The 57,501-nt window shown below is 68.7% G+C and carries 45 protein-coding genes (1 of these 45 cut by a window edge); 21 read left to right on the top strand and 24 right to left on the bottom strand.

Going from position 1 to position 57,501, the window contains the following annotated elements; all coding sequences use genetic code 11:
- The 3 genes from SYV04_RS37800 to SYV04_RS37810 all read left to right on the top strand — a co-directional run.
- On the top strand, positions 1-454 hold the 3' portion of the coding sequence (locus tag SYV04_RS37800; RefSeq protein WP_321550917.1) for an esterase/lipase family protein. The gene continues 689 nt to the left of window position 1, outside the view; only the last 454 of its 1,143 coding nucleotides appear in the window; the start codon falls outside the window, past its left edge; its stop codon occupies positions 452-454.
- A gap of 207 nt (positions 455-661) precedes the next feature.
- A complete protein-coding gene (locus tag SYV04_RS37805) occupies positions 662-1,342 on the top strand; it encodes a hypothetical protein (protein WP_321550918.1) in 681 nt (226 codons plus the stop codon).
- Between the two features lie 56 nt (positions 1,343-1,398).
- The gene (locus SYV04_RS37810) at positions 1,399-2,346 is read left to right on the top strand and encodes an HNH endonuclease (RefSeq protein WP_321550919.1); all 948 of its coding nucleotides are present in this window, start codon (positions 1,399-1,401) and stop codon (positions 2,344-2,346) included.
- Between the two features lie 6 nt (positions 2,347-2,352).
- On the opposite strand, the gene SYV04_RS37815 is transcribed toward SYV04_RS37810, so the two are convergent.
- The gene (locus SYV04_RS37815; RefSeq protein ID WP_321550920.1) at positions 2,353-2,844 is read right to left on the bottom strand and encodes a DUF4442 domain-containing protein; all 492 of its coding nucleotides are present in this window, start codon (positions 2,842-2,844) and stop codon (positions 2,353-2,355) included.
- 68 nt (positions 2,845-2,912) lie between these two features.
- On the opposite strand from SYV04_RS37815, the gene SYV04_RS37820 reads away from it, so the two are divergent.
- The 3 genes from SYV04_RS37820 (at position 2,913) to SYV04_RS37830 (ending at position 6,348) form a co-directional block, all read left to right on the top strand.
- On the top strand, positions 2,913-4,259 hold the full coding sequence (locus tag SYV04_RS37820; RefSeq protein WP_321550921.1) for a flavin monoamine oxidase family protein: 1,347 nt from the start codon (positions 2,913-2,915) through the stop codon (positions 4,257-4,259).
- On the top strand, positions 4,256-5,776 hold the full coding sequence (locus SYV04_RS37825) for a protein adenylyltransferase SelO (protein WP_479691456.1): 1,521 nt from the start codon (positions 4,256-4,258) through the stop codon (positions 5,774-5,776). Before SYV04_RS37820 ends, SYV04_RS37825 begins: the two co-directional genes overlap by 4 nt.
- 98 nt (positions 5,777-5,874) lie before the next feature.
- Positions 5,875-6,348 carry a hypothetical protein gene (locus SYV04_RS37830; RefSeq protein ID WP_321550922.1) on the top strand — a complete coding sequence of 158 codons (474 nt, stop codon included), beginning with the start codon at positions 5,875-5,877 and terminating at the stop codon, positions 6,346-6,348.
- Between the two features lie 38 nt (positions 6,349-6,386).
- On the opposite strand, the gene SYV04_RS37835 is transcribed toward SYV04_RS37830, so the two are convergent.
- Complete coding sequence (locus SYV04_RS37835) at positions 6,387-7,199, bottom strand: hypothetical protein (protein ID WP_321550923.1); 813 nt, start codon at positions 7,197-7,199, stop codon at positions 6,387-6,389.
- Between the two features lie 151 nt (positions 7,200-7,350).
- Between SYV04_RS37835 and SYV04_RS37840 the strand changes: the two genes are divergently transcribed.
- Together SYV04_RS37840 and SYV04_RS37845 are read left to right on the top strand one after the other, a co-directional pair.
- The gene (locus SYV04_RS37840; RefSeq protein WP_321550924.1) at positions 7,351-8,625 is read left to right on the top strand and encodes an Hsp70 family protein; all 1,275 of its coding nucleotides are present in this window, start codon (positions 7,351-7,353) and stop codon (positions 8,623-8,625) included.
- A gap of 40 nt (positions 8,626-8,665) precedes the next feature.
- Positions 8,666-9,169, top strand: coding sequence for a hypothetical protein (locus SYV04_RS37845; RefSeq protein WP_321550925.1), 504 nt, complete (start codon positions 8,666-8,668; stop codon positions 9,167-9,169).
- A gap of 10 nt (positions 9,170-9,179) precedes the next feature.
- Here the strand turns inward: SYV04_RS37845 and SYV04_RS37850 are convergent, their stop codons facing one another.
- The 8 genes from SYV04_RS37850 to SYV04_RS37885 form a co-directional block, all read right to left on the bottom strand.
- Entirely contained in the window at positions 9,180-10,046 is an 867-nt protein-coding gene (locus SYV04_RS37850) for a hypothetical protein (protein WP_321550926.1), read from the bottom strand.
- Position 10,047: 1 nt separating this feature from the next.
- The gene (locus SYV04_RS37855) at positions 10,048-12,666 is read right to left on the bottom strand and encodes a TonB-dependent receptor domain-containing protein (protein ID WP_321550927.1); all 2,619 of its coding nucleotides are present in this window, start codon (positions 12,664-12,666) and stop codon (positions 10,048-10,050) included.
- A 29-nt stretch (positions 12,667-12,695) separates the two neighbouring features.
- Positions 12,696-13,514, bottom strand: a complete 819-nt coding sequence (locus SYV04_RS37860; RefSeq protein WP_321550928.1) for an OmpA/MotB family protein — start codon at positions 13,512-13,514, stop codon at positions 12,696-12,698.
- 78 nt (positions 13,515-13,592) lie between these two features.
- Positions 13,593-14,315 carry a hypothetical protein gene (locus tag SYV04_RS37865; protein ID WP_321550929.1) on the bottom strand — a complete coding sequence of 241 codons (723 nt, stop codon included), beginning with the start codon at positions 14,313-14,315 and terminating at the stop codon, positions 13,593-13,595.
- Between the two features lie 51 nt (positions 14,316-14,366).
- A complete protein-coding gene (locus SYV04_RS37870) occupies positions 14,367-15,080 on the bottom strand; it encodes a hypothetical protein (protein ID WP_321550930.1) in 714 nt (237 codons plus the stop codon).
- A 957-nt stretch (positions 15,081-16,037) separates the two neighbouring features.
- On the bottom strand, positions 16,038-20,168 hold the full coding sequence (locus SYV04_RS37875) for a DUF6531 domain-containing protein (protein ID WP_321550931.1): 4,131 nt from the start codon (positions 20,166-20,168) through the stop codon (positions 16,038-16,040).
- A gap of 6 nt (positions 20,169-20,174) precedes the next feature.
- Positions 20,175-21,590 (bottom strand): tetratricopeptide repeat protein, encoded by a 1,416-nt coding sequence (locus SYV04_RS37880; protein ID WP_321550932.1) that lies wholly within the window; start codon positions 21,588-21,590, stop codon positions 20,175-20,177.
- Between the two features lie 18 nt (positions 21,591-21,608).
- Complete coding sequence (locus SYV04_RS37885; RefSeq protein WP_321550933.1) at positions 21,609-24,206, bottom strand: type VI secretion system Vgr family protein; 2,598 nt, start codon at positions 24,204-24,206, stop codon at positions 21,609-21,611.
- A gap of 77 nt (positions 24,207-24,283) precedes the next feature.
- Between SYV04_RS37885 and SYV04_RS37890 the strand changes: the two genes are divergently transcribed.
- Entirely contained in the window at positions 24,284-25,156 is an 873-nt protein-coding gene (locus SYV04_RS37890) for an SAM hydrolase/SAM-dependent halogenase family protein (RefSeq protein ID WP_321550934.1), read from the top strand.
- Positions 25,157-25,166: 10 nt separating this feature from the next.
- On the opposite strand, the gene SYV04_RS37895 is transcribed toward SYV04_RS37890, so the two are convergent.
- A complete protein-coding gene (locus SYV04_RS37895) occupies positions 25,167-25,715 on the bottom strand; it encodes a chalcone isomerase family protein (RefSeq protein ID WP_321550935.1) in 549 nt (182 codons plus the stop codon).
- A 336-nt stretch (positions 25,716-26,051) separates the two neighbouring features.
- Between SYV04_RS37895 and SYV04_RS37900 the strand changes: the two genes are divergently transcribed.
- Positions 26,052-27,404, top strand: a complete 1,353-nt coding sequence (locus SYV04_RS37900) for an erythromycin esterase family protein (RefSeq protein ID WP_321550936.1) — start codon at positions 26,052-26,054, stop codon at positions 27,402-27,404.
- Between the two features lie 964 nt (positions 27,405-28,368).
- Here the strand turns inward: SYV04_RS37900 and SYV04_RS37905 are convergent.
- A complete protein-coding gene (locus SYV04_RS37905; protein WP_321550937.1) occupies positions 28,369-28,956 on the bottom strand; it encodes a nuclear transport factor 2 family protein in 588 nt (195 codons plus the stop codon).
- A gap of 88 nt (positions 28,957-29,044) precedes the next feature.
- Here SYV04_RS37905 and SYV04_RS37910 point away from each other — a divergent pair, with 88 nt between their 5' ends.
- The 3 genes from SYV04_RS37910 (at position 29,045) to SYV04_RS37920 (ending at position 32,104) form a co-directional block, all read left to right on the top strand.
- Positions 29,045-29,827, top strand: coding sequence for an alpha/beta fold hydrolase (locus SYV04_RS37910; RefSeq protein WP_321550938.1), 783 nt, complete (start codon positions 29,045-29,047; stop codon positions 29,825-29,827).
- Positions 29,828-29,889: 62 nt separating this feature from the next.
- On the top strand, positions 29,890-30,849 hold the full coding sequence (locus SYV04_RS37915) for a squalene/phytoene synthase family protein (protein WP_321550939.1): 960 nt from the start codon (positions 29,890-29,892) through the stop codon (positions 30,847-30,849).
- Positions 30,850-30,862: 13 nt separating this feature from the next.
- On the top strand, positions 30,863-32,104 hold the full coding sequence (locus tag SYV04_RS37920) for a HEAT repeat domain-containing protein (RefSeq protein WP_321550940.1): 1,242 nt from the start codon (positions 30,863-30,865) through the stop codon (positions 32,102-32,104).
- Here the strand turns inward: SYV04_RS37920 and SYV04_RS37925 are convergent, their stop codons facing one another.
- The 3 genes from SYV04_RS37925 to SYV04_RS43840 all read right to left on the bottom strand — a co-directional run bounded on the left by SYV04_RS37925 (position 32,105) and on the right by SYV04_RS43840 (position 39,163).
- Positions 32,105-34,462, bottom strand: coding sequence for an alpha-2-macroglobulin family protein (locus tag SYV04_RS37925; protein ID WP_321550941.1), 2,358 nt, complete (start codon positions 34,460-34,462; stop codon positions 32,105-32,107).
- Entirely contained in the window at positions 34,459-37,554 is a 3,096-nt protein-coding gene (locus tag SYV04_RS37930; protein WP_321550942.1) for an MG2 domain-containing protein, read from the bottom strand. Before SYV04_RS37930 ends, SYV04_RS37925 begins: the two co-directional genes overlap by 4 nt.
- Before the next feature lie 61 nt (positions 37,555-37,615).
- Positions 37,616-39,163, bottom strand: a complete 1,548-nt coding sequence (locus SYV04_RS43840) for a type IV pilin protein (protein ID WP_422724014.1) — start codon at positions 39,161-39,163, stop codon at positions 37,616-37,618.
- A 123-nt stretch (positions 39,164-39,286) separates the two neighbouring features.
- On the opposite strand from SYV04_RS43840, the gene SYV04_RS37940 reads away from it, so the two are divergent.
- On the top strand, positions 39,287-40,468 hold the full coding sequence (locus tag SYV04_RS37940) for a hypothetical protein (protein ID WP_321550943.1): 1,182 nt from the start codon (positions 39,287-39,289) through the stop codon (positions 40,466-40,468).
- 18 nt (positions 40,469-40,486) lie between these two features.
- Here SYV04_RS37940 and SYV04_RS37945 read toward each other — a convergent pair whose 3' ends face one another.
- A complete protein-coding gene (locus SYV04_RS37945) occupies positions 40,487-40,768 on the bottom strand; it encodes a hypothetical protein (RefSeq protein WP_321550944.1) in 282 nt (93 codons plus the stop codon).
- 88 nt (positions 40,769-40,856) lie between these two features.
- Positions 40,857-41,090: a hypothetical protein gene (locus SYV04_RS37950; protein WP_321550945.1), complete on the bottom strand. Its 234-nt coding sequence runs from the start codon at positions 41,088-41,090 to the stop codon at positions 40,857-40,859.
- 205 nt (positions 41,091-41,295) lie between these two features.
- On the opposite strand from SYV04_RS37950, the gene SYV04_RS37955 reads away from it, so the two are divergent.
- Both SYV04_RS37955 and SYV04_RS37960 read left to right on the top strand, forming a co-directional pair.
- Complete coding sequence (locus tag SYV04_RS37955; RefSeq protein ID WP_321550946.1) at positions 41,296-41,505, top strand: hypothetical protein; 210 nt, start codon at positions 41,296-41,298, stop codon at positions 41,503-41,505.
- A 51-nt stretch (positions 41,506-41,556) separates the two neighbouring features.
- Positions 41,557-42,078, top strand: a complete 522-nt coding sequence (locus tag SYV04_RS37960) for a GNAT family N-acetyltransferase (RefSeq protein ID WP_321550947.1) — start codon at positions 41,557-41,559, stop codon at positions 42,076-42,078.
- A 12-nt stretch (positions 42,079-42,090) separates the two neighbouring features.
- On the opposite strand, the gene SYV04_RS37965 is transcribed toward SYV04_RS37960, so the two are convergent.
- Both SYV04_RS37965 and SYV04_RS37970 read right to left on the bottom strand, forming a co-directional pair.
- Complete coding sequence (locus SYV04_RS37965; RefSeq protein ID WP_321550948.1) at positions 42,091-42,999, bottom strand: AEC family transporter; 909 nt, start codon at positions 42,997-42,999, stop codon at positions 42,091-42,093.
- Positions 42,996-43,970, bottom strand: coding sequence for a LysR family transcriptional regulator (locus tag SYV04_RS37970; RefSeq protein ID WP_321550949.1), 975 nt, complete (start codon positions 43,968-43,970; stop codon positions 42,996-42,998). Before SYV04_RS37970 ends, SYV04_RS37965 begins: the two co-directional genes overlap by 4 nt.
- A gap of 125 nt (positions 43,971-44,095) precedes the next feature.
- On the opposite strand from SYV04_RS37970, the gene SYV04_RS37975 reads away from it, so the two are divergent.
- Together SYV04_RS37975 and SYV04_RS37980 are read left to right on the top strand one after the other, a co-directional pair.
- On the top strand, positions 44,096-44,695 hold the full coding sequence (locus tag SYV04_RS37975) for a hypothetical protein (RefSeq protein ID WP_321550950.1): 600 nt from the start codon (positions 44,096-44,098) through the stop codon (positions 44,693-44,695).
- Between the two features lie 73 nt (positions 44,696-44,768).
- Positions 44,769-45,596: an ATP-grasp domain-containing protein gene (locus SYV04_RS37980; protein ID WP_321550951.1), complete on the top strand. Its 828-nt coding sequence runs from the start codon at positions 44,769-44,771 to the stop codon at positions 45,594-45,596.
- On the opposite strand, the gene SYV04_RS37985 is transcribed toward SYV04_RS37980, so the two are convergent.
- Positions 45,593-45,892 carry a hypothetical protein gene (locus tag SYV04_RS37985; RefSeq protein WP_321550952.1) on the bottom strand — a complete coding sequence of 100 codons (300 nt, stop codon included), beginning with the start codon at positions 45,890-45,892 and terminating at the stop codon, positions 45,593-45,595. The two genes, SYV04_RS37980 and SYV04_RS37985, sit on opposite strands and share 4 nt — an antisense overlap.
- A 99-nt stretch (positions 45,893-45,991) precedes the next feature.
- Between SYV04_RS37985 and SYV04_RS37990 the strand changes: the two genes are divergently transcribed.
- Positions 45,992-47,269: an MDR family MFS transporter gene (locus tag SYV04_RS37990; protein ID WP_321550953.1), complete on the top strand. Its 1,278-nt coding sequence runs from the start codon at positions 45,992-45,994 to the stop codon at positions 47,267-47,269.
- 55 nt (positions 47,270-47,324) lie between these two features.
- Positions 47,325-50,831, top strand: a complete 3,507-nt coding sequence (locus SYV04_RS37995; RefSeq protein WP_321550954.1) for a VIT domain-containing protein — start codon at positions 47,325-47,327, stop codon at positions 50,829-50,831.
- Between the two features lie 257 nt (positions 50,832-51,088).
- Here the strand turns inward: SYV04_RS37995 and SYV04_RS38000 are convergent, their stop codons facing one another.
- The 4 genes from SYV04_RS38000 to traC form a co-directional block, all read right to left on the bottom strand.
- Positions 51,089-51,913: a hypothetical protein gene (locus SYV04_RS38000; protein WP_321550955.1), complete on the bottom strand. Its 825-nt coding sequence runs from the start codon at positions 51,911-51,913 to the stop codon at positions 51,089-51,091.
- Between the two features lie 103 nt (positions 51,914-52,016).
- Entirely contained in the window at positions 52,017-52,859 is an 843-nt protein-coding gene (locus SYV04_RS38005) for a DUF2381 family protein (protein WP_321550956.1), read from the bottom strand.
- 2 nt (positions 52,860-52,861) lie between these two features.
- A complete protein-coding gene (locus SYV04_RS38010) occupies positions 52,862-54,883 on the bottom strand; it encodes a serine/threonine protein kinase (protein ID WP_321550957.1) in 2,022 nt (673 codons plus the stop codon).
- A 105-nt stretch (positions 54,884-54,988) separates the two neighbouring features.
- Positions 54,989-56,809, bottom strand: a complete 1,821-nt coding sequence (gene traC / locus SYV04_RS38015; RefSeq protein ID WP_321550958.1) for an outer membrane exchange accessory lipoprotein TraC — start codon at positions 56,807-56,809, stop codon at positions 54,989-54,991.
- A 353-nt stretch (positions 56,810-57,162) separates the two neighbouring features.
- Between traC and SYV04_RS38020 the strand changes: the two genes are divergently transcribed.
- On the top strand, positions 57,163-57,399 hold the full coding sequence (locus SYV04_RS38020) for a hypothetical protein (RefSeq protein WP_321550959.1): 237 nt from the start codon (positions 57,163-57,165) through the stop codon (positions 57,397-57,399).
- The last annotated feature ends 102 nt before the right edge of the window (positions 57,400-57,501 follow it).

A 57,501-nucleotide genomic window follows, 5' to 3' on the forward strand; every position in this document is an offset into this window, starting at 1 on the left:
GTGCGCGGACCGGCCCGGGGTCCGTTACGGCTCGGTGGTGACGCAGGCCCGGCCGCCCTCGCTGCGCACCCGGTTCTCGGCGGGGCTCGACCCGTACGCGCAAATCACGCACACGGTGTACGCGTTCGTCTACGGCCAGACGCAGCGCATGCCGCTGAACAGGGTTCCGCCGCACACGCCGGAGCAGACCGCGGCGCTGGTGGAGGCCTTCGGGGCCCTGCCGGGGCTGCAGGCGTGTGATGGCATCGTCCCCACGCGCTCGCAGGTCTACGGCAAGGTGATTGGGGCGGTACGGGCCGACCACCTGGACGCCATCGGGCACTTCGACCAGCCCTCGCACCAGCCGCCGCACGTGGACTGGCTCATCTCCGGCTCCGGCTTCCGTCGTCCCCAGTTCGAGAAGCTCTGGAAGGACGTGGCCGACTTCCTCCTGGCGGAAGAAGCGCCGCGCTGAGCCCGGTGCGAAAAAGTCACTTCTAGACCTCTAGAAGTGACCTGACCGCAACCGTCCACGCCGTGAGACGCAGGAGTCCAGCCGCTTGGACGCCTGCGAGCGCATCTCCTTGCCTCCGAAGGAGCGCTGCTCTGGCACGTGTACTGCACTGCCGCGGGCTCGCCGCGTTGACGTGGTGTCAGCGCAGCACTCCAAAGGAGGACCGACATGAATCCCGGTATAGATAGCAGTGCAACCACGGTGATGACGCTGGAACAGGCACGTGACGCCCTGCTCCAGCTCGCGGAGCAGACGAACATCAACCACCACCGCATCGGCCACATCTACAACTACGTGGTGGGGAAGAAGCTGGCGGAGACGAGCGGGTACAAGAACGCCCAGGTCTACTTCAGCCAGCACGTCAAGGTGCTCTCGCAGGCGATGCTCAGCATGTGCGGCACCGTGGCGCGAGCCTTCACCGAGACGGCCTGCGTCAACTACGGCGTGTACCGGCTGAGCGCACTGCTGACCTACGCCAAGGCCAATGCCCTCCAGCTCTCGCGAGAAGAGCCAGGCCCCACGCCCATCAACGTGCCGACGGAAGATGGGCAGTCCGTGGAGCAGAAGCTCTTTGCCGACTGCACCCTGGAAGAGCTGAAACTGGCGGTGAAGTCCAAGCGCGAGCAGGACCGCACGCCACTGCCGGACCAGGACCAGGCTCGGGTTCAGGCCCTGCGCGAGAGCATCGCCCGGCACTTCACCGGGCAAGAGCCCTCGAGGACGAACGTCAAGGCGAGGGTCCTCAAGGACATCACCTACGTCACGCTGCAGGACGTGCCTGTCACGCATCTGGAGCGACTGACCGAGGCGCTGGTCGACGGCATCATCTTCTCGCGTCCCGCCACGTAGGCGGTTGCCAGGCAGGGGCCTCTGGAGTCGCGCTATGCTGTGCCTGCTCCCAGGGCATGCCCGCTTCCTCCTTCTCCAGCACCGATCCTGATTGGCCCATTCGGCAGGCCGCGTTCCAGCGGCTCGCCGAGCTGACGCGGCTACACGGTGGGGTGCTGCCCTGGGACAAGGTGGCCGAAGGCTTCAGCTTTCGTGGTGAGCCCCTCTACTTCGCAACCAAGGCAGAGGGCATCTTCCGACCACGGCAGATGCAAGGCGGGGCGCTGTCCATCAAGACCACCGTCCCTCGGCGGGGGCGCATTGCCCGCTACGACGACATCGCCTCGGATGATGGAGCCTTCTTCTACCGCTTCAAGGGAGAGGATCCCCAGAATCACTCCAACCAGTTGCTCGCCAGGGCCGAAGCACTCAAGGCCCCGCTCATCTACTTCTATGGCGTGGCGCCCGGCATGTATCGCCCCATCTGGCCCGCGTACATTGCCCGCTTCGAGCCCCAAACCCTCACCTGTGAAGTCGTCGCGGACGAAGCCTTGCCGGTCGAACCTCCCGGGACAGCGCTCCACGACGCGACGGCGGACCGTATCCGCCGTGGGTACATCACCGTCCAGGCCAAGAAGCGCATCCACCAGGAGACCTTCAGGCTCCATGTGCTCGATGCCTACGGCTGTCGCTGCGCCATCTGCCGCCTCCCCCGCCCCGAGCTGCTCCAGGCAGCGCACATCCTCCCCGACCGGGATGAGCGCGGCGTTCCCGAGGTGCCCAACGGACTGGCCCTGTGCCACCTCCATCACGGCGCCTTCGACGCGGATCTGCTGGGCATCCGCCCGGATGGGCACATCGAGTTGGCTCCCACCCTTCGGGAGACACGTGACGGCCCTACCCTGGAACATGCGCTCAAGGCCTTTGATGGACAGCCCATCATCAAGCCCGTCCGGCAAGACCACTGGCCTCGCGAGCAGTTCCTGGAAGAGCGCTACGCCCGGTTCCTTCAGCGCGCGGCCTGACCTCCCTCAGAGCTTCTTCACCGCGTCGAGGAAGCGCACCTCGGTGACGACGGTGCCATCCTCGGCCAGCAGCTTCACGGGCAGCCACGCCTCGGCTTTGTCACCCTTCTGGCGCAGCGCGCCCTCCAACGCGGAGAACACCTCGGCGGGTGGCTCGCAGAGGGCATACACCTTGCCCCGGCCTTGGGAGCGGAAGTCCGCCTCCACCCGCTTCACGAGCGAGCGGTACGCGTTGGGCGGAAAGCGACGCAGGAGCCACAGGCCCGCGGTCAGCTCCGCCGCCGTCATCTGCACACCGAAGTAGAGAGCGCCCACGTGGTTCTTCGTGCGCCGCTTGAGCGGCACGGAGATGTGGGCGCGCGTGTCCGACACCTCCTCCACCTTGAGCCCCAGCCCGCCCGCCGCGGGGATGATTCGGGGCAGCGCGGCGCTCAGCAGGAGGTTCGCCGTGCCAGGAGACAGCTGCCGCAACCGCTCGAGGACGTCCATGGCTCGCATGGGTTTCCTCTAAGAGCTTTGGTCGCGCCCCGTCAACCCGGCCGTCTACAGTGTACCCAGGAGGGCACATGGCCCCGGACGCGGACGTCATCATCATCGGCGCGGGGGTGGCGGGACTCACCACGGCCCGAGCGCTCACCCGGGCTGGCGCCTCCGTCCTCGTGCTGGAAGCCCGAGACCGCGTGGGCGGGCGCACGCTGAGCCAGCCCGTGGGAGGGGATGTGGTGGACCTGGGAGGCCAGTGGGTCGGGCCCCACCAGCGCCACATCCTGCGGCTGGCGGATGAACTCGGCCTGAAGCGCTTCCCCCAGTTCCACCACGGCACCAAGGTGTTGGACATCCGAGGCGAGCGCCGCACCTACCGAGGCAAGGTGCCATCGCTGCCGCTGCTGAGCCTGTTGGATCTCCAGCGCTCCGTGTGGAAGCTGGACAGGCTCGCCCGCCAGGTGCCGTTGGAAGCACCCCACGCGGCGCCCAAGGCCGCCGAGTGGGATGCCCTTTCCCTGGAGGAGTGGAAGCAGCGGCACATCCCCACCTGGGGCGCCCAGGCAGCGCTGGACGTGGCCACGCGGGCCATCTTCGGCGCCGAGCCGCGCGAGCTGTCCTTCCTCCACTTCCTCTTCTACGTCCACTCCAACGGCGGGCTGATGCCGCTGGCGGAGATCGAGAACGGCGCGCAGGCCGAGCGCCTGGAGGGGGGCGCGCAGGGCATCTCCCGCAGGATGGCCGAGCCCCTGGGAGCGCGCGTGGTGCTCTCGGCGCCCGTGCGCGCGGTACACCAGGACGCCAACGGAGTCACGGTGCATGGAGAGGGGCGCAGTTGGACCGCCCGCTACGCGGTGGTGGCGGTGCCCCCCGCGCTCGCCGAGCGGATGGACTTCGGCGCGGAGCTACCGGCCACGCGCCGACGCGCGCACACGGAGCTCCCCATGGGCAGCGTCATCAAGATGGTGGCCACCTACGCCCGCCCCTTCTGGCGCGAGGCAGGCTACTCGGGCGAAGCGGTGAGTGACGTGGGGCCCATTCGGCTGTGCTTCGATGACTCGGGGCCGGGCGGGCACCACCCGGCCCTCGTGGGCTTCTTCCTCGGAGACACCGCGAAGGCCTGGACGCAGAAGCGCGCCGAGGAGCGCCAGCGCGCTGCCCTGGAATGCCTGGCGCGCTTCTTCGGTCCCGAGGCTCTCGCGCCCACCGCCTACGCGGACCTGGATTGGATCGCCGAGCCGTGGAGCACGGGTTGCTACGTGGGCCTGCCCCGCCTTGGGACGCTGACCGCCATTGGGGACGCGCTGAGGGCTCCGTGCGGCCGGGTACACTGGGCGGGCACGGAGACGGCGCGGGAGGGCTGCGGCTACATCGACGGAGCGGTGGAGTCGGGTGAGCGCGCCGCCACCGAGCTCTCCGCGAGAAGGTGAGCGCCGAGCTCACGGGAGTGAAGACCTTCGCCTCGCTGTTGCCTCCAGTCATGCCTGCGCTCGAGCACCTCCGCTTCGACAACACCTATGCCCGCCTGCCCTCCGCCTTTGGCGTCCGGGTAGCTCCCTCTCCCCTGGCGGATGCTCGCCTGGTGAGTGTCAGTCCAGAGGCGCTCCGGCTGCTCGAGCTGGAGCCCTCCGAGGCCCTGCGCCCGGAGTTCGTCGAAGTCATGGGGGGCGCACGACTGCTGCCGGGAATGGCGCCCATCGCCATGGTCTACGCCGGCCACCAGTTCGGCGTGTACGTGCCCCGGCTGGGAGACGGGCGCGCGCTGCTGCTGGGCGAGGTGCGCACGAGCACAGGTGAGAAGTGGGAGCTGCACCTCAAGGGCGCGGGCCCCACGCCCTTCTCACGCATGGGAGATGGGCGCGCGGTGCTGCGCTCCACCATCCGGGAGTACCTCTGCGGCGAGGCCATGCACGCGCTGGGAATCCCCACCACGCGGGCCCTCTGCATCATCGGCGGGAGCGAGAAGGTGTACCGCGAGGAGGTGGAGACGGGCGCCATGCTGGTGCGGCTGGCGCCCTCGCACGTGCGCTTCGGCACCTTCGAGTACTTCCACCACACCGGACAACGGGAGCACGTGGCGACGCTGGCCGACTACGTGCTCGCGCAGCACTTCCCCCACCTGGAGGGCACGCCAGACCGGTACGCCCGCTTCTTCGAGGAGGTAGCGGAGCGCACCGCGCGCCTGGTGGCACAGTGGCAGGCGGTGGGCTTCGCTCACGGGGTGTTGAACACGGACAACATGTCCATCCTCGGTCTCACCCTGGACTACGGGCCGTTCGGCTTCATGGACGAGTTCGAGCCCGGCTTCATCTGCAACCACTCGGATGACTTCGGGCGCTACGCCTTCGACAAGCAACCGCGCATCGCCCTGTGGAACCTGGCATGCCTGGCCGAAGCGCTCATGCCCCTCATCACCGAGGAAGAGGCGCGGGCGACGCTCGGCGCTTTCTCCTCCCGTTTCCACGCCCACTTCCTGGCGCGGATGCGGGAGAAGCTCGGCCTGCGCGAGGCGCGTGACGGGGATGCGGCGCTGTTCGAAGCGCTCCTCGCCCGGATGGCCGAGGCGCACGTGGACTACACGCGCTTCTTCCGTGCGCTGGGCCGCTTCGACTCCTCGCCCGGAGCGGGCAACACGCCGCTGAGGGACCACTTCCTGGATCGGGAAGGCTTCGACACCTGGGCGGAGGCCTACCGGACGAGGCTGACCGCAGAAGGCAGCGTGGATGCCGAGCGCCGCGAGCGCATGGACCGCGCCAACCCCAAGTACGTGCTGCGCAACTACCTGGCCCAGACCGCCCTCCTGCGCGCCCAGGAGGGAGACTTCTCCGAGGTGGACCGGCTGCGCGCGGTGCTGTCCCGTCCCTTCGAAGAGCAGCCCGAGCACGAGGCCTACGCCGCCGCGCCGCCCTCGTGGGGCAGGCATCTGGCGGTGAGCTGTAGCTCCTGAGTGCCTCCCGGGCAGGCAGGGAGCCGCGCCGCGCGCCTCCTCCAGGAGGTGCCTAGCTTGAGTGCGCGGAAGTCCACCTGCCCAGGAGGCTCTCACCTATGAGCGAACCATCCTCCGTCTCCCCATCTCGGCGCTCCCTGCGTGCGCTGGGGCCTGGATTCATCGGCTCCTTGTCCCTGACGCTCATCCACGAGGGCGCGCGGCGGGTGTTGGGGAATCCTCCACGCATGGACGTGCTCGGCAAGCGCTCCTTGAAGAAGGGGCTGCGCAAGCTCGGCCTCCGCCCCGCCCGTGGCCGCCGCCTGCACCGGCAGGCCCTGGTGGGCGACATCGTCTCCAACTCGCTCTACTACTCCCTGATCTCCGTGGGTCGGCCCCGGCGCCCCTACCTGCGCGGAGCCCTGCTCGGGGCGATCGCCGGAGTGGGCGCGGTGCTGCTCCCTCCTGTCCTGGGCCTGGGCAAGCGGCCGAGTCGCGCCAGCGCCTCCACCGCGCTGCTCACCGTGGCCTGGTACCTGCTGGGAGGCCTGGTCGCCGCGAGCGCCACTCCCAAGGTCCTCGCGGAGGGCTGAGCCGCCCACAGGCCGTGCTCAGCCCCAACCGCGCCGGGCTATGGGTTCAGCGGCTGCGGGGGCTGGGCACCCGGCTGGGACTCACCACTCTCGGGCGAGACGGGCATGGCCGGCGGCATGGAGGAAGTCACCTCGATGCGCACGGCGGTGGGCTCGCCCTGCGTGTCGCGGTAGGAAGCCCGCACCTGGCTGCCCTCCTGGATGTCTGCGGCCCGCCCCTGCTGTCCATCCACGATGATCTGCGTGCTGGGGCCCACCTGGAGGCGCAGCTGCGGCTCGCCCCGCACGCTCACCATCACCTCTCGTTCACTCGCCGTGAGTACCTCGCCGATGATGAGCTGCTCGCCCTGGCTCGGCGTGGAGGGCAGCGGTGCCTGCGCCATGGGCTGCTGGGCCGGTTCCGAGGCCTGCTCCGCTGCCTGCGGGCTCTGCTGTGCGTCCAGCGCGTCCTGCTGCGCCAGCTCCGACTCCTGCTGCCGTTGGGCTTCCAACGCGCTGGCCTGAGCCTCGGTCACCGTCTGCTGGGCCTGCTGCTGGGCGGTCTGGGCCTGCTGCTGGGAAGCCTGGGCCTCCTGGAGCTCCTTCTGGGCGCGACTCTCGGCCTCGGCCAGCTCCGTGCGAGTCTCCTCGACCACCTGCTGCGCCCGGGCGGCCTCCCGCTGCTGGTCGCTCGCCTCCTGCTGCGCGTTCTCCGCCTGGTCGAAGGCCTTCTCGGACTGCTTCTGGGCCTGCTCCACGCGATCGGAGGCCGACGCCTGCTCGCTCCCCTGAATGCTCCGTCCTTCCTTGCACCCCGCGGTGAGCAGCAACGCGGCAATTCCGGCCGACAACCACCCTGCGTGGAATCTCATGGTCTCTCCCTGTCCTCGAGTTGACAGGCCAAAGATGGAGCGCGCCTCTGGGGCGTGAATCCGAGCCAGGGCCCCACCTGTCCGCTGCCCCCTCGGCTGCCCCACAGGGAGCTATCCTCGCGGTCGGTTCGGCGTTATGGGCCTGGGTCCCATGCAAGCCTGTGGCCTCGACTTTGGAACCAGCAACACGGCGGCGGCCCTGCCAGATGGCACGGTGCTGCCCATCGCTCCCGACACCGCCGAGCCCCGCCTCTTCCGCTCCGTGCTCTTCTTCCCCGAGGACGAGCGCACCACCTATGCCGGCGCCCCCGCCATCACCCGCTACCTGGAGGACAACGCCGGGCGCTTCATCCAGTCGGTGAAGTCCTTCCTCCACAGCCGCTCCTTCCGCGCCACGCAGGTACACGGCCGCACGTGGACCATCGAGGAGCTGGTGGCGGTGCTGCTGCGCCGGGTGCGCGAGGCGGCGGGAGCCCAGACCGGCGCGCCTCCCGAGGCCGTCATCCTCGGCCGCCCGGCCGTCTTCTCCCCCGAGCCCGAGGCGGACGCGCTGGCCGAGCAGCGCTTGCGCAAGGCGGCGGAGCTGGCCGGCTTCACTCACATCCAGTTCCTCATCGAGCCCATCGCCGCCGCGCTCGCCTACGAGGCCCAGCTCTCGCGCGAGGAACTGGTGCTGGTGGCCGACTTCGGCGCGGGCACCACGGACCTGACGCTGATGCGGCTGGGGCCCTCGCGCCGCGGGCGGCCGGACCGCAAGGCGGACGTGGTGGGCTCCACGGGCGTGCGCATCGGCGGAGACCGCTTCGACGCGGAGCTCATGCGCCACAAGCTGCTGCCGCGCTTCGGCGCGGGCACCACGTACCGGGTGCGCGGCTTGTCGGACAAGCGGCTGCCCGTGCCGCAGCACGTGATGGCCAAGTTGCTGTCCTGGCACGAGATGTCCTTCATCCGCGAGAAGTCCACCCAGGAGCTGCTGCAGCTGATGCTGGAGTCCAGCGACAAGCCGGAGACGGCAGAGGCGCTCTACGACCTGGTGATGGAGAACCTGGGCTACCGGCTGTTCCGGACCATCGAGGCGACGAAGGTCCAGCTGTCGCGCGAGGAGGAGGCGACGCTGGACTTCGAGGAGGCGCGCATCTCGCTGCACGAGCGCATCACCCGCGCCGAGTTCGAGTCCTTCTGCCAGCCGCTGCTCACCGAGCTGGAGCAGTGTACCCAGGGCCTGCTGGAGCGGTGCGCGGGCGCGGGGGAAATCGACGCGGTGTTCCTGACGGGGGGCTCCTCGCAAATCCCCGCCGTGCGCAAGCTGTACGTGGACCGGTTCGGGGAGGCGCGGGTGCGCACCGCGGACGCCTTCACCTCGGTGGCCGAGGGGCTTGGCCGGGCCTGTGTCTCACTTGTTTCACCGGATTTGATAAACTCGTGAACCAGGGGGGCCGAGGGAGAAGGAAGGGTCAGGGCCACACATGGCGGGGCAGATTCTCGGGGTCTACTTCAAGAGCATCATCGGCACGATGTTGGCGTCAACGACGGAGCTGCTCTTCCCGGAGCACCGCAGACGCATCGCCGAGATGCAGGATGACCTCTGGTACCCCTGGGAAGACTACGTCCAGATGACCAATGACCTGCACGCCCGGCTCAGCGATGCGTCGCTGCAAGCCATCGGGCAGGCGACCACCGTGAAGACGCTTCCCCTCAACAAGGCCGCGGGGTTCGACTCGGTGGAGCGGGTGTTCCGCCGCTTCGAGGCGCTCTCCGCGGACGTCATCCGGGGCGTGCCCCCCGAGGAGTCCCTCCACACGGTCTCCTTCACGGAGGACTCGGCGGTGCTGGAGGGACAAACCCGCCTGCCCATTCCCCTGTTGCTGGGCTTCTTCCGCGGCATCCTCATCGGCTTCGGCCGCGTGCTGCTCTCCGAGGAAGTCACCCAGGACGGCTCCACCACGCGCATCACCCTGAAGTGGAGCTAACCCGGGCCCCTCAGGGGCCCACCTCCACCGTGCGCGACAACCAGTCCACCCCGCCGCGCCCGTCCCGCGCCACCACATAGAGGGTGATGCGCTGAGGCGTGGAGGGCGTGACGTACTGGATGGAGGGCTCGCCCGGCTTGCCATCCACCGGCTCCAGCGAGCGCAGCTGCTGCACCTCCCCGTCACCGGTGGCGAACCAGCTGTAGAAGACCTGCTCCGTGCGGGTGCCGTCAGCCGTCTCGTACTGCTCCAGGCTTCCCTCGGCCAGCCGGGGCACCAGCTTCACCTCGGTGCCGGGCGGCAGCGTGGCCGGCAGCGGCGCCTCGTCCAGGAGCAGCTCCTCCAGGCGCGGGTTCTGGTTGGGAGTCGCCGTCAGCCGCAGGGTGAGCTGGCGCACCCCGCTCTCCTGGCCCTCGGGGGTGTCGCTGCCATCGCTCGCCTCATAGCCGACGAAGAGCGGGATGCCCCGCTCCAGCAGGGCGCGTACCGCGGGATCATTCGGGTCCAGCGGCGCGCCGCCCGTGCCCGCGTTGGCCGTCTCCTGCAGCACCTGTTGCACGTTCGGATCCAGCAGCGACAGCTGGCCTTCCGGCAGCGCGGCGCCATCCTGGCCCGGGCAGTCCAGCGCGTTGCCATAGGCATTGCCCGGCTTGCACAGCGCGAGCGCCACGCCCACCTCCCGCTCCTCGGGGGCCACCGCCAGCGCGGAGAACTGGATGGGCGGCGGCAGGGCGGGGTTGTCGGGGTTCAGCGTCAGCTCGGCGGGCTCGGCCTTGATGGCGAGCACCCGGACGCGGCGAATCTCACTCTGCTCCTCGAACGACGGGCCACACGCGGTCAGCGCCAGGGAGAGGGACACGAAGAGGGTCGCGCGCATGTCAGAAGCTCCCCTTGGCACCGAGGATGGGCAGGAGGGGCAAGCCCTCCAGGAACGCCGACTCGGTGTAGTTGTAGTTGTAGAGGATGCCCTCCTTCGCCGGGTTGTTGTAGGCGTTGGTCAGGTCCAGGTACACGTTGAGGTTCCAGGTATCGAAGATGAAGTTGCGGTCCACGCGGATGTCCAGCTGGTGGAAGTTGGGCAGCCGATCGGAGTTCACGCCTCCGAAGATGGGGATGAAGACGTCGGTGAGGTCATCCCTGCGCGCGCCGGTGATGGGGGTGCGCGGATTGCCGGAGGAGAAGCGGAAGCGCGCGCCCACCTCCCAGTTGGCTGTCAGCTTGTAGCTGGCGATGGCGGTGAGCACGTGCGTCTGGTCGTTGTCGAACAGGCGCGTCGCCTCACCAGGCCTGTCGCGGCGCTCGCTGCGGCTGAAGGTGTAGGCCACCCACCCGAAGAGGCGGTCGGTGAGATTGCGCCGCGCCAGCAACTCGAAGCCGTAGATGTGGCCAGTGCCCAGGTTGGTGAGGCGCTCGGGCACCTGCTGACCATCGCGCTCCACCATCGCGTCCGAGCGGACGATGAGGCGCTTCAAGTCGTTGTAGAAGACCTCGCCGCTGAGGAAGTACTCGGCCGAGGGCTGCCACTCGCTGCCGACGCTGTACTGGTAGGAGCGCTTGGCCCGCAGCTCCGGGTTGCCGAAGGAGGTGCTGGGCTCATCGTTGATGGCGGGCCCGTGGTACAGGCCCGCGCCACCCTTGAGTGTCACCGCGTCGGTGAGGGCGTAACGAACCGCCAGCCGAGGGTTGAGCGAGCGCTTGCGCACCTGCTGCTCTGCGAAGACGTAGCTCTCGCTGCGCACGCCGGGCACCACCAGGAGGCCCGGCAGCGGCTTCCAGCGCGCCTCCACCCAGACGCCGGGGAAGTACTGGTAGTAGGAGCCGTCCACGGTGAGCAGCTCATCCAAGAGCAGCGGCGAGGGAGGCTCGCCCTCGCGGGGCGGGGACTGGATGCGCGCGCGCACATCCGCGTTCGAGTAGTCGACGTCCAGGCCGCCCGCCAGGGTGAGCGCCTCGCTCAGGGTGTACTCGGCGGTGGAGCGCAGGCCGAAGTCCAGCGAGGAGATGCGCAGGTTGCGCTCGCCGATGACGAACTCGACGAGGGTGGTGCCCACTAGGCCCTGGCTCTCCACGGTGAGGTTGCCGGCCTTGTACTGGTGGCCCAGGCGGAGCTGGCTGAAGCCGGTGGTAAGCTCGAACTCGCCGTTGACGCTCGGGTCGTCATCGGCGGGACGGTCGAACACCAGGCCCAACACGTCATTGGAAGTGAGCCCCTGGAGGGTGAAGGTGTGCTGCTTGCTGGGCGTCCAGTGCAGCTTGAGCTGGGCGTCGTAGTAGCGAGGAGCCACCTGGATGGAGGGCCCTTCCTCGTTCTCGGGCACGAGCTTGAGGACCAGGTCCACATAGGAGCGCCGGCCGGCCACGGCGATGCCGAGGTTCTCGGTAATCGGGCCCTCGAGCACGGCATTGGATTCGATGACGCCCACGCCCACGGTGCCGTGGAAGCGGTCCATGCGGGGGGCACGGCTGCGCACGTTGATGACGCCACCGGTGATGTTGCCGTAATAGGAGGAGAAGTTGCCGGGCAGGTAGTCCACCGCCTCCAGCAGCTCCGAGTTGTAGACGGAGGTCAGCCCGCCGAAGTGGTACAGCAGGGGAATCTTCTGGCCATCCAGGAAGACGCCGGACTCGTTGGGGCCGGTGCCGCGGATGACGAGCTGGCCACCGTTGAAGGCGGGCCGCGCGACGCCGGGCAGGTTCTGCACCACCTTGAGGGTGTCGCCCTGGGTGCCGGGGATCTTCTGCACCTCGGCGACCTGGATGGTGGTGCGAGTCACTTCCTTGCGCTCGCGCTCGCTGCGCACCACGGTCTCATAGGGGCTGAAGACGCGCCGCTGCACGTAGTAGGTGGCCTGCGTCTCCTGGCCCTCGGAGATGGACTCCCGGGTGCGGAAGCGGTCATACCCGCCGACGATGACGAGCACCTCGTGACTTCCCACGGGCACGCCGCGGAAGGAGAAGCGGCCCTCCCCATCGGTGGTGGCTGTACGCGCCAGCTCGGGCAGAGCCACCTCGGCGCTCACGAGCGGCTTGCGGGTGCCCCGCTCCAGGGCACGGCCGCTGAAGTTCACCGGAGGCTCGGGAGCTCCCGCCGCTTCGCCACCTTCGGGAGGCGGCGGGGCGCGCCAGACGAACTGGTAGGCGTATTCGATGCGCACCGGGGCGGGCACGCCGTCTACCTCGGCGGGCTCGAACTCGAACTGGCGCACGGCGGCGACGGCGGCCTCATCGAAGCCCGGGCCGGCCGACTGCGTCACCTGCACGTCGGTGACGGCGCCCGCCTCGGAGATGTCGATGAACATGACCACGGTGCCCTCGAGCTGCTGAGCGAGGGCCTCGGGGGGGTACTGAGCCTCCACCTGGCGCTTGAGGACCGGGGCCTTGGTGAGCACCCCGGCGGGGGCCCCCGCATCCGGCGAGGGCGTACCAGCGTCCGGGGCCTCCTGGGCCACGGCTCCGGTCGCGAGGAGAAGACAAAGAACGGCGGAGAGCGTTTTCATGAGAGGGCGCGGGGGTCCGCGCCCCCCGTCTAACGCCCTCCGGCTTTGGGCGCGAGAACGATTTCGATGCGCCGGTTGAGACTGCGGTTCTCCGGACTGTCGTTGGGGGCGATGGGCTGGTACTGCCCGTAGCCGGCGGCGGAGAGGACGGTGGGGTCCACGCCGGAGTCCTGGAGGGCGCGTACGACGGCCATGGCGCGGGCCAGGCTCAGCTCCCAGTTGGAGGGGAAGGGGCCGTCCTTGGGCATGGGCACGTCGTCGGTGTGGCCCTCGACGCGGATGATGCGGCCCTGGACGGTCTTGAGGGCGGCGGCGATCTTCACCAGGGCATCCTGGCCCTCCTTGTTGACGCGGGTGGAGCCGGAGGCGAAGAGGATCTTGTCCTTGAGCTGGACGGTCATCCGGCCTTGGAGCTCGGAGAGCTGAATCTTCCCTTCGGAGATCTCCTGCTTGAGGCTCTGGGCGAGGTTCTCGTACTCGGAGCTCTTCTTCTCGAGGGCCTCCTTGGCCTCGGCGAGCTTGCGAGTGGACTTGGCGAGCTCGTCATTGAGGGCGGAGAGCTCGATGTTCTTCTGCTCGAGGGCGTGGCGCTCGGCGGCGGCGGCGGTGAGGCGGGACTCGGAGGTGGTGAGGCGGGAGGTCAGGGCCTCCTTGTCGCGCTCGAGGGTGGCGATCTGCTCTTCCAGGTGGCGCACCTTGGCCTCGAGGGCCTCTCGAGCGCCCTTCTCATCCTTGAGGCGGTTGTCGAGGTTCTCGGCCTCCCGGGCGAGCTCGTCATACTTGCCCTGAGAGACGCAGGCGGTGGCGGTGAGCGCCGCGAGCGCGGCCAGGGCCAACGTGGAACGCATGGATGTGAGTCCTCCTGAGGGACGGCGAGTAGGGCGGAGGAGACTACCGCCCACGGAGGGCGGCGTCAGGCACGGAGTTCAAGAGCCACTGCTCTTGAGTTCGACCTTCTCCACGAACTTCTTCTTGAGCGCATCCCGGTGCGCGGCGGAGTGCGCGTCGAGGTACATGACGAAGCTGCGTGAGTCCTGCTGGCACACGAACCACGCGTCCTCGCTCTCGGCGCAGGCACCGTAAGCATCATTGAACCAGTACGGCTCGAAACCCAGGCTGGCGCCGAAGCTCAGAGCCTCCCTCAGAGTGTCTTGCCGGTTATTGGCCAAGATGGCGTATCGAGGAGGGTCGGGCAGGCGGAAGGCCGAGAAGCCCTTGCGGTACAACAGGTTTCGGAACGACCGGGCGATGGTCTCTCCAACTCCCTTCTCCCAGTTTTCGACAACGATGGGCTCCCAGTTGGCTCGGCCGTAGATCAGCGTGCGAGCACCGCTCACACTCTGAGCGGCGATCGTGACCCCCTTGCGAGGAATAGAGGGTTTGCCGCGCTTCACCTGATCCTCATAAAGGCGCAACAGGGAATCGATGTCAGGTCGTGCGTCGTCGGCGAACCTGATGACGCGCTCTTGCCGTCCGAACTCCCGGAGATATCCCAGGTACAAGGGCGGGAGCGGTCTCTGGACCAACTCCAAGAACCTCTGGATCTGCTCCTCTGTCGCTCCCTCCCGAGAAAGAGACGCTCCTCCGGACAAGCGCTCCACGAAGTCGATAAAAGCGCGGATGTCGTCACTCGCGGCCGTGGAGATCATGCCAACTCTTGCCTGAACACGCACACCACCATGGTGTCCCCTTGACGCTGCTCACTCCTTGAGTTCGAGCTTCTCGACGAACTTCTTCTTGAGCGCATCCCGGTGCGCGGCGGAGTGCGCGTCGAGATACATGACGAACCTGCGCTGTCCCTGCTTGCACACGAACCACGCGTCCTCGCTCTCGGCGCAGGCGCCGTAAGCGTCGTTGAACCAGTACGGCTCGAAACCCAGGCTGGCGCCGAAACTCAGGGCCTCCGCCAGAGTTCCTGGCTGGTTGTTGAACAGGATGGCGTATCGGGGAGGGTTGGGCAGACGGAACGCCGAGAAGCCCTTGCGGTACAAAAGATTCCGAAATGATTGAGCGATGGGCTCTCCCACTCCCTTCTCCCAGTTAATAACGACGATTGGCTCTGGTTGTGCCTGCTCGTAGATAAGCGAGCGGGCCCCGCTCAAACTCTGGACTGCGATCGTCACCCCATTGAGAGGGATTTCGGGCTCGCCTTGTTGCACCTGGTCCTCATAGAACTCCAGCAGTGACTCGATGTCCTGGTGTGCATCATCTGCGAATCGAAGACCGCCCGTCTGCCGCCCGAACTCACGGAGGTACCTCAGATACAAGGGAGGAAGAGGTCTATGAACCAGTTCCACGAATCGCTGAATCTGTTCCTCTGTTGCCCCCACATATAGAAGAGGCACTCCCCCCGATAAGCGCTCTATAAAGCCGATGAACTCTCGAATGTCGTCACTCAGGGCCGTGGGGATCATGTTCGAGAACTCGGCAACTTTCTGCATTGTCAAAGGCACAGGAAAACCGGGTGCCAATTTCAAACACCCAGGCGGATTACCTCCAGACGCTCGGTGAACACTGGCATCGAGTCATGTTCCCGGAGCGTCACCACCTTGGCCCTCAAAGTCCACGAGAGAGTCCTTCAGCACAGGCTCACCAGGAGGCCATGTGAAAGCGATTTTGGGCTTCATGCTCCGATAGGAGATGAAATGCCACCAAGCCAGTGCCTCCTTGAGAGGAGCATATGCCTTCTGACGCCACACAGGGGGAGCATTCCGTGGAAGCCCATGCGCGACCAGGCGCGCTCCTTCCCGTCCTTCTCCAGCAGGCCCAAAATCGTATGACATCCTGAAGTCGCCTCTTGGAACAGTCACCCTGAGTTCCAGACCTGCTCGAGCGGAAGTCGATGGCAAGAACTCCGCTGAGACGGCCCCATACCGCTGAGCACAAACGCGTGTCGTGCGTGCCATCCAGGCAAAGTCCACTGGAGCTTCCAACTCGAACATCCTCTCCCCAGGGTATCTCGGCTCTTTTTCGGTCACCGACCGGCTCTCCTGCCAGTACCAATCCGCGAGTGCCGAAGCAAAGTGCCCCAGCACCCTCTCCGTGAAGGCATGTTGTCGCGGCTCAGCAGTGATGATGTCCAGTTGTGTGTATCCACCACCTTTGGGGAACTGGACGATGCCGACGGATGACTCTCCTTGCTCGTTACTGATGGCGCCGTTCTGGTAGGTCCATTCCTTCATGACTCTGTTCTTCGAGATGTCCACGAACTCGGGAAACCTCGCTGGCACCTTTCCCGGCGGAGCCAACTCCTCTTGGTCAACCCCGACCACCAGCTCCGGCCACCTTCGGCGCAAGCGCCGCACAAATCGACCGATCAGCCACTGGGGATCCGCTCGAACGAGGAAGTCATGATCCCAACCGGACATACGCTACCCGCACTTTCCATGGCCGGCCTGTCGCACGGTTCGCTTGGGCCGGTTGGATTTCTTGTTCCACTCGTTCTGAGAGACACGCGGCACGAACACATCCCTGTCGAAGTAGAGCGAAATTCCTGCCTCACCCCGCCCACCCGGAAGTTGCTTCACAAGGTCATCGAACTTCTCGTCAGCCACTTCAATCGCAAGGTAGTACTCGCGCTTTTCTGCTGGGATGCGCATGCGTGCAAGTTCGCCTGCCGATGATGTGGGTGGCATCGTCGTGACGTAGACTCCATAGGGGCGTCCCCCAGGAGGATTCGACGCTTTGAGATACCAGGTCCTCGAGTTCGCGGTGATGGCGTCGTAACCCGCCTTGCTCGTGTAGTGATACACGATGATGAGTCCCCACGGGTCAGCCCAGACATTCGGATCCGCAGCGTATCCATACAGACCGAGTCCTGCGTACAATCCCAGGGGATCCTGGCTGAGATATTGCTGCCGAGCAGGATCAAAATATCGATACCAGTTCTGGCGAAGCCCTGTCTCGACATCCTCGTACTGTCCTGGCCACCGCCAAGGGCATTCCTCGGAAGTGCCTGCCTCAAACGAGGAACTCCCGAGGACATCCATGTCCATCTTCCAGGCAAGCTGGCCAGTCTCGTCATAGAGCGCGGTCGTGGTTCCGAGATGATCTGGGACTGTCGCCCAGTACCGACCTGCTTGCTCCTTCGCCACAGGAGTAAAGGTTTCTGGCTCCCAGTACCAAGTCGTCTGCTCCTGATTGGATGACAACTCGTGCAGGAGGGTGTCTCGGTCCCAAACGAAGCGTATCTCTTTTTCTACTGACTCCTGGCCATCCAGCCCCACGCGCACCAGCGCCTTGCGCGTCCTTCGTGCGAAGGCGTCATACTCGAATCGCACACGCAGGCCATCCGGGCGCTCTACCTCCGAAAGGAGCCCGGCACCGTTCCACGTGTAGCGCCAGGTCTCTCCCTGGAGTGACACGCGCTCCGTCTGGTTGCCATCTTCGTCATGCGCATAACGGGTTCCATCAAGCACCTCCAGCCGACCTCCCGAGCCATAGTGCCGGTCGCTTCCTTTGGGCGATGAGTAGACGTTGCCGACAACATCCATCGCCCGGTGGAGCACTCCCGCTCCTGTCTCCTGACCGATGAGACGCCCACGAGCATCGTAATGGTAGTGCGTCGGTCCACGGTCGGCGTCGATAATGGCCGTGATTTGATCTTCACCGTGCCACTGATAAGTGCGCGTATCCAATCGCCGCAGGTGCCCCTGCGAGGCGTGGAGGACGGTGCGGCGTTCGACAGGACGTCCAGCTGGGTCCCGCTCCCACTCCACTCGGATTCCACCCGGTAATGCCCTCGCTGTCTCCAGTCCCAACGAGTCTCTTTCAAAGGTCACTGTCGAGCGCGAGTTGTCGACATGCGTCTTGCCAAAACGCAGGGCAGCCACCCCTCCAAGGTCGTCGCGCACCACCGCCATCCTGCCACCCAGGCTGGTCTCCATGAGGCTGCGCTCGCCGTGCGCGTCAAAGCGCGAAACCACGACATGGGCACCCTGTAACTCACGCAGCACGCGCCCCATGGCGTCCCGCTCTAGAATGATCTCGCTGGTCTCGTTCTTTGCACGCACCAGCGTGCCATCCGCACGGTAGGTGAACTCCGCTCCTGTTCCATCCGAGTGCAACACCCGCACCACTCGACCGTCTGGGTCGTAGGTGTACTGGGTCGACCTGCCGCTCGGCAGGTATGTCTTCTCCACCTGGCCAAGCCTGTCCCGCTGGTAGCTGCGGTTCCTGCCGTCGAACCCCTTCTCTTCTAGCACCCGACCACAAGCGTCGCGAACGAATGTGTATGTTTCTCCTGCCTCATTGATGGCAGCCGTCAGTCGGTCCTCGGTGTCATAGCAAAAACGAACCGTGGTGCCTGCTTCCTCGCGTGCGACAACCTTATGGAAGTGCCCGTAGGTCAGCCTGAAGTGCCGAGTGACATCACGCAGTTCAATGAGATTGCCCTCGGCATCATACGTCATCTCTTGGACGACGCCCGCGGGAGACTCGATGCGCACGATACGACCAAGAGCGTCATACCTACTGCGAAGTGTCGCCCCACGCGCGTCACGTACCTTCACCAACCGGCCCTGAGCATCGTAGGCGTACTCAGTCGTGACGCTGTTGCCTGTCCGAGCGAGGATCGGGTTCTTCTGCTCATCGTACTCTAGGTTGGTGCGAGGCCTTCCCGGCTCTTCCATCCATACCAACAACCCACGCTTCCAGCCGTAGCGGGTCCGCTCGCCCGTGGGCGTCACGCGCTCCACCAGATGTCCCTCGGTGTCGTACCCCCACTGCCACACCCCCTCCGCCGCATCCACAGCCCGCACAGGGAGTCCCTTCGCGTCGTAATCAACGCGTGAGATGGCACCGTCCGGACCTTGGCGCTCCGTGGGGTTGCCTCGCTCGTCATAGATTGTGACTTGCGAGTGCCCCAGAGCGTCCGTCTCTCTGGCCAACGCACCGCAGTCCTCGTCATAGGCGTACTCGGTGACGGCTCCGTGCGGATCCACCACCTTCACGACCATGCCCAGTTCGTCCAACTGGTAGACGGTGACGGCGCCCAAGCTGTCCTCCACCACCGTCTTCCGTTTCTGGAGGTCATAGCTGATGACGTGATCGTAGATGCCACCATCGCCCCAGGTGCGGACACATCGCGCGGCGGAGCCCAGCGCCTCGTACTGAAAGTAGAAGCTGAGGCCTGCCCGGTCCGTCTCCTTCACCAATAGGTGCCCTTGGTACTCGAACTTCCAGGAGTGGCCGGCAGCATCCACCACCTCCACCAGGTCGCCACTTGCGGCATAGATGTACTTGAGGTGCTTATAGAAGCCTGAGTCTCGGGAAAGGGGGAGCTTCACCTCGGCCAAGTGCCCCTGCTTGTCGTGTACGAAGGCAATCAGCCGGCCTCCGCAGTCTCGCACCTGCTCAAGGAGCCCTCGGGTGTCGTAGGTCAATTGGATGGAGTGATGCCGATCGCGGCTGAGGATGCGCTGAAGTTTTGCTCGCTGCGCGTCGCCTCCGGGCGTCGGTTCGAACTCGCGCACCACGCCGTCAGCAGACTCTACCTCCCAGCGGAGATTGCCGAGAGCACGCAGCGTCAGCCGATTGGTAGCGTCATAGACGTGCTGGCCGGCCCGAATGATCCGGTCAGGGAGGCCGTCCAAGTGGAACTCGATCTCCCGCCCATCCTCTGCCAGCAACACCACCCTACCGTGCTCCAGCCACACTTCCTGATTCAGGGAGTGGCTCCACCCGTACCCCAAAGGCCCATTCCTCCAAGCGAGAGAGGACGAATAGACACGCTCGAACACCAGAGGTAGCGGCCCAGGGAGTTCGAAGTCGATGTTGTCCGTGAACACGCGCCCGGTCGCCACATCCACCGGGTGGCCCGTCACGAAGCAGATGGCACGCCGGAAGCGGTCCCGGTATCGCTGGGGCGCAATGCGATCCGTCACGCTCCGCAGGGCCCTGCTGACTCGCGCCCAGCCACGGCTCCTGCGCTGAGCCGCTCGCAATGCTCGGAAGAGTCGTGCGCCCCCACGTGCCGCTGCCCTGAGCATTCTCATGGCGCCTGCCATCAAGAGGCTCTGCGCGATACCGGCCAGGTCCGGCACCATGGCCGGCATGTTCAGTACGGGCATCCCCTTGGGGATGGCCAACACCACGCTTGTCGGCAGCCGTACCGGGTCACTGCAACTCAAGGCGATATCGCCCAGCCGTACTCCCAGCGTGCCACCCAGGCTGACGTTGAGGCTTCCGAAGTAAAGCTCGGCGTCATTGCCGGGCATCCCCCTGGCGAAGGCCACGCCTGGCACTGGCAGATGCGGCATCGTCAGCTTGTTGGTGACGCTGGTGCCACAATTGGTGACCGGCATGCTGTTGACCAGCACCAGCCCAGGTCCTCCGCCTGTCGCCATGCCAATGGCCGCCCCAATGGCCAGTCCCACCGGATCGAACACCATGCCAACAAAGGGCATGGGCACGGGTGTCGGCACGGGCCCCGCGGGCGTGGGCACCAGGACGATGTGGATGTCGATGCCCAGGACCGGATCGAAGAAGGAACTCTGCAGCATGACGCGTCAGGCCTCCTGGACTCGAGGGGCGGGAGGAAGTTCCAAGGCGACAGCCTGGGCCTCCAGCGAATCCGCCTGGGCCTTGAGGCCGTGCTTGCGACAGAGGGCAGCCAGTTGACGCGCCGCCTCGGGTGCCGAGGAGGCGGACCGCTGGTCTGAAGGGGCCTTGTCGGCTGCCTCCAGTGCTTTCTTCCACGCGGCGGTAGCCTCCGCCACTTTGCCCGCACCCGCTAGGAGCTGGCCACACATGCGATAACCCTCGATGGCGAGCACGGGTGTGGCGGCTGCCATCCCTAGCTTCCCCGCCTCGGCATATGCACGGGCAGCCTCGTCGGACCGCTGGAGGATCAGGAGCGTGGAGGCCTGGGCGAGCTGCGCCTGCACCGCCAGTTCTGGGAGTTGGTGCGCCTCAGCGCGCTTGCGAGCGTCCCGAAATACCTCCAGCGCTTGAGCCGTCTGCTTCGCCTGGAGCACATAGCCTCCCAGCACCAACTCCATTGTCACGGCCTCTCTCTTCAGACCCGCCTTCAGGCACATGTCGCGGGCTTCACGCTGCGCCTGGACGGCCTGAGCGGCCTTCCCCTCACGAAGCGCATGAGCTGCGGTGAGCACCTTGAGGCGCAGGATCTGCTGGAAGCTCGGATCGAGCAGGGCTGGCTCCAACATCAGCTCCCGGGCCATCTTCTCGCGCTGGTCAACGGCCAGAGGCTGAGGGGCTCCTTTACGAGGTGGCGGAGCCTCTCGTGGCCCTGCCGCCCCCACCACCTGCGCTCCCGTAGCACCCACGGGCGCCGAGGCCATGGCCGCGAGCATCTGCGCCATATCCTGGCCCGCCTGCTTCTCGTCAGGCCTCGCATCCACACGCTCAGCCTTCTTCGCGAGGGCAACCGCCAGGGGCTCACAGTGAGTCCCATCCGTCTCCACGAGGATGAACCGGGCCTGCCTCGACTCCGCGCGCGTCAGCAGGCTCTTCACATCCGAAGCCCAGTGCTTCGGATCGCGCACCCAGACCGGTGCTAGCACCAGCACCATTCCATCGAAGGGTGCGGTAAGGCTACGCAGCGCCCCGTCCACCTCCAGGCAGAAGCGTGCCAACGCGCTCTGGGCCTTCGGCACGGCCCCAAGCTCCGGCACGGAGACGCCCTCCCCCGCCTCGGCCAGCAGCGTGCGCAGTTCCTCATAGTCCTCGCGCAGCTCCTCCGCGCGCCCTTCCCACCCGTCCTCCCCATCCTCCGTGGGCGTCTCCAGCACGAAGAACGGCGAATGGTTGTCCCCGTGGTGCTCCCCCGCTGCGATGTGCTCCAGCACGGCCAATCGCAAGGAGGGATCCGTCGCCACATGCAGGAGCCGCACGTCCCGGTTGATAATGAACCGCTGTACCGCCTCGACCACCCGCGTTAGTGGCTGCGCAATCGAGTCCATGTCATCCCTCGGTAAGCGCTAGTTGATCTTCACGATCGCGCCGGTGATCTCGTGGAGTGCCTGCGCCGAGGCAGCGATCTTCGGTCCGGAGGTCTCCACCCCCAGGGGCGAAACCTTCACCGAACTCGCCGCCGAACTCGCCTTGACCTCCTTGACACCAGACAGCTCCACGGTGCCGTCGCTCTTGAGCGTTACGCTCGCCGCGCCGCACACCAGGGAGATCTCGCTCACGGCCGTCACCTCGATCTTGTTGCCATCGAACTTCATCTCTCCCGAGGTGTTGTGAATCTGGATCTTCTTGCTCGCCCCGTCGACGGTGATGCTGTCCTTGAGGGTGACGCTCACTTCGCCCTGAGAGGACTTCACCTCGACATCTCCCACCATCGTGTACTTGCCGACCACGTGGTCGGCCTTGTCCCCGCCGACTTCCAGCGTGTCCTTGCTGTCGATGGTCTCCTCGCGGTCTCCCGTAACGAGGAGCTTCTCCAGCGTATTGACGGTGGTGTCGCGGCCCCCGTGCAGGGTGAGCTTCTCCTGCCCCGTCACCTCCTCGGTGCGTGTGGCCTGGACGGTGATCTTCTCGTCCTGCTCCACCGTCTCGGTACGCTTGCCTTTCACGGTGGTCGTCTCGTCCATGTCCACCGTCTTGGTTCGCTTGCCATGGACGGTCATGGATTGGTCACCGCCCACCGTCTCCGACTGCGAGCCATCCACCGAGTTCGTCTGGTTGGCCTTCACCTGGGTGGAGTGGTTGTGCAGAACCACCTCGTTGAAGTCCTTCTGCGCGTGGAGGAACACCTCCTCCGAGTCGGCGGCATCCTCGAAGCGCAGCTCGTTGAAGCCTTCCCCTCCTGGCGTGCTCGAAGTGCGGATGGTGCTGCGTGTCTTTTGATCCGGCAGCGCGTAAGGCGGCGCGTTCTGCCCGTTGTACACAGAGCCCACCACCAGCGGCCGGTCCGGGTCCCCCTCCAGGAAGTCCACCAGCACTTCCATGCCGATGCGCGGTAGGAAGACGAACCCCCAGCCCAGGCCACTCCACACCTGAGCCACGCGTAGGAAACACGAACTCTTCTCGTCCTTCTGCCCCGCTCGGTCCCAGTGGAACTGCACCTTGATGCGGCCGTGCTCGTCCGTGAAGATCTCCTCGCCAGAGGGCCCTACCACCGTGGCCGTCTGCAGCCCCGCCATGCGCGCACGGATACGACGACGCTCGGAACGGAAGGGCGCATCCAGCGGAATGCACTCGAATGTATTGCGGTAGCGCTCACGCGCGGTGCCTTCCTTGGCCTCCTCATGCGTATCGCTGGTGAGCTCCTCGGGTGCATGGCCGTGGTGCTCCACGCGGGTGAGGAGATACCACTGGTCCAACGCGGGGTTGCCATGCCCCGTCAGTTCGAACATGAAGCCCGGGGTGAAGCCGGTGACATAGCCCGCACCGTGCCCATGCTTACCCTGCACATGGAAGGCCTCTCGGCGCAGCGTCTCCTGCTGGGACTCGTGCTTGTACTTCTTCGCTCCCGCGTCGTACGGCCCCAACAGGGGTGCCGGATACTCGTAGGATTCGCGGTCCTTGCCCTGCCCGTCCTTGGCGCGTGCCTTCTTCGTCAGGTCCAGCGCCGGCTGCGTCCAGTCGAAGTCCCGCACCACCACGCTCGTGGTGTGCAGTTGCTGCGAAAAGTCGAAGTGCCGCAGCGCCTCGTCCTCGGCAGTGGACGCCTCGGGTCCCTTCACGGTGATGGGGCTGCCACCCACCGGCTCGCACGTGGGGCACTGCTCGTTGGCCTCCGCCAACACCAACTCCTCCTTCTCTCCGGTGTGTTCGAAGTAGAAGAAGATGCCCTCCTCCTCCATGAGCCGCAGCGCGAAGTCCAGGTCCGTCTCCCGGTACTGCACGCAGTACTCACGCGGCAGATACTCGCGCGTGAGCTCCAGCCGGACGGTGCGCTCGTAGGGCTGTAGCCCCTCGGAGAGCACCTCCTCCAGGATCTCCGGCACCGTCTTCTCCTGGAAGATGTAGGAATCCTTGCGCTGCGACAGCGCCCAGAGCGCCGGCACCACATGCACCCGCGCCAGCAGGTGCCCGGCCTTGGTGCCCGTGTGCTCCACCCGGTGGATGATGCCGCACAGGCGCCGTGAGGCCGCCTCGCGGGAGATGACCACCTCGGACGAGGAGCCCAACAGCCCGTCCACGTCCGCGCCCAGGTTCTCGTTGGCCAGATCCACCGTATACGCGTACAGCTCGGACAGCCCCTCGCGGGCGTGCAGCTCCACCACGCGCCAGGTTCCACCCGGATCCGCATTGGACTCGAAGCTGAAGCGGACCTTCTCCGCGGGCTTCAACCCGCCAGCGATGGCCTGTGCCACCTCGGACAGCGCCTCCACTCCCCCCAAGGCGCCCACCACGCGCTCGGCCACGTCACGCGCCTGCCGCGCCACCTGCCCCAATTGCTGCGTCGCCTGCTGCACCTCGGGGATCTGCCCCAAGGCCTGCTCGAGCTGGCGCACCTGCTTGACGGGGACCTGCCCTTCCCGGGCCTGGCGTACGGCCTCCTGGACCTCGCGAGCCACTTCCTGGCCCTGCTCCATACGGCGCAGGACATCGTCGGAATCCGACATTCAGAAGCCCCCCTCTGCAAATTCGCGGCGTCCCCCGCTTCATATCGCGTCAGACTGACGGACCGAAAGGAGCGTTCATGCGCCGGGTGTGCCCCTCTGTCCTCCTCGTGATGCTGTGGGTCGCCACGAGTGCCAGCGCGGCGGAGCCCACGCTCGTCTTCATGACGGACTTCGGTCAGCGCGACGACTCAGTGGCCATCTGCAAGGGTGTCATGCTCGGCCTAGAACCCCGGCTGCGGATCATCGACCTATCTCACGACGTCGAGCCCTTCTCCGTGCTGGACGGAGCGCGCTTCCTCGCGGGCACGGCGCCCTACTACCCCGAGGGCACGGTGTTCGTGTCGGTGATTGATCCGGGCGTGGGCAGCACGCGCAAGGCGTTGGTGGTGAAGACGAAGCGAGGGCAGTTCTTCGTGCTCCCGGACAACGGCCTCATCACCCTGGTGGAGCGCCAGCAGGGCGTGGCGGAGGCGCGCGTCATCACCCACCGCGACTGGCTCCACGGCGGAGCGCTCTCCTCCACCTTCCACGGCCGCGACGTCTTCGCCCCCGTGGGCGCGCGGCTCGCGCGTGGGGACGACTTCACCCAGGTCGGCCCACCCGTGACCGACTGGGTGAGGCTGGAGATCCCCGAGGCCCGGCTGACGGACACGGCGCTGCAGGGCACCGTGCTCGCCATCGAACACCCCTACGGCAACCTCGTCACCAACGCGGACGGCGCGCTGCTCGCGAAGCTGGGCTACCAGCGCGGAGACACCGCGAAGGTCACCTTCGGCAAGGGCCGCGAGCTACGCCTGCCCTGGGTCTCCACCTTCAGCGACGTGCCGGTAGGCAAGCCGCTCCTCTACGTGGACTCCCGGGGACGCATCGCCTTCGCGATCAACCAGGGCAGCTTCGCCCAGGCCCAGGGCATCCGCCCGTTGATGCCCTTCGTGCTGCGCCACAAGTAGCCGGCGCTATTTAGCGCTCGAAGACAGGGTTCTTGTGCAGCCACGCGGTGAAGAGCGCGTCGGCGAAGCCCTTGCCGGGAATGAGCACGCCGCCCGAGGCCTCTCCGGAGACGTGCAGCCCGCTCTCCGGCACATAGGTGAGCACCAGGTTGTCCCCCTTGCCCACGTCCCTGAGCGACAGGAGCATCGCATCCAGGCTCTGCTGCATCGGCCCGGAGTGCAGCGCCTCGTTGCGCGAGAGCGCATGGCGCATGGCCTCCACGAGCTGGTCCCGGCGCACCTTGCGCATGAAGCGGAAGTGCAGGCGCTTGAGCTGGTTGGCGGCGATGGCCTCGGACTCCACGCGGGGAATCTCCTCCATGTAGAGCCCCCACACGTAGACGTTGAAGAAGAGCTTCTCCTTGAGGGCCATGTGCGCCAGCTCCAACCGCCGGCCCTGCAGCTCCAGCGTGTCGGGCATCTTCACGCCCGCCACCTCGCGTGCCTCGGCGAGTCCCGCCGCGAGCATCGCCCCCAACACCAACCACCGCGCTCCCGCCACCCAGCCGCTTCGCGCCATCTTCCCGCCCCTCCACCGCCTCACGGCATGGCCTCTGCCCCTCTCCCTCCTGAAGAGGGCCAGGGGGAGGATGTCCAAACCTCTCCACCAAGTCGTGAGCAACCCGAGTACCCAGGACACTGGGCACAGCCTCGGAACGTGGCCAGCGGCCCTGGCGCACAGGTGCATGAATCCCGACAATCGCGGGTCGACGGAAAGCTGCCCCATGAACAGGAGGGTACCGGAAGGGCCTGACAGGCCGTGCGCGGAGGGCAGAGCCCGCCTGCCTGATGGCCCCTCGGGCCTGCCTCCAAAGGGTGACTGGGCGACACCCACGGTTCTGCTCACCTTGCCGGTATGGCCCCCTTCTTCGATGAAGACGAACCGGACATCTCCCAGGCCCTGCTGGATGGGGTGCGCTCGGCCGCCCTGCCGCTGACGGGGGCGCCCACGGATCTGGATGCGCTGGTGGAGGGAATTGGCAACGCGCGCTTCGTCCTCCTGGGTGAGGCAACGCATGGCACGCACGAGTTCTACGCGATGCGCGCGGCGCTCACCCGAAGGTTGATTGCCGAGCACGGCTTCACGGCGGTGGCGGTGGAGGCGGACTGGCCGGACGCGCTCCGGGTGAACGCCTTCGTCCACGGCGAGGGAGGGGACACGGAGGCGGAGGGAGCGCTGGGGGACTTCCACCGCTTCCCCCGGTGGATGTGGCGCAATCAGGAGGTGGCGGAGCTGGTGCGGTGGATGCGGGCGCACAACGCGACCCAGCCACCGGAGCAGCGGGCGGGCTTCTACGGGCTGGACCTCTATAGCCTGCACGCCTCGCTGCGCGCGGTGGTGGACTACCTGGAGAAGGTGGACCCGGCGGCGGCCCGGAGAGCACGGGAGCGCTACGCGTGCTTCGAGCACTTCGGCGAGGACCCGCAGGCGTACGGGCACGCCACGGCGTACGGCTACGCGGGCACCTGCGAGGACGCGGTGGTGGAGCAGTTGATGGAACTCCAGCAGCGCCGACCCCAGGGAGCGAGGGACGAGGACGCGCGCTTCTTCGCCGAGCAGAACGCGCGGCTGGCGCGGGACGCGGAGGCCTACTACCGGACGATGTATGCGGGCCGCAACGAGAGCTGGAACCTGCGCGACACGCACATGGCGGACGCGGCGGACGCGCTGGCCGAACACCTGTCCCGGAAGACGGGCCGGAGCGCGCGGATGGTGGTGTGGGCGCACAACTCGCACCTGGGGGATGCGCGGGCCACGCAGCTCGGAGACCAGGGCGAGCTGAACCTGGGGCAGCTCCTGCGCCAGCGCCACGGCAAGGCCGTGTACAACGTGGGCTTCAGCACGTACACGGGCACGGTCATCGCCGCCAAGGAGTGGGACGGACGGGGCCTGCGCCGCCGGGTGCGGCCGGCACTGCCGGGCAGCTACGAGCACCTGTTCCACGAGGTGGGCCTGGGGCGCTTCCTGCTGCGCATGGAAGACCTGGGCGAGGCGGCCTCGGGCCTGCGCGAGCGGCGACTGGAGCGCGCCATTGGCGTGGTGTACGCGCCGCGCACGGAGCGCTGGAGCCACTACTTCCTGGCGGACCTGCCCGCGCAGTTCGACGCGGTGATGCACTACGACGAGACATGGGCGCTCACGCCGCTGGACAAGGACGCCGGCCACGAGGAGGAGGACGCTCCCGACACCTACCCGTTCGGCCTGTAGCGCCAGGCTGGGGTACTGTGCCCTTCCCTGCCCATGAGCCTCCTCCTTCCCCTCGCGCTCGCCACGGTGGTGGCGACCACCCCCACCGTTGAAGGCCACTGGGAGGGCACGGTCATCTGCCCCCCTCCGGTCCTGTCTCCGGGCCAGCCTCCACAGGCCTTCGCGCTCCATGTCCTCATCGCTCCGGGGCCCCAGGGCTTCCAGGGCCTCCTGAGCTCGCCGCAGCCGGGGATGTCCGCGGAGCTGAAGTCCGTCACCGTGAAGGAGGAGCAGCTTCGCGTCACCGCGAACGTGCCCCAGAACTACCAGGTCGTCCTATCCGGAGAGCTCGACGGCCCCTCCTGGGCGGGGACCCTGACCCAGGGCCCGCTCTCCTGTTCCGCGACGTTCCAGCGCCTCTCGGACCTCCAGCGGAAGACGCTGCCCATTCCCCCCCTGGCCCAGTCCCAACCGAAGTGGAGCTGGATCACCGTCGGGGAGATGGTCTTCCGTTACTATGGCGTCATCGTGACGAAGGACACCGTGGCCTCTTCGTCCCAGTGCAACATCGTCCGCGCGCTGTACTCGGGCAGCGAGCAGTTCCAGTGCAACTCCAACTGCAGCCTCTGCGATTCCATGGGCGGTGGAAGCACCCTCGAGGTGGCGGGGATGCTGACGGCTTTCCCCCGGAAGCTCGCCACCACCGGGCGCCAGACGCCCAAGCTCTTCGCCGCCGGAGCGCCCGTGCTCCCGGCCAGCGACATGCTGCGAGAGCTCGAGCAGGGCAACCCCGTCCTGGTGGGACTCAGCCCGGGCGCGTCATCCGCGATTCCGGCGAGCCTGGACCGATTCCTCGCGCCCATGCATGCCGCGCTGGTCGTCGGCTACCTGAAGACCTCGGCCGAGACGTGGTACCTCGTCAACGACCCCTACCCGTTCTCGGATCCCCTCACGAACCCCTATCTGCAGCAGCAGGGCGTGCCCGTCATGGGCCTGCACCAGGGCGCACCGGTTCCGGTGGCGTATTGGATTCGGGAGAGCGCGTTGAAGTCGGGCTTGCAGTGGAGCGAGTCGTTCCTGCTGCGCGCGGAGCCTGGGGCTGCTTCAGGTGTGCCTCGATCCGACCCTTGAAATCGGGCAGCAGTGCGTTGGGGATGGGGACGGAGAGGTTGTACTGGGCGATCTTCCAGCCCGTCCCCTCCTTCACCAGCACCCCCGAGCCTCGGCACGGCCCCATGTTGGGGGTGTCGAGCGCCTCGTCGAACCAGGCCACGGCGCCATCCTTCGACAGGGAGATGTTGCGGGACACGGCCTTGAAGCTCCACGCCTTGCCGCGCGCGAAGAAGGGCTTGGCCCACACCCGGAACGCATCGCGCGTCCACCGCTCGGTGGCATCCGTGCCCAGGAAGACACCGTCCGCGGTGAAGTGGCCGAAATAACGCGCCTCGTCCGCCTCGGCGGCGGCCTTGTGCCAGTCATCCAGCACGGCGGCGATGGCGGGGCGCGCATCCGCCTTGCCGGCCTCGGGGGTGGCGGCGGCGAGTGCAAGACACAGCAGGGAGGCTATGGACACGGAGTGTCTCCGGGATGGAGGGCGTTCACGATATGAAGCGCGAGGGCCCAGGCCCTGGTCAAGCCGCACGGCGGGAAAGGTGACACACGTGGTTCTCGAGAGCTTCCAGGTGGGTGCGGGCGAGGTACCCACCGTGCTGCTGCACGGCTTCCTCGGCTCGGGGCGCAACCTGCGCTCGCTCGCCACGGCCTGGAGCGAGGCGGATCCCCGCCGGCGCTTCCTGTTGGTGGACCTCACCGGCCATGGCACCTCCCCGCCCCTGCCGCCGGGCGCGGACCTGGACACCCTCGCGAGGGACGTGCTGGAGACGGCGCGTGCCAAGGGCTTCACCGGGCCGCTGGAGCTGGTGGGGCATTCACTGGGAGGCCGGGTGTCGCTCGCGGCGAGCCTCGCCGCTCCCTCGGAGGTCGCCAGCGTGACGCTGCTGGACATCACCCCGAGCCCCGTGCCGGTGGACCTCTCCGAGAGCGGCATGGTGCTCAACGTGCTGCTCCAGGCGCCGGACAGCGCGCCGAGCCGGCGGGAGATGCGCGCGGCGCTGGTGGGCCGAGAGCTGTCGGAGCCGCTGGCCGACTGGCTGGTCATGAACCTCACCTCCACGCCCGAGGGAGGGGTGCGCTGGCGCTTCGACCGGCAGGCGCTCTCCGAGCTGCACGGGCGGGTGAACGGAACGGACCTCTGGCCGGCGGTAGAGCGTCCGGGTGCGCGCGTGCGCTGCATTCGCGGCGGCCGTGCGCGCTATGTGTCGGACGCGGACGTGCGGCGTATGGAGGCGGCCGGCTGCCCGGTGGCCACGCTCCCGGAGGCGGGGCACTTCGTCCATGTGGATGCGCCCCAGGCACTGCTGCGCTGGCTCATGGAGGGCAACTGACGCAAGAGGCGCTACGCTTCCCGTCTCCAGGCTCTGGCTTCTCGTGTGAGGATCTCTTCTCGATGATGGATGCACCTGTCGGACCCGCCTCACCCCTCTCGGACAGCGAAGTCACGACGCTCCTGGAGCGCACCAGCCGCACCTTCGCGCTCGCCATCCCCTTGCTCGAGCAGCCCCTGCGGCGAGAGGTGGGCCTGGCGTACCTGCTGCTGCGCGTCGCCGACACGCTCGAGGACGCGGCGACATGGACGCGGGAGCAGCGTCGCACGGCGTTGACCGAGATGGAGGTGCTCATCGAGGGTGGCGCGGGCCCGGGAGCCTCCGAGCTCGCTCACCGCTGGCTGGCGCTATGCCCCTCCGAGGACGCCGGCTACCTGCAACTGTTGGAGCACACGCCCCAGCTCCTCGCGAGTCTGGAGGCACTGCGCCCCGAAGCCGGCGCCATCCTGCGCCAGTTCGTGCTGCGCACCGTGCGCGGCATGCGGGAGGTGCTGGCCCGTGCCACCGAGCAAGGCCTGCTGACGTTGGGCTCCCTCGAGGAGCTGCGCGCCTACTGCTACGTGGTGGCCGGACTGGTGGGCGAGCTGCTCACGGAGCTCTTCCTCCTGGATGAGCGCCTGACGACGTCCGCCCCGAGGCTGCGCGCCCTTGCGCCCCTCTTCGGCGAGGCGCTGCAATTGGTAAACGTGCTGAAGGACGCGACGCAGGACCGCGAACAGGGTCGCTCGCTGCTGCCCGAGAGCGTCCGGCTGGAGGATGTCCACGCGCTCGCCGCGAGCGACATCGTCGAGGCGGCCCGCTACGTGCGCGTCCTCCACTCCGCGGGAGCCTCGCGCGGGGTGCTGGCCTTCACCTCGCTGCCGCTGCAGCTGGCGCACTCGTCGCTCGAGCTGCTGTCGCGCAAGGGCCCCGGCGCGAAGGTGTCCCGCTCGGAGGTCGCCTCTCAGATGGAGGCGCTCCAGGAAGCGCTCCAGCGCGGCGTGCTGCCGGACGATGTGAACCGACTCGCCCAGGACAGGTGAGGACGCGGACGTGATGCGCCAGCTGCTCGACCAGCTCTACAGCCGTGACGCGAAGACCTCTGACTCGGCCCGGGAACAGCTCATGTTCCACAGGACGAGCACCGAGGAGGACGCCCGCGCAATCGTCGAGGCGCTCTCACGCGAGGCGCCCAGCCCCCGGTCCGCGTACGACCGGCCCGAAGGCGTCCTCCTGGGCCTCATCCAGTCCCCCGGCAGCCAGGAGGCGATGGAGTACTTCCGAGACCATGCGCCCGCCGCCATCATGGCCGCCTGGCCGCGACTGGCGGAGCGGGACCGCGGCTTCGCGCTCAAGGTACTGGCGATGATCGGCTCCCGGGAGGGCCTGGCCTTCGTCGCCCGCACCCTGGCCGAGCCCAAGGGACCGAGCGACTACATGGTCTCGTTCGCCCTGGAGGCCATCCCCGCGGATACCGAGCACGTGGAGGCCCTCTTCCCGACCCTGGAACCGGTGCTCGACTTCGAGGACGACCGGGCGGTGATGGTGCTGGACTTCGCCAACCGGCTGGCGATGGCCGGGCGGCTGCGTCCCCACCCGGCGGCGACCCGGCTGGACCGCCTGCAGCGCGTCATCGAGAGCGAGGACGAGGGCCGCTACGGCCACGCCATCTCCGCCTGCTACGCGCTGGCCTCGATTCCAGGCGCTCGGGCGCTGGAGCTGTTGGAGATCGCCTCCCAGCACCCTGATCCGCTGGTCCGGATGGAGGCGCTCTACAGCAAGGTCCGGCACGGTGCTCCCGACGCAGCGGAGGCCCTGGCGAAAGCCACGCTGGACCCGACGATTGCCCTACAGGCGCGGAAGTACCTGAAGGAGCTGGGCAAGGCGCACCTCATCCCCAAGGAGGCGAATGATCGCGCCTTCCTGGCGAAGGCGGAGATGATCTCCTGGCTCACGCACCCCAACGAGTTCGACGGACCTCCGGAGTCGATCGTCCTCTGGGACCGGCGGGTGCTCGACTGGCCTCCCACGAAGGACCGGCGCGAGCTGTTCCTGTTCCACTACCGCTACCCGGCCTGGAACCCGGAGGAGGAGCCCGAGCAGGGCGTGGGGCTCGTCGGCTCGGTCACCTTCAGCCTCACGAACCAGACGCAGCCTCCTCCGGAGGGGACTCCGGAGGACGCTTACGTGGCCCACTGCCTGTGGGAGCTGCGACAGGAAGGGGATCCGCGCGGCGAGACGCTGACGCCGGAGGCCACGCGGAGGCTGCTCGGCTTCAAGCCGAAGCTCGTGAGCTGATCAGCGCACCGTCCAGAGGGCCGGAGGGACGTAGGAGATGAGGTCCGGCCGCTCCACGGGGAAGAGGCTGGAGGCCCCACCCTGCAGCGTGCCCGCCAGCGTGGGCACCACCCGGAAGCTGGCCTGGAAGGGCACGCCGGCGTCGCGGGGTGGCAGGGAGAGCGTCAGCGCCCCATCCTCCACCTCATAAGAGGACACCTTGCCCTCGGCCACGAGGCGCTCGAGGCTCTGCGTGTCCGCCTGCGCCCCCGCTGGCAGCGCATAGCGCAGCTCGAGCGCCATTCCCGCCGGAGTGGCCGCCTGCAGCGCCACCTCCACGGGCTGGCCCACCTTCGCCTCTGCCGGCACCTTCACCGCCAGCTCCAGCCCCTGGCCCTTCTCGGACTTCCACGGCACATAGGCGCTCAGTGACAGCGAGAAGCCCAACCCTGGCACCGCGGGCTCCGCGCGCACCGTCCACGTGTGCGCTCCCGCCGAGCCCGGCGCCGCCGCCTCCAGCGCCAGCACGTCGCGCAGGGCCTTGGCATCGAAGGTGCCTTCGCTGAGCACCTTGCCATCGCGCTCGAGCACCACCTGCACCCGCGAGGGCAGCGGCTGGGAGAAGAGCGCCATCGCGGCCTGGAGGCACAGGAGGTTGGTGCGGCCATCGCCCCAGCCCAACCCCGGCTGGTAGCCGGAGAGCAGCGCCGTGCCCAGGTCCGCCATCGGCGCCTTGGCGTCTCCGGCGAGCGCGAGCACCGCCAGCGCCGTGGCCTCCACCTCGGGCGGCGCCGTCCCGTCCGCGCGCACCACGCCGGGCTCCACCGGCAGGGACACCGCGCCGTCCTCGCGCTTCTTCAGCGCCTGGCGCACCTGCTCACGCAGGCGCTCCTGGAGCGAGCCCGTCACCCCGCCGCTGGCCAGCACGGCCGCCGCGGTGTAGCCCTCCTGCACCTGCGAGAGGTTGCGCTCGAAGGCGCCGAGGGCCCGCGCGCTGAAGGCCGCAGCCCGCTGGCTCCCGCCCTTGGAGGCGCTGGAGGCCGCGCGCACCGCCTGCGCGCAGTCGGCGGTGGCCACCAGCAGCCGCTGCAGCGTCCACCCGTCCGCGCCCTGGCAGGTGCCATCCGGGCGTTGCGCGTTGGCCACCTGCGCGGCCAGGCGCTCCCCGAGCCGCGAGAGCACCGGGTTGTCCGGGTGGGTGAGCGCCGCCTGCGCCAGCAGCGCCGCGGTGGGCACGTCCGGCGAGCGGCCCGCGCGCAGCACCCGCTGCCCGGCCACCATGGACATGGCCTTGAGCGCCTCGGTGTCCGCCGTCTCGCCCAGCGTCTTCAGCAGCGTGGGCGCGCGGCCCGACAGCAGCAGCGCGTAGGCATCCTCCGCCACGCCCCCGCGCCCGCTGGCGGCGGCCAGCTCCGCGCGCAGCACGCCCAGGGCGCCCGGGTACACCAGCAGCCGCACCCGCTCGCTGCCGGCCTCCACCTCCGCCGGCCCCTCCAGCGTGAGGGTGCGCGGCGCCGCGAGCGAGCCCCCGCGCGTCTGGCCCACCGGCCGCCCGGTGGGCACCACGTCGAAGCCGCGCACCACCGCGTCGGTGGTGCCCAGCGAGGCCCGCACGGAGACAGGGCCCGGCTGGGTGGCCTTCAGCGTCACGTACTCCACCACGCTGCCCTGGGCGGGCACCCGCACGGTGCGGGCGGCATTGCCCTCCACCACCGCGCCCTCGGCCGAGAGCTTCAGCGGCTGCTCCACCGCTCCGCCCGTGGTGTTCACCACCTGCACGGGCAGGCGCACGGTGTCCCCCGTGCGCAGGAAGGCGGGCACCACCGGGTCCACATAGGTGGGAAGCGTGCCCGCGAAGCTCGTCACCGCGCCCGCCTGCGCGCCCGAGCGCGAGTGCCCCAGGGCCAGCACCCGCCACCGGGTGAGCCGGTCCGGCACCCGCACCGGCACCGTCGCCTGTCCGGCCGCGTCCGTCACCACCAGCGGCTCGAAGAGGAATGTCTCGGGGAACCAGGCGCGGCTGGGCGCCGCCTCGGCCTCCACTCTGCCGAACTCATCCGCCAGCTCGGACTCTGGCTCCATCCTCGACGTCGCCAGGGGCATGGGCTTGGCCATTGGCATGGACTGGCGTCGCTTCTTCGCCGACACCTTCCGGTCCTCGCCGCCCCCTCCTTCCGCGAGTTCCTCCGCCGGAGGCGCCATGGCATAGCCCGGCGCAGCCTTCGAGGCATCCATTTCCATGTACGACGCGTTACCGGCGAGCGCGGGAGCGGACGCCATGAGCACGTTGCCACTGGACAGGAACAGGAAGCCGCAGGTGACTATGCCCAGCATGAACCCCGCGAACAGGATGCCGCCAATCTTCAGTGCGCGCTTCATGGCGCCTCCCGGGCGACCCACGCGCCCCAGTTCTCGACGTCCTCGGACAGCCGCGTTCCACCCACCACCACCACCCGCGGATCAGTGAGCGCGAGCAGATCCGGTGGCAGCCGCGACAGCTTCAACCGGCGCCCGTAGGCGTCCGTGACGCTCTCGCCGCGCTTCTCACAGGCACTCAGCGCCTGCTCCCACAGCTGGGCCATGCCGGCGGGGCTCAGCGTCTCCCCGGCGGGCGCCTTCTCCTCCCAGGTGCGCACCTGCGCCGTCAGCTCTCCCAGCACCCGGTAGAAGGGCTCGGCCACCTCCACCTCTGGCTCGAAGGGGCTCTGGGCGAGCATGGACAACGAGGGCTCCGACTCTTCGGGGCGCGGCACGCCCGTCACGCGCACCAGGGCCGCCGCCGCCGCGTTGGCGCCGCGAATGCGCCCCATGGCAAGCGCCTGCCCATCGAGCACCCCGAAGGCGGGGCTGGCCACCGCGGGCACGGGCCGCACTTCCCCGAGCGCTCCCGGCCCGGGAAGGGGCGCCAGTTGCGCCAGCCCCTCATCCACGCCGAAGAGGCCCACGGCGGCAGGGCCCTCCTTGCCCTCCACGCGGGTGCGCAGCAGCAGGCGGGCCACCTCTCCGGGGGCGTAGGCGGGCTTCTCCGGCGCCACCTCCAGGGCGAGCTGCGCGCGCGGCGCGGCGTACACCCGGGCGATCGCCTCGCCCCACCGCACCTCGGCCCAGCCCTCGAAGTTCGCGGGCAGGCGGAAGCTCGCCACGCGCGCGGCCTTCTCCACCTTGGACTCCAGCCGCTCCGCCCCCGCCTCCAGCCAGAGCTTCTCTGGCAGCTCGCCGGTGAAGCCCGGGCCGCGCAAGAGCTCCACCCGCACCTCCTCTCCACCACGCGCGAGCACCGGGGTGGCGCGCAGCCGCTGAGCGGGGAGCTCGGTGGGAGCCAGGAAGAGCTTCGTCGAGCCGGCGTCCTTGCCCTCCACCTGGGCGCTCACCATCAGCTCGTAGCCCAGGCGCGTCGTGGCCTGGGCCTGGGCCTCCTCCTCCGAGGCGTAGGCGGGCCGCGCGCTGAGGTACGCCACGCCCATCATGTCCGGCGGCGACTCGCCATCCTCGCGCGCCTGTCCCATCGGCAGGGTGACGCGGGCGAAGCGGGCCTGGAGGCAAGGAAGCACCGAGGCGGGCAGCCACTCCTCCCCCTCCTCCTTGGGAGCGGGCGCCCACCCCACCTCCACCTCGGGACGGTCCGCCCGCACGCGCCAGCGCAGGACCACGGGCGCTTGCGCCTCCTCCTCCAGCTTCGCGGGCAGGCACGCGCGCGCGTCCAGCGCCGCCTCCTGCAACGCCTCCTCGAGGTGGGAGGGCTTGGCGGTGACGGAGTTCACCTCCATCTCCAGCTCGGGGAGCCGCGGATCCATGACGGTGAAGCTCAGGGAGAGCATGCGCTCGCGTCCCGCCGACAGCGTGCGCCCTCGGGCCACCTCGGCGAGACAGGCCGAGAGCCGCCCCGGGCCGCTCACCACCTCGGCAACACCGCCACCGGCATTCACCCGCACGCCCAGGTGCGCCTCACCGGTGCCCATATCTGCCGAGACGAAGCGCGCACATGGATGGAACGCGGGCAGCCACCGCTCCAGGGCCACCTGGTCCTCCAGCGAGGGCTCATGCCCCGAGCCGAGCAGATCCATCGTGTCCGAGAACGCCACGGGCGGCGGAGGCGGCGCCCTGCGCACCGGCATGGGAGGAATGACGACGTTGACGGGGACGCCCGGATCGAACTGCAGGGCGGCCACGCCATCCTCATCGGCCACGGCGCGCACGCCAGTGTCACGCGGATCCCACGCGCGCTTGACGGTGAGCTCCGCGCCGGGCAGCACCTGCCCATCCGCGCTGGTGACGCGCAGGTAGACGCGGTTGCTGTAGTTCTGCACCAGGCCACCCTCCAGCTCCGTCACGGCGGAGACGGCGAGGGCATCCTCGGAGAGCAGCACGGAGACGCCACCCACCACCGAGTCTCCGGCGGGATCCACGGCCGTCACCTGGGCCGAGAGGGTCACCTGGCCACGCAGGTCCCCGGGCACGCGCGGCAGGCTCACCCGGAAGCGCCCGGCCCCGTCCGTCTTCGCTTGGGTGGGCAGCGCGCCACCGAGCCACTCCAAGGGCAGCGGCCACGCGCCGGAGGGGCGCCAGCCGAACGACACGCTCGCGCCCGCCACCGGCGCACCCGAGCTATAGAGCACCTGCCCCTCCACGGAGGGCGTCTCCCCCGCGCGCCAGAAGGGCTGGGGGCTGGAGGCCTCCACGCGGAAGCGCGGCAGGGTGAAGGGCTCCACTTGGAAGGAGGCCTCGGCGCTGGTGCCGCCGCTCATCCAGAGCACCCGCCAGGTCCCCGTGGGAGCACCGCGGTCCAGGGGGATGGCGCCGGACACCACGCCCCAGGGGCCGGCTGGGGCGCGCTCCTCCAGCACGGAGTCTCCGTTGGGATCCACCACCACCCACGTGCCGGGGCGCCCGTCCAGGGGGCTCAGGTCCTTGGCTCGCAGCGCGACGGCGCGGAACTGCACCCGGTGGCCGGGCTCATAAAGAGGACGATCCGTGAGGACATGGATGCGCGCGGGCGAGTAGAGGGGCAGCGTGGCCTCCACCGAGTCGGTGCCCAGGGGCGTGGTGACGCGGGCCCGCAGCCGGTAGTCCCCATCCGGCAGCACGGGCAGCTTCACCTGCCCCACGAGCGCGGCGTCATCCTCGCGCTCCCAGCCCTTCTCAGGGGAGAGCGGCGTCTCCTTGCCGGCGGCGTCCAGCAGCGTGAGCTGAGCCTCCGCCCGGCGTACCACCCGGGCCAGCAGCTCCTGGCCGGGCAGCTCCCCGACACCATGGGCCAGGGCCCACACGCGTACGGTGCCGGTGCGCTCGCGCGCCAGCTCCTGCACCTGCAGGTTCACCGTCTGCCGGAAGCGCCCATCCGGGCAATGTGCCACGCGCACGCCATGGAACAGCCAGGCCGACAGGCACAGCTGCGAAGCGGCGATCGCCACCGCCCCGAGCACCACCGCGAAGCCGCCGGCGAGAAGCCAGCGGCGGGTCCGGACCTTCATGTCTGCCTCCCCGACCCCCACTCTATGCCGGGTCGGGGGCAGCGTGCCCGCTCGCCTACTCCTACTCCAGATCGTTGCTCAACTGCTCCGGCTCGCCGTCCTGATCGATGACCCACACGTCCCAGGTGTCATCCGAGTCCATGTTGGCGTAGGCGCAGACGGAGAAGCCGTCCTTGGCGCCCTGGCCCACGGAGGTCAGCCCCTGGCACGGGTGGGGCGGCGGGGCCACCTGGCACCCCTGCTTGTCACAGGGCAGGCACTGCTTGCCCATGCAGTAGGTGTAGAGGCGCCCCTTCTCCGGCGAGAAGCCGATCTCCTCGAAGCTACGGCCCCACCGGTCCTTCTCCTGGAAGTAGACGCGCTGAGAGGTGAAGGCCGCCTTGAGGTTGGCCCGCACCTCGGACTGCTTGGCGCGGCCCTGGAACTTGATGAAGTTGGGGATGGCGATGGCGGAGAGGATGCCCATCATCGCCACGGGAGTGCCGCCACCGGAGAGCTGGTCGGCCAGCTCCTTCACCGAGCCCTCGGGCACCGTGAAGGCCAGGGAGAAGCTGTCCTGGGTGGAGGACACCTGGAGCGACTGGCGCGTCTGGGTCCAGTAGCCCTTCTCGTCCACCACTCGCTCGGCGGTGAGGGCGCTCGTGGCCTGCTTCAGCGAGGCTGGCGCGGTGGCGTCCGCGGCGACGGCCTTCTGCACCTCGGCCAGCCCGGCGGCAACGCGCTGGCGCACCTCGGCCTGATGGGTGTCGTAGTCGGTGATGGACTTCTTCACGATCGCATCCAGCATGCCGATGTCCTTCGGCGCGGCACCCTGCACGTTCAGGCTCAGGCGCACCGCATCCCGGCCGGTGAAGGCCAGCCGGCCACGGCCCTTGGCGCCCAGGTCCACGCGCAGGCCCACCAGCAGCGGCGCCTCGCCGGGCGTGGCGGCCGGAGCGGTGGGGGGCGGCAGCGCCTCGAAGGCGGTCAGCGCGGTGGGCGTGCCGAACAGCAGCAGGCCTCGCTTCGGGCGGATGCAGACGGGGGTGCCCAGCTCCGAACCCTCCACACACAGGTCCTGCCCGCGCAGGGCCATGCGCACCTCGGCGCCCTCGCGCCCCAGCTCCTGAGCCACGGCGCGGAGGATGGAGGCCACGCCCGCCAGCAGCTCCGGGTTCTCCGGCGAGCCCTCATCCACGGCCAGCGCGCCCACCACCTCGTTGGGGAGCACCTCCGGACCCTGGCGCAGAGCGCGATCGGTGGGGACGATGAAGGCGATGCGACGCACGCCCGGCCACTTCGCCCACTGGCGCAGCAGGGCTCCGGCCACGGAGCCCCGAGCGAAGAGGCGCGCCTCGGAGCCCTCTCCCACGGACAGCTGGGCCATGACGGTGGAGGCCATGCCCGCGAGCTGATCCATCGTCGGCCCCTTGCCGGCCAGCCCCAGGTCCTCGAAGGCATCCAGGTTCACCACCAGCGCACCGCCGGGCCCGGGCGCCTCGGCGCGAGCGAAGACGGCGGCGGCCTCGGGCGACAGCGGAGGCGGAGGCGGGGGCGGCGGCGGCGTGGAAGGCGTGGTGGCACAGCCGACCGCCAGGGCGGCGAAGAGGGCAACGAGACGCAGACGCATGCGGACTCCATCAGAGGAAAGCGCTTGGGTGTCTAGTCTTCCGAGCGGCAGGGATCGAGGGCTTTTCGCGAAGTTGCGCTAGCGTCGGCGCCCTCCCTTTGCCACCGGGGTTCCCGCTCCACCATGCCCGCCGAGAAGCCCAGGACGCCGCAGGACGCGCTGCCCTTCCGCCTCGAGGCGCTGCTCGACGCGCTGACGGACCGGCACCTCGCCGACCGGCTGGAGCGGGTGTACCGGGCAGCGGCAGTGGCCATCGACCGGCTGGGCCACTTCAACATCGTCAAGTACGAGCCCACCACGGTGGAGCCGGATGGGGCGGACCTGTCGCTGTGGGAGACGATGGCGCCGGCGCTCCGGGACACGCTGGTGGACGTCAACCACCTCATCGCGTTGGTCCGCGAGCAGTTCCCGGCACCGGAGCGCCCCGCGGGGAAGGACGACGGCTGGAGGCCCCCGCCGGCCAGCGCGGACGAGCGGCTGGCGGACGAGGTGGAGGTGGTGTTCCACGGGAGCGCGGAGCGGCTGGCGCGGCGCGTGGCGGACCTGGGCGAGCGCGTGCGCCGTCCGGAGGTGGTGAGCGACCGCTGGGCGCTGATGGCGGAGCTGCAGAGCTTCCGCCTGGACTACCGCTCGCGGATTGGAGACCTGGTGTACCTCACCGCCTCGGCCTTCGAGGACGTGCGCCGCGAGGAGGTGGTGCCGGGCCAAGCGGTGCAGGTGTCCGCGGCGGCGGCGCTGCGGGGCGCGATGATGGACCTGAAGCGCTCGCTGCTGAGCAAGCTCGAGCGCGTGGCGCGCGTGGGGCCCGAGGGGCTGCCGGCGCTGGCGCGACAACTGGAGGAGAGCCTGGCGGCGTTCGCGACGATGCCGGCCTCCATCACCCTGCGCACGCGGGACAAGCAGCAACTGGTAGAGGTGCGCGGGCAGTTGCGAGAACACGCGGGCCAGCGGCAACTGGAGGCCGAGGTGCTGCCCCGGCTGCTGCAGCCCATCCTCGGCACGCTGGAGCGGGTGGCCGAAGAACTCACCACCCAGGTGCTCACGGGGCACGACCGGGCGGTGTGGGCCGCCTGCGTCGCGCGGCTGGAGCAGGCCTCGATGCACCTGTTCCTGAGCTCACCCGGCGCCGAGCGCGTGCTGCTGGAGGCGCTCGAAAGAGCAGGCGAGCTCTATGGACGCTCGGCCGCTTTCGATGCGTTCCTGCGCAAGAGCCGCCGGGCCCCGGGCCAGGGGCTGGAGGACTCGGAGCTACGCGAGACGCTGGAGTTGTTCCGCGAGCGGCTCGCGCAACTGCCGTTCCACTGAAGGGACCCGGAAGCCGGGCTACTCCTTCTTGGTGCCTTCCGGCAGCGCGGGCGTGGACCTCGCGGCGGGCAGCACGCGCAGCTGCTGGTAGCGCTGGCCGAGCGTCTCCGGCGTCAGCTCCTCCTGCCACTGCTTGGGGTTGGTGTTCCACCCGAAGTCGGCGGGGACCTTGCCGCCGCCCTGGCTCTTGTAGCCGATCATATCGGGGAACTGGTTGGACCAGCGGCCACCGGGATCCGGCTCACTGGTGACCGACTGGCGGTTGGTGGGAAGAACGAGGGGCTTGGGGGCGTCGCTCATGATCGTCTCCTACGAACCCACGCAGCCTCTCCGAATCCCGCTCGCATGGGTAGAAGAAAGCTGCGGCCGAGCCCCCGCCCGCGCTACCTCAAAGGCCCACATCCACCGGCAGTGCGGCTGGCCGTGCCCGCCTCCGCTGCCGCGCCCGGGCCTTGGCCGCTGGAGGCAACATCCGAGGCCCCAGCTCGAACACGGCGGCGAAGAATCGCGCCTGGGCCTCGCTCCCATAGCGGTAGTGCCGCACACCGCCCTGCTTCAACACCACCTTCACGCTCCACCCACGTCGATCCTGGACGAGCGCCACCTGTTCAATCTCCGCCATCCGCCCATCCCCCCCTCGGGAGCCTTTACTTGAAAGAGCCGTGCCAGACCGGACACGGGACTTCGCCGGGTTGCGGTGTGTACAGGTGGGCATTCGCGGATCGCCCCGTAAGGACTTCAGGGTCGCTCGCCTGGCCGCCTGCTCACTACCGAAGGACAGGTCCAACTCGACTTGTGGTGGCCGAATTCTGCGTTACGTCAAAGGCATGAATGCGATCCCTGAGTTGAACGGCGACCGGTTCGCCGAGTTCACCCTCCCCGACGGCTGCATGGTGTGCGGAGGTGAGGTGACGATCCGCGCGACTCCTTCGGGGGCGCACAGCTACTGCGCCAGGTGCCACAGCCTGACGCGGCCCCGCATGCGGGTGCGCGGCAACAACCTGGAGCTGTCGTACGCGGCCACGGCCAGCGCGTAGCTCCCGTCCTCTGTTCACCGCTCCAGGTGCGGCCCATGAGAGAGTCGCTCCATGCTCTCCCTGCCCCTGGAGCTGGGCCTGACGGCGCGCCGGCTCGAAGAGAAGGACACCGCGGCCCTGCAGGCGCTGTGTGACGCGTGCGCCGACTACCACGTCCTCATCTATGGTGAGCCCGCCGGGCCTGGAGAGGCGCGGAACCTGCTGACGGAGCTGCCTCCGGGCCGGACGCTGGAGGACAAGTTCTTCTTCGGCCTCTTCACGCCACGTCCGCGCCTGTGCGGCGCGCTGGACCTGGTGCGCGACTGCCGCGAGCCGGGAGAGTGGTACCTGGGGCTGTTGCTGCTCGAGCCGGGAGTGCGAGGCAAGGGCCTGGGCGAGGGCATCCTGCGCGCGGCGGAAGGCTGGGCGCGAGCCCAAGGCGCGTGGCGGATCCGCCTGGCGTGCGCGGAGCAGAACACCTCGGGGCGTCGCTTCTGGGAGCGCCACGGCTACCGCGAGGACAAGCCCTTCCCACCGAGGCGCATGGGCACGCGGGAGACGGTGCTGGTGGAGCTCGTCCACGCCCTGGAGTGAGCACGCCCCTGCTCAGCGCACCAACCACAGCCACAGGGGCGCGGTAGCGAAGGACAGGGGAATGCCCAGCCCCACCATGAGGGCCGCCAGGTCCGGATCCAGCTCGTACTCGGCGGCGAGGATGGCGCCGCTGACCATGGGGGCCATGGCGTTCTGCAGCACGGTGGCCTCGCGAACGAGCGGAGTGACAGCGGGCAAGGCCCACAGCCCGAGCACCACCAGGGCGGGCGCCAGCACGAGCTTGTAGCCGAGCCCCAAGGCCAGCGCGCCCACGCGCTCCCGCATGCCTCCCAGCTGGAGCTGAAAGCCCACGGAGAAGAGCGTGAGCGGCGTGAGCGTCGAGCCCAGCCGCTCCAGCAATCCATCCAGCCAACCGGGGAAGGTCCAGGGGCGCAGGAGCAGGGCGAGCACGAGCGCCACGAAGGGAGGAAACGTCACCACCTTGCGCAGGAGCGTGACCGGGCGCAGGGCGCCACCACCGGAGGAGGTGTGTACGGCGAAGACGGTGGCCAGCGTGGCGAGCACGAGGAAGGAGCCGAGCTGATCCACCACCACGGCCACGGCGAGCCCCTCGCGGCCAAGCAGAGCCTCGGCCATGGGCAGGCCGACGAAGGCGGTGTTGCTCAGGCCCGCGGTGAGCACGATCGCGGCGATGGATGCGCGCCCCAGGCCCAGCCGAGGGCCGATGAGCCGACAGAGGAGCACGGCGCCCAGGAAGATGAGCCATGGCGAGACGGCGGCGGCGATCAACCCGGGACGGAACTCCAGCCGGTGGACCGCGCGGAGCACGAGCGCGGGCAGGGCCACGGCGAGAACGAAGGAGTTGATCACCATGGCGGTCTGCGCCGGGAAGCGCTGGCTGCGCCGCCCCAGCGCCCCGAGCATCAGACACACCCCGAGCAAGCTGATGACCTGAATCATGAGGCCCGGCCCTTCGCCTTGCGAGGCGTGGCCACGGCAGGAGCCACGGGAGCAGGCTCCACCCTCGGAGCGGGAGGGCCCTCGCCCGCGATGAGGGAGCGCTCACGCTGGATGAGCTCTGCCAGGAAGTGGAGCACGGCGCGCACACGCGCGTTGTGCTGCAAATCGCGGTGTACTACCAGCCAGATGTCACGGCGCAGCGAGGCCACGGGCGGCATGAGCCGCCGCAGCCCGGGCTCTCTGTCCCCCATGAAACAGGGCATGAGCCCCAGCCCCACGCCGGCGCCCGCGGCCGCCACCACCGACAGCAGCGAGTTGCAGCGCACGGCCACCCGGGCGGACGTCGCCACCTCGTTCATCCACCGCGCCTCGGGCCACTTGGCCGCCGCGTCCGCGTAGCCGATGAGCTCATGGCCCGCGAAACCTGTGGCCGGGTCGGGCAGCCCGCGCCGCGCCAGATACCGCTCGGCGGCATACGGAGCGATGGCGATCTCCCCCACCTTGCGAGCCACCAGGGTGTCCTCCTGGGGGCGAGTAAGACGCACGGCGATGTCCGCCTCGCGCCGAGCCAGGTCCAGGGCGCCATAGTCGGTGAGGAACTGCACCTCGATGCCGGGGTGGCGCTCGCGGAAGGGCCCGAACAGCGGCAGCAGCGTGCGCACGGCGAAGGCCTCGGTGGTGGTGATGCGCACGGTGCCCTCCAGCCGCGCGTCCTCGCCACTGGCCTTGCGCTCCACGGCGAGCGCGGTGGACTCCATCTCCTCCACGGAGGCGCGGATGTTGCGCCCGGCGGCGGTGGGCACGAAACCCGCCGGCATCCGATCGAAGAGGCGGGTGCCCAGCTCCTCCTCCAGGGCCGCCAGCCGCCGCCCCACCGTCGTGGCGTCCACGCGCAGCGTGCGAGCCGCGGAGGCGAGCGAGCCTTCACGGGCGATGGCCAGGAAGTAGCGCAGGTCGTCCCAGTTCGGCATGGCCTGCAAATTCGCAGGGGCCTGCTGCGAACACCAGCGTTTTCGCATGGCGGGGACTGAGGCATTCCTATCGCCGTTCGGACGCGCTGCCGCGCCCGAGTCGCTCACCGAAAGGAAGAACCGCCATGAAGACCTCCCTGCCCCTGTTCGCCTCCCTCGTCGCGCTGCTCACCGTCGCCTGTGCCAGCACTCCGGAGGGCGCGAAGACGGCGGTGAAGCCCCAGGACCTGAAAGGCACTTGGTCGAGCCCGACGTGCGAGGCCGCGGGCGGCACCAACTTCATCCAGCGCCACTTCACGCTGACGGAGAACACCTGGACGCTGAACCTGGACGCCTTCGGGGACGCGCAGTGCCAGACGAAGCTGTTCACGGCGCGAGTCCAGGGCCCCTACACGCTGGAGAAGGACTCGGCGGCGGTGCCGGGCGCCACCGAGGGCAACTTCGGCTTCGGCGAGCTCTACATGACGCCGCACCTGCCGGCGTTGGCGGAGGCGTTCCAGAACGCGAAGTGCGGCACGGGGACGTGGAAGGTGGGCGAGGAGCAGCGGACGACAGAGACGGGCTGCCTGTTCTTCCAGCCGACCTCGGCGTGCGGCACGGACCACGACCTCGTGAAGGTGGACGGCGAGCAGCTCTTCTTCGGTCAGCGCCCGGCGGACAACAACATGTGTACGCCGGACAAGCGCCCGGCGGCCCTCACCGCGAAGCCCGTGGTGAAGCGCTGAGCCTTCAGAAAGACGACGCCGCCCGTCCGCCAACCAGGAACGGGCTTTCACAGTGCTGCTAGCGTCCGAGCGTATGGGACGCACCATCGCGATCATCAATGGCGAGCAGTACTGGCACAGCTACTTCCCGGGCGACGAAGTCATCTACCGCCGCATCCAGGACTGCGCCTGGGTGCTGCGCGACGGAGAGCTGTGGTGCATCGACCGCGAGGCGGCCACGCGGCTGGACGGAGTGCTCTGGCGCGTGGGCGCCATCCGGCCGCAGGAGCGTTACCGCACGGCGCTGGAGATCATCCGCCTGAGTGGGGTGCCGTGCGTGAACCCGGCGGAGGTGCTGCTGCGCGGCTTCGAGCGACTCTCCATGCTGGCGGAGCTGCGCGCGGCGGGCCTGAAGACCATCTCCTTCGATGTGGCCACGGGCGACGACATGGCGCGCCGGCTGGGGAGGAACTTCCCGCTGGTCGTGAAGGCGGGCAACCACCACGGCGGCTACGGCAAGGCGCGGGTGCAGGACAACGAATCCTGGGGAGACGTGGCGGACCTGCTCTTCGCGGTCGAGGAGTACGTCACGGTAGAGCCGTACATCGACTATCGGCGGGACGTGCGCTGCCTGGCGGTGGGTGACCGATACTGGGCGATGGAGCGAGAGGGGCGCGGGTGGAAGGCGAACGTGGATACGCGCAAGTACCGGCTCATCGAGCCGCCCGAGGTGCTCGTCCAGCAGACGCGCGCGGCGATGACCCACTTGCGCGCCGATACGCTGGCGCTCGACTTCCTGGAGAAGGAGGACGGCGAGTTCGTCGCGCTAGAGAGCAACGACACGCCCGGCTACTCCGGCTTTCCAGACGAGGTGCGCGCCGCCCTGGCGAACTGCCTGAAACAGCGGCTGGGCGCCGCCTAGGGTTGCCGGAAGGTGCGCTGGATCTTCCCTCGCCTCAAATAGACGACCTGGAGTCCGCAGGAAGCACACTTCACCTCCCACTCTCCAGGACCGGTCTTGGAGCCCTCCAAGGGCAGGAAGGTGACGCGGATGATGCGCAGGTCGTACTTGCTCCCGCACTCGGGGCAGCGCAGAGAGGACAGCCTGGGCCAATCCCACCGGTACCGGAAGTCGTTGAGGCTGACCACGGCGATGAAGAGGGCCGTGCCCACCACCACGCAGGCCACCCAGGCCAGCAATTGCATGAGGAAGCTCATGGCGCAGCCCTTCTGAAGCGCCCAGCCTACCCGCTCCGGAGCGCCTCCAGGGACGAGTCCTGCCCGTCCGTCCTCTTGGAGACCGCGAGGCGCTGGCGCATGCTGCGCGCCCTGATGGGCCCCCCCTCTCGAACGACGCTCCGCACCCGACTGGTGGAACAGGTGCGCGCCACCGTTGGCGGGCTGCCTGGGACGTACTGGCTCCTATGGACGGGCACGCTGGTGAACCGGCTGGGCGCCTTCGTGGTGCCCTTCCTGGCGCTCTACCTGACGCGGGAGCGCGGCTTCAGCGAGGAGCAGGCGGGCCTCGTCGCGGCGCTCTACGGTGCGGGGGCGGTGGTGTCTGGGCCGCTGGGAGGCACGCTGGCTGACCGGTTCGGGCGACGGACGGCGCTGGCGCTCGGCTTGTGGCTGGGCTCGGCGGGGATGATCTTCCTGGGCTTCTCCCGGGAGCCGATGTGGATCCGCGTGGCCGCCTTCACGCTGGGAATCGTGGGAGAGATGTACCGGCCGGCCGTCTCCGCGGCCATCGCGGACGTGGTGCCGCCCCAGGATCGAACGCGGGCCTTCGGGCTGCTCTACTGGGTGGTGAACGTGGGCTTCTCCATCGCGCTCCCCTTGGCGGGGCTGGTGTCCCGAAGCGGCTTCCTCCTCCTCTTCCTGGTGGATGCGCTCACCACCTTCCTCTACGGCTGCATCGTCTGGTTCAAGTTCCCGGAGACCCTCCCTCAGCGCTCCGCTTCGAACTCCGTGCTGCCCTCGCTGGCGCCCTTCTGGGACAAGACGTTCCTGAACTTCTGGCTGCCCACCTTCCTGATGGCCCTCATCTTCTTCCAGATGAACGTGGCGCTCGCCCTGGACCTGGGCGCGCGGGGCATGAGCCCGGCGCAGTTCGGGCTGGCCCTGTCCGCCAACGGCGTGCTCATCGTGCTGGTGCAGCCCTTCGTCGGGCGCTTCGTCTCCCATTGGCGCCGCTCCGCCGTGCTCGCCGGCGCCGCGGTCTTCACCGGCGTGGGCTTCGGGCTGCATGTGCTGTCGTTCAACGTGCCGCTGGCCATGATGGCCGTGGTGGTGTGGACGGTGGGAGAGATCCTCAACGCGGCGGTGGCCCCCTCGGTGGTGACGGACCTGGCGCCGCCGGCGCTGCGCGGTAGCTACCAGGGGGCGTTCCACATGAGCTGGGGGCTGGCCGCGTGCGTGGCGCCCGTACTGGGCAGCCAGGTACTGGGCCGCTTTGGAGGAATTACGCTCTGGAGCGGCTGCTTGCTGGTGGGCCTGATCGCAGCCGCCTGGCACCTGCTCGTCGCCGATGCACGGCGCCGCCACATGGAAGTGCTGAGGACGCGGCACGAGGGCGTGAGCGAGAGCGTGGACTGAGCCGCTCGGACCACCTTTCCCAGCATGCGGCGCGATGGGCTAACGTCCTCGGGCCATGCACCTGACGCGCGCCTCCACCGCCCTGTTGCTGACGTGGCTCCTCAGCTCGGGCTGCACCCGGAGCACCCCTCCCCCTCCCACGTCGACGAAGAGTCCCAGCGCCTCTCAGGAGGAGGTGGCCCGCTTCCAGAAGGCGGGACTGGCCGCGCCCGCGACGGCGCCCGGCCAGGCGGACACGGGCGAGGTGAACCTCGCGGAGCTGCGTGACTCGGTGGCGGATCCGCAGGTGCTCACCGAGGAGCAGATCGCGGCGCTCGAGCGTCCAGCCCAGCGGGAAGCCTCGGCGACAGGGGAGGCTGCCGCGCCGGATTCGCCTTCCGTCGAGGCGGAGGTGGCCGAAGGCGTGGAGGCAGGAGTCCAGGGAGGCTTCGTTGGAGGAGTCGTCGGTGGAGCGCTCGGCGGCCGCGCCGCCAGCACCCCTGCGATGGAGCCGAGCGCCGCCGGAGCCCCTCCGCCTCCGCCTCCACCTCCGCCCGCTCCCGCTCCCGCGGACATGGCGCGCAAGGCCGATCCTCAGAAGCCCTCGAGTGGCAAGGGTGGAGCGCCGCCCACGCCGGTGCTGCCGAAGGTGGAGGCAGCGCCCCGAACGGCCAAAGTGCTGGTAACGGATGAGGCGGGCCGCTACCAGCCGCTCAAGACGCGCGCGGTGCGCGTGGTGACGTACATCCAGGGCGCCCGGGCACGCACGGTGGTGGACCACCTGTTCGAGAACGACACGAGCCGCAGCCTGGAAGGCACCTTCTACTATCCGCTGCCGGGAGGAGCGACGGTGGCGGGCTTCGCCATGTACTCGGGAGCGGTAGCGGTGAACACGCCCTCGCTCTTCCAGTCCTCGGAGCTGCTGCCGCCTCTGGGAGAGGACTCGGCGAAGGTGGAGGAGCTGGGAGCTGCCGCGCCGCCGAGCAAGCCGGGGGCAAAGTACACCTGGGGTGAGCGCCAGGAGGCCCGGGTCGTCGAGCAGAAGCGAGCGCGTGAGGTGTACGAGGAGGTGGTGCGGCGCAACGTGGACCCGGCCCTGTTGGAGTGGGCGGGAGCCTCCACCTTCAGCGCGCGCGTGTTCCCCCTGCCTCCCAAGAGCCTCAAGCGCGTGGTGATCGCCTACGAGCAGACGCTGCTCTTCGATGGGCAGCGCCTGCGCTACACGTGGCCGCTGCCTCCCGGCGCGGGGAAAGAGCTCCAGGTCTCTGCGCGAGTGCATGTGGACCCACGCCACACCGCGGAGGTGCTGGTGCAACCGGAGCCAGGTCCCCAGCCACGAGCGCTCGGCCCATGGCAGGCGTACGACTTCTCCAAGCTGCAGGGAGACGGCGCGCTGGCGGTGGCGCTCACGCCCAAGAACGCGGAGGCCGACGTACTGGTGGGCAAGGATGCGGCGGGGCTGCCAGGCCAGGCCTTTCACGCTCGCGTGCGGCTGCCCGAGCGTCTGACCTCGGGCGCGGAAGGCGCTCCCACCGGACGGGCGGTGCTGGTGGTGGACACCTCTCTGTCGGCGGAGGACGGCAACGCCTGGGCACTCCAGGCAGCCACCTTGCGCGCACTGCTGGAAAAGGATCCGACGCTGAAGGAGTACGCGGTGCTGCTGTTCGACGTGCGTCCGCGCTGGCTGCACGCCCCGGGTTGGCGGCCCAATGACGCCGCGAACCGCCAGCAGAGCTTCTCGGAGCTGGAGCGCATGTTCCTGGAGGGCGCTTCACACGTGGACGGAGCGCTGGAGGAGCTGGACCGAGCCGGGCGCGAGTGGCTCGAGCCCGCCCAGCCCAACGAGCGGGTGACGGCCTTCCTGCTCTCGGATGGCAATGCCACCTGGGGCCAGAGCCAGGTGGACGCACTGCTCACCCGCCACCCCAGCGTGGCGACACTGCGCTGGGTGAGCTACCGCTTCGGCGAGGCGGCGGTGAACACGGAGCTGTTCGACGCGCTGGCGCGAACCAGCGGTGGCCGCGTGGTGAACGTGCTCTCCGGCTCGGAGGTGGAGGCAGCGGCCAGGGCGCACCGAGCCGCCTCGGTGGTACTGGAGCGGGTCACGGTGAAGGGCGCGCAGGTGAAGGATCTGGTGGTGGCGGGCCGGCCCCACCTGCTCTTCCCGGGACAGGAGCTGCAAGTGGCCGGGCGGCTGCCGTCGGAAGGCGCGGCGGAGCTGGAGGTGGTGACGCGCGCCGGCCAGGAAGAGCGCGTGCTGCGTGTGCCCCTGCCGCGCGAGGAAGACAGCCTCTTCGCGCCGAGAGCCTGGGCGGAGCTGTTCGTGGGGCGACTGGTGTCGCTGGACGACGAGCGGCTGGACCGGATGGTGGTGGCGCTCAGCCAGCACTACCGCCTGGCGAACGGGCGGGCCTCCATGCTCATCCTGGAGTCGGAGGGCGACTACACCCGCTACTCCGTGCGCAACGAGCAGGTGAACCTGGAGGACCTGGAAGGGCTGCGGCGCAAGGAGGAGGATCAGCGCCGGGACAAGCTGCTGGGCATCGCCTTGGACGAGGTGCCGGACTCGGGCCGGGAGGTGGTGCGCCGGCTCGAAGCCCTGCGTTCACAGCTCGCGCCGCTGCTGCGGCGTCAGCCGCTGAAGGATGAGCCCTACGCGGGCGGGGAGGAGCGCCTTCAGGCGGAGCTGGAATACCGCAAGGCTCGGCGAGAGAACCGGGACGACGTGCTGGTGTACGAGGCCATCTCGCGCAAGCGGGCCTTCTCGGGAGACACCTGGGGGGCAGTGCGTGCCCTCTCCTCTCCGGTGGAGCTGCGCCCGAAGGATCCGGAGGCGCTGCGGCTGGTGGGCTACGGCATGCTGGCGCTGGGGCAATACCCAGCGGCGGCCGAGCTCTTCGAGCACGTGCGGCTGAACCGGCCCTTCGAGGGCCAGGCGTACCTCGAGGAGGCGTTGGCGCTGGACGCGACGGGCCGCTACGGAGAGGCCGCGCGCAACTACGAAATCGTCCTGGCACGTTCGTGGGCCCGACACCCCGCCGAGGTGAAGACGGCGGCGGCGTACCACTACGCACGGATGCTCTCGGCACTCGCCCGACACCCCCGGGCGGAAGCGGCGGCCACCGCGCTGCGAAACCGGGTGGGCGAGCTGGCGAAGCTCGAGTACCAGGGCGCGGAGATGAACTTCCAGCCGATCGACTACCAGCTCACCACGCACTGGAACTCGGACAGCACGGACATCGATCTCTGGGTCATCGAGCCGACCGGCGAGCGCTGCTACTACTCGCACCGCGACACGAGCCTGGGAGGCAAGCTCTTCTGGGACATCACGGATGGGCTGGGGCCCGAGCTGTACCACGCGCGCAAGGCGGCGCCGGGGCCGTACCACGTGGTGGTGCATTACTACGGCAACCGCTCGTCCCGGTACGTGGTGCCCACGGCGCTGCTGTTGGTGAGCGACCGAGGCGTCTTCACACCGGAAGAGGAGTACCGGCGACGCTTCCAGGTCCGCATCCTGCCCAAGGATGACGCCCGGCTGCTGCTGCGCCGGGAGGAGATGGTGCCACTGGCGCAGGCACGCTGATCAACAGCCGACTTCCGTGCCGCGAGCTTCAGAACGGCAGGAGGAACACGGCCATCAGCGCCAGGTACATGACGATGACGAAGAACATCGCCAGGTAGTTCGGGTCGGTGTCGTACATCAGGGAGTTGGGATTCATGGTGGCCTTCTTTCGGAGGTCTTCACCCTTTCCTACGGCCCGAGTCCCAAATCATTGCGCCACGACTCCCCCCGAATCGGGCACGCCCCAGCTGCTCGCACGCGCACCAGGCAACCAGGCCTCACTGGAGCAGGTGTGAACCTCCACGGAGCGATCCCCCTTCCGCCAGGTGGCGCATGGCGGCCGCGAGCCAGCGCACGCACTCCTTCCACCCCACGGAGGTCGGAGCGCCGCCACGGAACATGTCATGGGCACGCTCGAGTCCCTCCTCGAGAGACCCCTCGGACGGCATCGGAATCTCCAGGTAGAGGGACTCGGCGAACTCCGGATCAATGGGAGCGTGGATCCACACGGACCACTGGTGCTGAGGAGGCACGGCCTCGACGACATAGATCTCGGTGACGGCGTGGGGGCAGTCCGCCGCGTCACCGAGCGTAATCCCCGCCTCGGGCGGAACGCGCACCAACAAGGAGGAAACGGGGAGCCGAGGCGTCTGCCAGGGCTTCTCCAGGGAGTCGGGCTGGCGCAGCAGATTCGCGAGCACGGGCGTGACCTTGTAGGCGTGACGACCGCCCAGGTCGTGCGCCACGAGGTGCCAGTGGCGCAGGGCCTGCCAGGCGAAGTCCTCGAGGGCACGCACGTACCGCGCCTCGGGGAACGGGCCGTTGCGCTGGAGCACCATGGACAAGCGGTTCACCTGCAACGCGACGAACTCGGGGTCCGTGTACACGGTGCTGAAGCGGGTGAAGCCCACGCGCTGGGCGATGTGCTCGATGGCGAGGTAGGTCATATGGCCGAGCACCTGCCAGGCCTTGTCCCATGGCAGGCGCCCCGCGTTCATGTCTTCCACAGCGGCACTGATGCCTTTGTGGATTCCCAACGCCTGGATGTAGCGGCGACCGATCTCCAAGTAGTCCTGCTCGAGGAGTACGAAGCGCTCGAACAACGTTGCATCAGGTGGAATGTCTCTTCCCAAGTAGGGCCTCCCGAACCCTACTTACCGCGTTGGGTGCCCACGTGTGGAGAAGATTCGACATGCCGAGGTGAACTCAGGGAAAGACCACGTTTGCCAGCGTGAGGGTGCGGCCCCCGTCTGCCTCGAGCAAGTCGAGATGGTAGCGCTCCTGAAGTTGCCCGCGCCCAGCCTCCACCTCGAGGAGGAGAATGCTCCTCTCGGGAGAAGAAGGCGTCTGCACCTCCACCATCTGAAGCTGAAGAGGCGGAGAAGCCCTCAGCACCGCGCCTCCCGCCTTCCACGCAGCAGCCCCTCCCTCGGCCTGAAGTTCCAACCTCAGCGCAATGCGCTTGCGCGCGCGAAAGCTGAGCGCCGCTTCCACCCGGACCTCCGCTCCCTTCTCCACTCGGAGAACGGAACGAAGGTCCAGACCATCGATCCCCAGGACATCCAGTTCCCCAGCCGCGAGGAGCCCTAGCAACCCTTCCCCTTCGCAGAAGAATGGCAGGCGGTGAATCTCCACCTGCCGCTCGCCCTGCGAGGAGGACACCTCGAGAAGGAACTCCGCACTCCGAGGCACCAAATCATCAGAGAAGCGAACCACCAGACGCAGTCGCCTTCCCACCGGCAAGCCTGTCCCAAGAAGAAGGAAGACGCTGCGCTCGCCGATCTCGGCCCCCTGGAAGGACTCACGTGCCTCCAATTCTACTCCGTCCTTCTCGAGAGGGACGTTGAACAGCAAGAGAGTGGAGCGCCCAGGTTGGATGAACACCGTGGGAACTTCGGAGCCATCCGCCTTCAACTGGATGTGACGAACCCTCTTACCGACCGAGGAGGAGTCGGATTGAGCGTGCGCAACTCCTGCGAGGAGCAAAAGGCTGAGCAGAACAAGAGCGCGCAAGCGCGCTTCTGCTCCCTGCTCGGGGCAAGGCATCATCCTCAGAACTTCCGCGCCTCCGGGCCCTTCCCCCACACGTCCACAGGCATCGCCTTGAGATCCGCCATATCCACCGTACCGACCCCAGGCTCCTGGCCGCGCTCAGCCAAGTTGATGCCAGGCTCAAACCAGACGCCCCTCGGCCCGTCCTCGCGATGCTCGAACTGCATGCACACTTCGAACTGCCGACCATCCGGCAGCTCGATGCGATCGAAGCGCCCATAGAGTCGATCACGCACCCAGATCCGCCCGATGAACCGGGTTCTTCTCGGGAGCGTGGACCCACCCAGGTTGTCGTCCATCATCGTCCAGACAACCCTCTCGCTCTCGCGCACGGGAATGACATACGACCCACTTGTAATTTGTGAGTACTCGATGGGGCCGATCCTGATCCCGCTGAGGATGCGAAACTGATCGAAGGTCTCGCTGGCTCTCCTGGGGCAGTCCCGGTCCGTCGGCAGCGGGGGCGGAGAACTCGCGCAGCCAGCGAGCGCCGTGCAGGTAGCAGCCACGACCGCCGCCTTGCGCACTCCCTCCAGCGACTTCTTCGCCGGCTTCTCGGTCTCGGGGGGCGTCCTGGGCACTTCCTGGCCTGTGGGTTGATTCGACTTCTGGGGCGTCTTCACCAAGGGAACATCCTCTGGATTCGTCGTCGCAACGACGACCGCGGGGGTTGGCTCCCGATACGGGGCCGCGGTCCAGAAAGGTTCAGGCCACTTGGGCTCCAACGCCAATTTCTGACCTGCCAGGGAGGATGATTTTTCTCCTACCCCAGAGGTTGGAAGGGTTTGCGCCGAGCCCCACGCCGCCAGGACGGAGAGCCCGCCCAGCACCACCAGCCCCAGGGCCACAACGCCCGCCACGGCGCGAGCCCGACCGACGCGGACCGGCCGGCCTACCGCTTCAACGACAGGTGGCGGCAAGGTGGCGGAAGCGGCCTCCATGCCCCTTCCGCGAAACAACGCCCCGGGGAGCCAGGCCGAGCGCCTCCGCCGAGCCCCCTGCACCGTCGGAGGCAGCGTGGGCCACTCCGGCAGGCGCGCGCGCCGCTCCGGCTTCTCGGGAGCGCGCTGGGCTTCAGGCACGAGCTCCCACGCGAAGAGCTCCGCCTCCAGGGCTTCGAACCCGGCGAAGGACATCGCGGCCACCAGCGCCACGTGGACCTCCGCGCACGAGGGAAACCGGTCCTGGAGCCTCCGGGCCATCATGCGCAGGACGACGTCACTCACGGCCCGGGGAATGCGGGGATTGATGTCCGCGGGGGCGGGCGGCACGTGGCCCTCGATGGAGCCGAACAGCTCGTCCCACGCCACATCGGGTGGAAAGGGCCAGTGGCCGGTCAGCGCCCGGTAGGCGCTCACGCCCAGCGCATACACCTCATCGGTGGGCTTGTAGACGTAGCGCACCCCCGGCTTGCCGCCATGCTTGCGCCAGAAGGCCACCGCCTCGGGGCTGCGCAGATGAGGAGTGCCCGGAGCCATGCCCTGGGTGGTGAGGGCGTCCGCCCCCGCGTACCAGCCCACGCCGAAGTCGATGAGCACGGGCTTTCCATCGGGCTCACGAATGAGGATGTGCTCGGGCTTGAGGTCCCGGTGGAGCACGCCTTCGGAGTGCAGGTGCTCCAGGGCCAGCGCCACCGTGGCCAGCTTCTCGACGGCGACGCGGACGGAGGGGTTGCGCGCCTGGGCCCAGGAGTGGAGGGGCAACCCCGGCACCCAGTCCATGACGAAGTAGAGGTAGCCCGTCACGGGGTGGGGCCAGCGCCCGCAGGCGTGGAAGCGCACCACATGGGGGTGGAGGGCCCGGGTCATCAGCAGGGCGATCTCCCGTCCCAGACGCTCGTCCCCGAGGCGCCGAGCCACCTTCAGGGCGAAGAACTCCCCAGGTTGGGCGGTGGACTCCACGCGGTAGGCGGCGCCGAAGCCACCGCCCCCCAGCGGCGACAGGATGCGCCAGCCATTCACCTCGGTCCCTGGGGCCAGCGCCTCCGGGGACACCTGGATGTTCTCCGCGTTGACTGCCATGGGGGCGTTCCCTCCTCTTGGGAACACCCAACCTAGCAGGTCACTGACTCACCAAGTAGGGGGGAAACGATCCAACGTCCTCCATCCCCTCCTGTTCTCCGGCGCTCACTTGCCGAAGAGGGCCTCGGGGCGCTGCAGGCCACGGGCCTGGGTGACCGGCAGGAGGATGTCCGCGGGGGGCGCATCCGCGGTGAGCAGCAACACCCGCACCGAGGTCTCCACCACGTCCTCGGCGCCGGGCCGCACCATGCCGCGCCGCGCATCCTCCACCCGCTTCTGGCGGTACGCGTCGAAGCGCTCGCGCACCCGGCCGGCCAGGTCCGCCATGGCCTTGTCGCCCACCTCCACGCGCAGCTCCAGCTCGTTGCGAAGCTGCACGGGGTCTGCCAGCACGCCGTAGCGGTCATAGCCCTTGTTGCTCGTGTCCTCGTGCGACACGTCATAGTCCTGGGTAACGGGGGCCGGCGCGGCCTGGGGCGAGAGCAGGTCGCGGAGCACCGAGGTGACGGTGGCCTTCACCGTCAGCCGGTGCTTCTCCACGTCGTAGACGAAGTCCGAGTACATCGGCTCGTCCACGGTGAGCGGCTCGCGGAAGACCAGGTCCCGGTTGCGCTGCACCTCGCGCCGCTGCAGCTCCGCCTGCTCCAGCGCCGCCTCCACCTGCTTCTGCAGCTGCTGCGCCGCGGCGAAGTTCTGCGCCAGCAGCCCCTCCTCCTGGCCGCACTGGCTGGCGGCGCACCCGGCCGGGTTGCACTCCTCGGGCACCTGCCCGACCTGGGACTGGGACAGCTCCTGGACAGCCTCGCCACAGTCCTTGATGAGCTCCACGCACGTCTTCTTCTCCCGCTCGCGGCAGCGCTCGGCGGCCTGACGCACCGTGGTCAGCTCTGCCTGGCGACGCAGGTACTCGCGCAGCGCGCCGTCCTGCTTGCGCTCCACCTCCTCCAGGGTGCGCTCGGTCTGGAGCAGCTGCTTCTCGTACTGCTGGCGCTTGGGGTTGGGCACGCTGCGGTTGCCCGCGAGGTAGCGCTGGGTCTTCTGAAAGGGCTCCACCGCCTTGAGCGGCATGACGCGCTCCAGGGCCAGGTCCAGCTTCACACCGACCTTGGACTCGGGCGCCTCCGTCACCACGCGGATGGGCACCTCCTTGGGGAGCATGGAGGCCAGCCGTCCGGCGCCCAGGCGCTGCGCCACGTCGGGAGACTGAGCCCTGTCCTCCACGGGGGTGGCCACCACCAGGAAGGCCACCTCGTCGCGCAGCTTCTGCCGCACCGCCTCGGCGCGCTCCCGGGCCGCGGTGGCGCCGACCCGCTCCTGGTCCGCGCGCACATACGCCAGCAGCGCGTTGCCCAGCTTGCCTGTCTCCTCGAGCTGCTGCGCCGTCTTGAACCAGCGCTTGGCCCACGCCACCTGGACCGCGTCCACGCCCTTGCGAGCGGCCACATGGTCGGGAGCCACGGACAGCACCGCGTCGAACTCGGCGCGCGCGTCCTGCAGCCGATCCTCCTTGAGTGCCTTCTGGGCCGCCTCCACCCGCGCATCCAGGGTCTGCGTTAGCAGCGCGCGGGCCGGTGCGTTTTCCCCGTCCAGTTCCAGCGCGCGAACGAGCAGCTTCTGGGCACCCGGCAGGTCTCCGGCACCATGGGCGCGCTCGGCCTCCTGGTACACATCGGCGCTCCAGTTGCGGCGCACCTCGCGCAGCTTCACCGTGACTTCGGAGGACTCCGGGTCCGCGGCGAGGGCGCGCAGGTAGGCGGCCTCGGCCTCGGCCCACTTGTGCTCGGCGGTGAGCTGGTCGCCCTCCTTCACGGCGCGACCAAAGGCGGTACAGCCGCTCACGGCCAGCAGGGCACACACGGCCAGCAGCGCGAGGGGGCGGCGGGAGGGAGCAGTACCAGCGGAACGGTGTCGGACGGGCGTGAACACGGGCGCATCTTCGGGGAAAGCGGGGGCCAGGTGAAGGTTTCAGCGTCTCAATCGGCCGCTGAGGACCCGGACAAGGAGGCAACCTCCCACGGCGGGTCGCCCGGCGACGACCTTTGGCATGCCGCCACGTGCCCGTCTGGTGAGCGGCCAGCCATGCGCGTTCTTCGGCGGCTCCATGCAACGCGCGAGGGTGGGGACTAGATACGAAGGCCCCAGCATTTCCAGCGCCTTCGGTGGAAGGAGCGGTGGACCTGCTGGGTTGAGACAGACGGACCCTCTCGGGAATGACGCGACGCACCAGTCGTTGGTGAGTCAGCGACCAGGGAGTTCACCCACACGCGAGTCAATCGACCATGTCCTGCGCTCAGCCGCGACCCACCGCATTCCGCCTCCCCCTGCGGGCGGAGCAGTTCCACATCGAAGAGCACCGCAACGTCTACTGCCGGCACTACAGCGCCTGCGTGGATGTCGCCGTGAAAGAGGACTGGCAGAGCTTCACCTGCGCCAAGTGCCCCTTGTTCCAGCAGGACAAGGCGCCGGGCGCGGACGCCTACGCCTACAACCAGCCGGCCGATCCAGGGCGCCCCTGAGCCCTTGCCCCCCGAGCGGCGGAGCAGGCCGTCACGCGCTCCCGCCGTGGGGACGAGGCCCGGGCCGCGGGAGGTTCTTCTGCTTCGGCAGGCCTGAGCGCC

It is taken from the genome of Hyalangium ruber, assembly GCF_034259325.1.
Classification (GTDB): Bacteria; Myxococcota; Myxococcia; order Myxococcales; family Myxococcaceae; genus Hyalangium_A; species Hyalangium_A rubrum.

Excerpts from the sequence above, each read along its gene's own strand:
- SYV04_RS37805 (WP_321550918.1), top strand. The coding sequence starts at position 662 with ATGAATCCCGGTATAGATAGCAGTGCAACCACGGTGATGACGCTGGAA.
- SYV04_RS37810 (WP_321550919.1), top strand. The coding sequence starts at position 1,399 with ATGCCCGCTTCCTCCTTCTCCAGCACCGATCCTGATTGGCCCATTCGG.
- SYV04_RS37815 (WP_321550920.1), bottom strand. The coding sequence starts at position 2,844 with ATGCGAGCCATGGACGTCCTCGAGCGGTTGCGGCAGCTGTCTCCTGGC.
- SYV04_RS37820 (WP_321550921.1), top strand. The coding sequence starts at position 2,913 with ATGGCCCCGGACGCGGACGTCATCATCATCGGCGCGGGGGTGGCGGGA.
- SYV04_RS37830 (WP_321550922.1), top strand. The coding sequence starts at position 5,875 with ATGAGCGAACCATCCTCCGTCTCCCCATCTCGGCGCTCCCTGCGTGCG.
- SYV04_RS37835 (WP_321550923.1), bottom strand. The coding sequence starts at position 7,199 with ATGAGATTCCACGCAGGGTGGTTGTCGGCCGGAATTGCCGCGTTGCTG.
- SYV04_RS37840 (WP_321550924.1), top strand. The coding sequence starts at position 7,351 with ATGCAAGCCTGTGGCCTCGACTTTGGAACCAGCAACACGGCGGCGGCC.
- SYV04_RS37845 (WP_321550925.1), top strand. The coding sequence starts at position 8,666 with ATGGCGGGGCAGATTCTCGGGGTCTACTTCAAGAGCATCATCGGCACG.
- SYV04_RS37850 (WP_321550926.1), bottom strand. The coding sequence starts at position 10,046 with ATGCGCGCGACCCTCTTCGTGTCCCTCTCCCTGGCGCTGACCGCGTGT.
- SYV04_RS37855 (WP_321550927.1), bottom strand. The coding sequence starts at position 12,666 with ATGAAAACGCTCTCCGCCGTTCTTTGTCTTCTCCTCGCGACCGGAGCC.
- SYV04_RS37860 (WP_321550928.1), bottom strand. The coding sequence starts at position 13,514 with ATGCGTTCCACGTTGGCCCTGGCCGCGCTCGCGGCGCTCACCGCCACC.
- SYV04_RS37865 (WP_321550929.1), bottom strand. The coding sequence starts at position 14,315 with ATGATCTCCACGGCCGCGAGTGACGACATCCGCGCTTTTATCGACTTC.
- SYV04_RS37870 (WP_321550930.1), bottom strand. The coding sequence starts at position 15,080 with ATGATCCCCACGGCCCTGAGTGACGACATTCGAGAGTTCATCGGCTTT.
- SYV04_RS37875 (WP_321550931.1), bottom strand. The coding sequence starts at position 20,168 with ATGCTGCAGAGTTCCTTCTTCGATCCGGTCCTGGGCATCGACATCCAC.
- SYV04_RS37880 (WP_321550932.1), bottom strand. The coding sequence starts at position 21,590 with ATGGACTCGATTGCGCAGCCACTAACGCGGGTGGTCGAGGCGGTACAG.
- SYV04_RS37885 (WP_321550933.1), bottom strand. The coding sequence starts at position 24,206 with ATGTCGGATTCCGACGATGTCCTGCGCCGTATGGAGCAGGGCCAGGAA.
- SYV04_RS37890 (WP_321550934.1), top strand. The coding sequence starts at position 24,284 with ATGCGCCGGGTGTGCCCCTCTGTCCTCCTCGTGATGCTGTGGGTCGCC.
- SYV04_RS37895 (WP_321550935.1), bottom strand. The coding sequence starts at position 25,715 with ATGGCGCGAAGCGGCTGGGTGGCGGGAGCGCGGTGGTTGGTGTTGGGG.
- SYV04_RS37900 (WP_321550936.1), top strand. The coding sequence starts at position 26,052 with ATGGCCCCCTTCTTCGATGAAGACGAACCGGACATCTCCCAGGCCCTG.
- SYV04_RS37915 (WP_321550939.1), top strand. The coding sequence starts at position 29,890 with ATGATGGATGCACCTGTCGGACCCGCCTCACCCCTCTCGGACAGCGAA.
- SYV04_RS37920 (WP_321550940.1), top strand. The coding sequence starts at position 30,863 with ATGCGCCAGCTGCTCGACCAGCTCTACAGCCGTGACGCGAAGACCTCT.
- SYV04_RS37925 (WP_321550941.1), bottom strand. The coding sequence starts at position 34,462 with ATGAAGCGCGCACTGAAGATTGGCGGCATCCTGTTCGCGGGGTTCATG.
- SYV04_RS37930 (WP_321550942.1), bottom strand. The coding sequence starts at position 37,554 with ATGAAGGTCCGGACCCGCCGCTGGCTTCTCGCCGGCGGCTTCGCGGTG.
- SYV04_RS43840 (WP_422724014.1), bottom strand. The coding sequence starts at position 39,163 with ATGCGTCTGCGTCTCGTTGCCCTCTTCGCCGCCCTGGCGGTCGGCTGT.
- SYV04_RS37940 (WP_321550943.1), top strand. The coding sequence starts at position 39,287 with ATGCCCGCCGAGAAGCCCAGGACGCCGCAGGACGCGCTGCCCTTCCGC.
- SYV04_RS37945 (WP_321550944.1), bottom strand. The coding sequence starts at position 40,768 with ATGAGCGACGCCCCCAAGCCCCTCGTTCTTCCCACCAACCGCCAGTCG.
- SYV04_RS37950 (WP_321550945.1), bottom strand. The coding sequence starts at position 41,090 with ATGGCGGAGATTGAACAGGTGGCGCTCGTCCAGGATCGACGTGGGTGG.
- SYV04_RS37955 (WP_321550946.1), top strand. The coding sequence starts at position 41,296 with ATGAATGCGATCCCTGAGTTGAACGGCGACCGGTTCGCCGAGTTCACC.
- SYV04_RS37960 (WP_321550947.1), top strand. The coding sequence starts at position 41,557 with ATGCTCTCCCTGCCCCTGGAGCTGGGCCTGACGGCGCGCCGGCTCGAA.
- SYV04_RS37965 (WP_321550948.1), bottom strand. The coding sequence starts at position 42,999 with ATGATTCAGGTCATCAGCTTGCTCGGGGTGTGTCTGATGCTCGGGGCG.
- SYV04_RS37970 (WP_321550949.1), bottom strand. The coding sequence starts at position 43,970 with ATGCCGAACTGGGACGACCTGCGCTACTTCCTGGCCATCGCCCGTGAA.
- SYV04_RS37975 (WP_321550950.1), top strand. The coding sequence starts at position 44,096 with ATGAAGACCTCCCTGCCCCTGTTCGCCTCCCTCGTCGCGCTGCTCACC.
- SYV04_RS37980 (WP_321550951.1), top strand. The coding sequence starts at position 44,769 with ATGGGACGCACCATCGCGATCATCAATGGCGAGCAGTACTGGCACAGC.
- SYV04_RS37985 (WP_321550952.1), bottom strand. The coding sequence starts at position 45,892 with ATGAGCTTCCTCATGCAATTGCTGGCCTGGGTGGCCTGCGTGGTGGTG.
- SYV04_RS37990 (WP_321550953.1), top strand. The coding sequence starts at position 45,992 with ATGCTGCGCGCCCTGATGGGCCCCCCCTCTCGAACGACGCTCCGCACC.
- SYV04_RS37995 (WP_321550954.1), top strand. The coding sequence starts at position 47,325 with ATGCACCTGACGCGCGCCTCCACCGCCCTGTTGCTGACGTGGCTCCTC.
- SYV04_RS38005 (WP_321550956.1), bottom strand. The coding sequence starts at position 52,859 with ATGATGCCTTGCCCCGAGCAGGGAGCAGAAGCGCGCTTGCGCGCTCTT.
- SYV04_RS38010 (WP_321550957.1), bottom strand. The coding sequence starts at position 54,883 with ATGGCAGTCAACGCGGAGAACATCCAGGTGTCCCCGGAGGCGCTGGCC.
- SYV04_RS38020 (WP_321550959.1), top strand. The coding sequence starts at position 57,163 with ATGTCCTGCGCTCAGCCGCGACCCACCGCATTCCGCCTCCCCCTGCGG.